Source organism: Paenibacillus silvestris (assembly GCF_009882985.1).
Classification (GTDB): Bacteria; Bacillota; Bacilli; order Paenibacillales; family NBRC-103111; genus Paenibacillus_E; species Paenibacillus_E silvestris.
In genome coordinates, this window is the sequence record NZ_WTUZ01000022.1 from 928,107 (window position 1) to 985,777 (window position 57,671).

The 57,671-nt window shown below is 47.4% G+C and carries 52 protein-coding genes and 1 tRNA gene (1 of these 53 only partly in view); 43 read left to right on the forward strand and 10 right to left on the reverse strand.

Annotated elements, in window-relative coordinates; translation table 11 throughout:
• Positions 1–135 precede the first annotated feature (135 nt).
• The 17 genes from GQF01_RS24605 to GQF01_RS24685 all read left to right on the forward strand — a co-directional run bounded on the left by GQF01_RS24605 (position 136) and on the right by GQF01_RS24685 (position 23,548).
• Entirely contained in the window at positions 136–1,329 is a 1,194-nt protein-coding gene (locus tag GQF01_RS24605) for an MFS transporter (RefSeq protein WP_235960218.1), read from the forward strand.
• A 306-nt stretch (positions 1,330–1,635) separates the two neighbouring features.
• Positions 1,636–2,517 carry a transporter substrate-binding domain-containing protein gene (locus GQF01_RS24610; protein WP_161409407.1) on the forward strand — a complete coding sequence of 294 codons (882 nt, stop codon included), beginning with the start codon at positions 1,636–1,638 and terminating at the stop codon, positions 2,515–2,517.
• Positions 2,518–2,543: 26 nt separating this feature from the next.
• Positions 2,544–3,188 (forward strand): amino acid ABC transporter permease, encoded by a 645-nt coding sequence (locus tag GQF01_RS24615; RefSeq protein ID WP_145662668.1) that lies wholly within the window; start codon positions 2,544–2,546, stop codon positions 3,186–3,188.
• Positions 3,189–3,199: 11 nt separating this feature from the next.
• Positions 3,200–3,943, forward strand: coding sequence for an amino acid ABC transporter ATP-binding protein (locus tag GQF01_RS24620; protein WP_161409929.1), 744 nt, complete (start codon positions 3,200–3,202; stop codon positions 3,941–3,943).
• Between the two features lie 70 nt (positions 3,944–4,013).
• Positions 4,014–5,228 (forward strand): M24 family metallopeptidase, encoded by a 1,215-nt coding sequence (locus GQF01_RS36905; RefSeq protein WP_328803524.1) that lies wholly within the window; start codon positions 4,014–4,016, stop codon positions 5,226–5,228.
• 449 nt (positions 5,229–5,677) lie between these two features.
• On the forward strand, positions 5,678–7,048 hold the full coding sequence (locus GQF01_RS24630; protein WP_161409409.1) for an LLM class flavin-dependent oxidoreductase: 1,371 nt from the start codon (positions 5,678–5,680) through the stop codon (positions 7,046–7,048).
• 24 nt (positions 7,049–7,072) lie between these two features.
• Positions 7,073–8,425: an LLM class flavin-dependent oxidoreductase gene (locus tag GQF01_RS24635; RefSeq protein WP_161409411.1), complete on the forward strand. Its 1,353-nt coding sequence runs from the start codon at positions 7,073–7,075 to the stop codon at positions 8,423–8,425.
• A 17-nt stretch (positions 8,426–8,442) separates the two neighbouring features.
• The gene (locus tag GQF01_RS24640) at positions 8,443–9,768 is read left to right on the forward strand and encodes an ABC transporter substrate-binding protein (RefSeq protein ID WP_161409413.1); all 1,326 of its coding nucleotides are present in this window, start codon (positions 8,443–8,445) and stop codon (positions 9,766–9,768) included.
• A 25-nt stretch (positions 9,769–9,793) separates the two neighbouring features.
• Positions 9,794–11,116 carry an LLM class flavin-dependent oxidoreductase gene (locus GQF01_RS24645; RefSeq protein WP_161409414.1) on the forward strand — a complete coding sequence of 441 codons (1,323 nt, stop codon included), beginning with the start codon at positions 9,794–9,796 and terminating at the stop codon, positions 11,114–11,116.
• 88 nt (positions 11,117–11,204) lie between these two features.
• Complete coding sequence (locus GQF01_RS24650; protein WP_161409416.1) at positions 11,205–12,314, forward strand: ABC transporter ATP-binding protein; 1,110 nt, start codon at positions 11,205–11,207, stop codon at positions 12,312–12,314.
• A gap of 30 nt (positions 12,315–12,344) precedes the next feature.
• Positions 12,345–15,323 carry an extracellular solute-binding protein gene (locus GQF01_RS24655; RefSeq protein WP_328803525.1) on the forward strand — a complete coding sequence of 993 codons (2,979 nt, stop codon included), beginning with the start codon at positions 12,345–12,347 and terminating at the stop codon, positions 15,321–15,323.
• Entirely contained in the window at positions 15,313–16,305 is a 993-nt protein-coding gene (locus tag GQF01_RS24660) for a carbohydrate ABC transporter permease (protein WP_161409418.1), read from the forward strand. The genes GQF01_RS24655 and GQF01_RS24660 overlap by 11 nt, the downstream gene beginning before the upstream one ends.
• The gene (locus GQF01_RS24665) at positions 16,302–17,204 is read left to right on the forward strand and encodes a carbohydrate ABC transporter permease (RefSeq protein ID WP_161409420.1); all 903 of its coding nucleotides are present in this window, start codon (positions 16,302–16,304) and stop codon (positions 17,202–17,204) included. The genes GQF01_RS24660 and GQF01_RS24665 overlap by 4 nt, the downstream gene beginning before the upstream one ends.
• A 48-nt stretch (positions 17,205–17,252) precedes the next feature.
• The gene (locus GQF01_RS24670; RefSeq protein ID WP_161409422.1) at positions 17,253–19,394 is read left to right on the forward strand and encodes a YIP1 family protein; all 2,142 of its coding nucleotides are present in this window, start codon (positions 17,253–17,255) and stop codon (positions 19,392–19,394) included.
• Complete coding sequence (locus GQF01_RS24675; protein WP_161409424.1) at positions 19,391–21,688, forward strand: DUF5696 domain-containing protein; 2,298 nt, start codon at positions 19,391–19,393, stop codon at positions 21,686–21,688. Before GQF01_RS24670 ends, GQF01_RS24675 begins: the two co-directional genes overlap by 4 nt.
• Positions 21,685–22,548 (forward strand): carbohydrate ABC transporter permease, encoded by an 864-nt coding sequence (locus GQF01_RS24680; protein WP_161409426.1) that lies wholly within the window; start codon positions 21,685–21,687, stop codon positions 22,546–22,548. Before GQF01_RS24675 ends, GQF01_RS24680 begins: the two co-directional genes overlap by 4 nt.
• 28 nt (positions 22,549–22,576) lie before the next feature.
• Positions 22,577–23,548: a carbohydrate ABC transporter permease gene (locus GQF01_RS24685; RefSeq protein ID WP_161409427.1), complete on the forward strand. Its 972-nt coding sequence runs from the start codon at positions 22,577–22,579 to the stop codon at positions 23,546–23,548.
• Between the two features lie 154 nt (positions 23,549–23,702).
• Here GQF01_RS24685 and nfsA read toward each other — a convergent pair whose 3' ends face one another.
• Positions 23,703–24,440 carry an oxygen-insensitive NADPH nitroreductase gene (nfsA, locus tag GQF01_RS24690; RefSeq protein WP_161409428.1) on the reverse strand — a complete coding sequence of 246 codons (738 nt, stop codon included), beginning with the start codon at positions 24,438–24,440 and terminating at the stop codon, positions 23,703–23,705.
• 287 nt (positions 24,441–24,727) lie between these two features.
• On the opposite strand from nfsA, the gene GQF01_RS24695 reads away from it, so the two are divergent.
• From GQF01_RS24695 to GQF01_RS24735, 9 genes are all read left to right on the forward strand, one after another.
• A complete protein-coding gene (locus tag GQF01_RS24695; protein ID WP_161409429.1) occupies positions 24,728–25,405 on the forward strand; it encodes a Crp/Fnr family transcriptional regulator in 678 nt (225 codons plus the stop codon).
• Between the two features lie 32 nt (positions 25,406–25,437).
• Positions 25,438–26,277 carry an ABC transporter ATP-binding protein gene (locus tag GQF01_RS24700; RefSeq protein WP_161409430.1) on the forward strand — a complete coding sequence of 280 codons (840 nt, stop codon included), beginning with the start codon at positions 25,438–25,440 and terminating at the stop codon, positions 26,275–26,277.
• Complete coding sequence (locus tag GQF01_RS24705) at positions 26,210–26,974, forward strand: ABC transporter permease (RefSeq protein WP_202556643.1); 765 nt, start codon at positions 26,210–26,212, stop codon at positions 26,972–26,974. Before GQF01_RS24700 ends, GQF01_RS24705 begins: the two co-directional genes overlap by 68 nt.
• A gap of 27 nt (positions 26,975–27,001) precedes the next feature.
• A complete protein-coding gene (locus GQF01_RS24710) occupies positions 27,002–28,069 on the forward strand; it encodes an ABC transporter substrate-binding protein (protein ID WP_161409431.1) in 1,068 nt (355 codons plus the stop codon).
• Positions 28,070–28,097: 28 nt separating this feature from the next.
• Positions 28,098–29,018, forward strand: a complete 921-nt coding sequence (locus GQF01_RS24715) for an MBL fold metallo-hydrolase (protein WP_161409432.1) — start codon at positions 28,098–28,100, stop codon at positions 29,016–29,018.
• A gap of 240 nt (positions 29,019–29,258) precedes the next feature.
• The gene (locus tag GQF01_RS24720; RefSeq protein ID WP_161409433.1) at positions 29,259–30,497 is read left to right on the forward strand and encodes a molybdopterin molybdotransferase MoeA; all 1,239 of its coding nucleotides are present in this window, start codon (positions 29,259–29,261) and stop codon (positions 30,495–30,497) included.
• A 98-nt stretch (positions 30,498–30,595) separates the two neighbouring features.
• Entirely contained in the window at positions 30,596–31,114 is a 519-nt protein-coding gene (msrA, locus tag GQF01_RS24725; protein WP_202556645.1) for a peptide-methionine (S)-S-oxide reductase MsrA, read from the forward strand.
• A gap of 138 nt (positions 31,115–31,252) precedes the next feature.
• Positions 31,253–32,053 carry a polysaccharide deacetylase family protein gene (locus GQF01_RS24730; protein ID WP_161409435.1) on the forward strand — a complete coding sequence of 267 codons (801 nt, stop codon included), beginning with the start codon at positions 31,253–31,255 and terminating at the stop codon, positions 32,051–32,053.
• 66 nt (positions 32,054–32,119) lie between these two features.
• Entirely contained in the window at positions 32,120–32,419 is a 300-nt protein-coding gene (locus tag GQF01_RS24735) for a DUF6509 family protein (RefSeq protein ID WP_161409437.1), read from the forward strand.
• Positions 32,420–32,483: 64 nt separating this feature from the next.
• Here the strand turns inward: GQF01_RS24735 and GQF01_RS24740 are convergent, their stop codons facing one another.
• Positions 32,484–33,620, reverse strand: a complete 1,137-nt coding sequence (locus GQF01_RS24740) for a GGDEF domain-containing protein (RefSeq protein ID WP_202556647.1) — start codon at positions 33,618–33,620, stop codon at positions 32,484–32,486.
• A 172-nt stretch (positions 33,621–33,792) separates the two neighbouring features.
• Between GQF01_RS24740 and GQF01_RS24745 the strand changes: the two genes are divergently transcribed.
• Genes GQF01_RS24745 through GQF01_RS24765 form a run of 5 tightly spaced genes read left to right on the forward strand, consistent with a single transcriptional unit; the run spans position 33,793 to position 40,307 of the window.
• Positions 33,793–34,962 (forward strand): glycosyltransferase family 4 protein, encoded by a 1,170-nt coding sequence (locus GQF01_RS24745; RefSeq protein WP_161409439.1) that lies wholly within the window; start codon positions 33,793–33,795, stop codon positions 34,960–34,962.
• Between the two features lie 20 nt (positions 34,963–34,982).
• The gene (locus GQF01_RS24750) at positions 34,983–36,260 is read left to right on the forward strand and encodes a metallophosphoesterase family protein (RefSeq protein WP_161409441.1); all 1,278 of its coding nucleotides are present in this window, start codon (positions 34,983–34,985) and stop codon (positions 36,258–36,260) included.
• The gene (locus GQF01_RS24755; RefSeq protein ID WP_161409443.1) at positions 36,257–39,490 is read left to right on the forward strand and encodes an AAA family ATPase; all 3,234 of its coding nucleotides are present in this window, start codon (positions 36,257–36,259) and stop codon (positions 39,488–39,490) included. The genes GQF01_RS24750 and GQF01_RS24755 overlap by 4 nt, the downstream gene beginning before the upstream one ends.
• 46 nt (positions 39,491–39,536) lie before the next feature.
• The gene (locus tag GQF01_RS24760) at positions 39,537–39,848 is read left to right on the forward strand and encodes a hypothetical protein (protein ID WP_202556649.1); all 312 of its coding nucleotides are present in this window, start codon (positions 39,537–39,539) and stop codon (positions 39,846–39,848) included.
• 27 nt (positions 39,849–39,875) lie between these two features.
• Positions 39,876–40,307 carry a hypothetical protein gene (locus tag GQF01_RS24765; protein WP_161409446.1) on the forward strand — a complete coding sequence of 144 codons (432 nt, stop codon included), beginning with the start codon at positions 39,876–39,878 and terminating at the stop codon, positions 40,305–40,307.
• Here the strand turns inward: GQF01_RS24765 and GQF01_RS24770 are convergent.
• Positions 40,248–41,288: a YkvI family membrane protein gene (locus tag GQF01_RS24770; RefSeq protein WP_161409448.1), complete on the reverse strand. Its 1,041-nt coding sequence runs from the start codon at positions 41,286–41,288 to the stop codon at positions 40,248–40,250. The genes GQF01_RS24765 and GQF01_RS24770 overlap by 60 nt on opposite strands.
• A gap of 97 nt (positions 41,289–41,385) precedes the next feature.
• On the opposite strand from GQF01_RS24770, the gene GQF01_RS24775 reads away from it, so the two are divergent.
• On the forward strand, positions 41,386–42,036 hold the full coding sequence (locus GQF01_RS24775) for a DedA family protein (protein WP_161409450.1): 651 nt from the start codon (positions 41,386–41,388) through the stop codon (positions 42,034–42,036).
• A 74-nt stretch (positions 42,037–42,110) separates the two neighbouring features.
• On the opposite strand, the gene GQF01_RS24780 is transcribed toward GQF01_RS24775, so the two are convergent.
• A complete protein-coding gene (locus GQF01_RS24780) occupies positions 42,111–42,833 on the reverse strand; it encodes a DUF4309 domain-containing protein (RefSeq protein WP_235960220.1) in 723 nt (240 codons plus the stop codon).
• Positions 42,834–43,115: 282 nt separating this feature from the next.
• On the opposite strand from GQF01_RS24780, the gene GQF01_RS24785 reads away from it, so the two are divergent.
• Together GQF01_RS24785 and GQF01_RS24790 are read left to right on the forward strand one after the other, a co-directional pair.
• Complete coding sequence (locus GQF01_RS24785; RefSeq protein WP_161409454.1) at positions 43,116–43,685, forward strand: xanthine phosphoribosyltransferase; 570 nt, start codon at positions 43,116–43,118, stop codon at positions 43,683–43,685.
• A gap of 80 nt (positions 43,686–43,765) precedes the next feature.
• The gene (locus tag GQF01_RS24790) at positions 43,766–44,092 is read left to right on the forward strand and encodes a hypothetical protein (protein WP_145662633.1); all 327 of its coding nucleotides are present in this window, start codon (positions 43,766–43,768) and stop codon (positions 44,090–44,092) included.
• 82 nt (positions 44,093–44,174) lie between these two features.
• Here GQF01_RS24790 and GQF01_RS24795 read toward each other — a convergent pair whose 3' ends face one another.
• Entirely contained in the window at positions 44,175–44,492 is a 318-nt protein-coding gene (locus tag GQF01_RS24795; RefSeq protein ID WP_161409456.1) for a hypothetical protein, read from the reverse strand.
• Between the two features lie 145 nt (positions 44,493–44,637).
• Between GQF01_RS24795 and GQF01_RS24800 the strand changes: the two genes are divergently transcribed.
• Both GQF01_RS24800 and GQF01_RS24805 read left to right on the forward strand, forming a co-directional pair.
• Positions 44,638–44,901, forward strand: coding sequence for a hypothetical protein (locus tag GQF01_RS24800; protein ID WP_161409458.1), 264 nt, complete (start codon positions 44,638–44,640; stop codon positions 44,899–44,901).
• Positions 44,888–45,604, forward strand: coding sequence for an adenosylcobinamide amidohydrolase (locus GQF01_RS24805; RefSeq protein WP_235960222.1), 717 nt, complete (start codon positions 44,888–44,890; stop codon positions 45,602–45,604). Before GQF01_RS24800 ends, GQF01_RS24805 begins: the two co-directional genes overlap by 14 nt.
• Positions 45,605–45,897: 293 nt before the next feature.
• Here GQF01_RS24805 and GQF01_RS24810 read toward each other — a convergent pair whose 3' ends face one another.
• Positions 45,898–46,077, reverse strand: a complete 180-nt coding sequence (locus GQF01_RS24810; protein WP_145662629.1) for a hypothetical protein — start codon at positions 46,075–46,077, stop codon at positions 45,898–45,900.
• Positions 46,078–46,198: 121 nt separating this feature from the next.
• Here GQF01_RS24810 and GQF01_RS24815 point away from each other — a divergent pair.
• The 4 genes from GQF01_RS24815 to GQF01_RS24830 all read left to right on the forward strand — a co-directional run bounded on the left by GQF01_RS24815 (position 46,199) and on the right by GQF01_RS24830 (position 51,707).
• Positions 46,199–46,282, forward strand: a tRNA-Leu gene (locus GQF01_RS24815).
• A 380-nt stretch (positions 46,283–46,662) separates the two neighbouring features.
• Positions 46,663–49,848, forward strand: a complete 3,186-nt coding sequence (locus GQF01_RS24820; RefSeq protein WP_161409460.1) for a discoidin domain-containing protein — start codon at positions 46,663–46,665, stop codon at positions 49,846–49,848.
• A gap of 286 nt (positions 49,849–50,134) precedes the next feature.
• Complete coding sequence (locus GQF01_RS24825) at positions 50,135–50,953, forward strand: DUF695 domain-containing protein (RefSeq protein WP_161409463.1); 819 nt, start codon at positions 50,135–50,137, stop codon at positions 50,951–50,953.
• Positions 50,954–51,053: 100 nt separating this feature from the next.
• Positions 51,054–51,707 carry a Bax inhibitor-1/YccA family protein gene (locus GQF01_RS24830; protein WP_161409465.1) on the forward strand — a complete coding sequence of 218 codons (654 nt, stop codon included), beginning with the start codon at positions 51,054–51,056 and terminating at the stop codon, positions 51,705–51,707.
• 66 nt (positions 51,708–51,773) lie between these two features.
• On the opposite strand, the gene GQF01_RS24835 is transcribed toward GQF01_RS24830, so the two are convergent.
• The gene (locus tag GQF01_RS24835) at positions 51,774–51,938 is read right to left on the reverse strand and encodes a hypothetical protein (protein WP_161409467.1); all 165 of its coding nucleotides are present in this window, start codon (positions 51,936–51,938) and stop codon (positions 51,774–51,776) included.
• A 211-nt stretch (positions 51,939–52,149) separates the two neighbouring features.
• Here GQF01_RS24835 and GQF01_RS24840 point away from each other — a divergent pair, with 211 nt between their 5' ends.
• Together GQF01_RS24840 and GQF01_RS24845 are read left to right on the forward strand one after the other, a co-directional pair.
• A complete protein-coding gene (locus GQF01_RS24840; RefSeq protein ID WP_161409469.1) occupies positions 52,150–52,431 on the forward strand; it encodes a hypothetical protein in 282 nt (93 codons plus the stop codon).
• A 4-nt stretch (positions 52,432–52,435) separates the two neighbouring features.
• Positions 52,436–52,702: a YqzE family protein gene (locus GQF01_RS24845; RefSeq protein WP_328803526.1), complete on the forward strand. Its 267-nt coding sequence runs from the start codon at positions 52,436–52,438 to the stop codon at positions 52,700–52,702.
• Positions 52,703–52,765: 63 nt separating this feature from the next.
• On the opposite strand, the gene GQF01_RS24850 is transcribed toward GQF01_RS24845, so the two are convergent.
• From GQF01_RS24850 to GQF01_RS24860, 3 genes are all read right to left on the reverse strand, one after another.
• A complete protein-coding gene (locus GQF01_RS24850) occupies positions 52,766–53,725 on the reverse strand; it encodes a hypothetical protein (protein WP_161409473.1) in 960 nt (319 codons plus the stop codon).
• A gap of 116 nt (positions 53,726–53,841) precedes the next feature.
• Positions 53,842–54,831: a YqhG family protein gene (locus GQF01_RS24855; RefSeq protein ID WP_161409475.1), complete on the reverse strand. Its 990-nt coding sequence runs from the start codon at positions 54,829–54,831 to the stop codon at positions 53,842–53,844.
• Positions 54,828–56,618 carry a DEAD/DEAH box helicase gene (locus GQF01_RS24860; RefSeq protein WP_161409477.1) on the reverse strand — a complete coding sequence of 597 codons (1,791 nt, stop codon included), beginning with the start codon at positions 56,616–56,618 and terminating at the stop codon, positions 54,828–54,830. Before GQF01_RS24860 ends, GQF01_RS24855 begins: the two co-directional genes overlap by 4 nt.
• Positions 56,619–56,887: 269 nt before the next feature.
• Here GQF01_RS24860 and GQF01_RS24865 point away from each other — a divergent pair, with 269 nt between their 5' ends.
• On the forward strand, positions 56,888–57,671 hold the 5' portion of the coding sequence (locus tag GQF01_RS24865; protein ID WP_161409479.1) for a lipoate--protein ligase family protein. Its footprint extends 56 nt past the window's final position; the window shows 784 of its 840 coding nt (coding positions 1–784); the start codon lies at positions 56,888–56,890; its stop codon lies off the right edge, out of view.

Sequence of the window (57,671 nt, forward strand, 5' to 3'; positions counted from 1 at the left end):
TTGGTTCCTGCAGCTATTACAGCATTTGGCCTGGTACCCAAACGGATATAAGAAAGTTTTACCTGATTGTAATCGAATATTCTAAAACCAATTATTGCGGTTTATGTAATTGAAATTTCAGGAGGTTGTATAGTAATGTCAGTCGAAACCGCAGTAAAAGTAAAAATGTCTTCCATGCAACGATTCATGGTGTTTTGCCTCTTTTTATTAACGTTTACCGTAGGAACAAGCGAGTTCGTGGTCATTGGGCTGCTCAATGAAATTGCTGAAGGCTTGAACCAAACAATATCCAGTATCGGCATTATGGTCACAGGGTTTGCCGTCGCATTTGCTGTAGGAACCCCGATCTTTACATCTTTACTCAGCCGTTTTCCTAAGTATCCGCTCATTTTATCTGCTTTATTAGTGTTCATTGCAGGGAATGTCTTAGGCGCATGCTCGCATTCATTTACAATTCTTTTTCTTTCGCGTATTGTGACTGCTATCGTGACAGGCGTATTGATCGCGAATGCGATGACACTTGCAAGCGTCAAAGTACCGCAAGAAAAAATTGGATCTGTGATTTCGATTGTTTTTTCTGGTTTCACAATTGCAGGAGTTCTAGGAGTTCCACTTGGAACTTATATTGGTCAGACGAGTGGCTGGAGAATGACGTTTTGGTCCATTGTGATTTTAGGTGGCGTTCTGTTCGTGATTAGTTTGTTTGCCCTCCCGCGGGATGTAAAGGGAGAAAAAGGCTCGCTGAAACTGCTAGTTAAGTTTATTGCTCACCCGAAAATTATTCTAACTGCACTAATTCCTGCGCTAAGTATCGGTGCAACATATGCCGTGTACACGTATCTAACCCCTTTGTTGGAAGAGGCTGTTGGGATACCTAGAAATTATATCAGTGCTGTTTTGTTGATGTATGGGGTCATATCGGTTGTAAGTAATTTACTCGCCGGAGCTATCGCGAAGCGAGAAAGCATCAGCAAATTGAGATTTGTATTCCTCATACAAGCGGTTATCCTTGCTGCTCTCTTTTTGACTTCACACTTGTCGATACTTGCTTTGATTAACATTGGGTTAATGTCACTTGTCATGTATCTTGCAGTGCCGGCGCTCCAAATGTACTTCATCCAAATGGCAGATCGTTATTTTCCAGCGGCCAAGGACTTGGCTTCTGCGTTAACACCGATTTCACTAAATGTTGGGATAGCACTAGGGTCTTTGATTGGAAGTTGGACAGCGACTGGCATGGGCTTGATTCACGTGACTTGGATCGGTGGAATTATTGCGTTACTAGCTTCTTTTGTGACGTTCATTAGTTATCGTATCAACCGGAAATAAATGACAGAGTACTTAAAAGCTGCTGCCTTCGTTCTTTAAAAGAACGAAGGCAGCAGCTTTTTATATAGATCTTATATGAACTGAGCAGCCGACTAATAACAATCGCTTCTTCCCGGTTTTTTATGATTATAAGTCCACAAAAATAAGAACAATATAGCATTGAGTTACTATAGGGGGATTTCTTCATTGGAAACAAAAAATAGAGGCGTATTATTTGGGTAGATTGGGAATCCTTTGGTTTAGATAATGTGATTCAGGGAGAGCGAACTGAAAAGGACTAACTTACTTTCTTAAGGAGGACGGAACATGTCAGTTACAGTCAAGAAAACAATCAATAGGATCTCGTTCATATGTGTTATAGCTGCTGTGGTTGTTGGCTGCTCCAGTAAATCAGGGGATGGCACGCAAGCAACCGCTTCTGCAACAGCTTCAGCAACACCTAAGAGCACCACGAATGCTGCTGCTTCAGAGGACTTGTTGGCATCGATTAAGAAATCAGGCAAAATCAAAATTGGCTTGATGGGGACGTATGCCCCCTACAACTTTCTCAATGATAAACATGAAGTGGACGGATTCGATGCTGATGTCGCGAAGGAAGTAGCTAAGCGGATCGGTGTTCAAGCTGATTTCATTACGGGCGAGTTCTCCGGATTAATTGAGGGGCTGCAAACAAGCAAGTATGACGCGCTCGTCACCCAAGTCACCATTACGGACGACCGCAAGAAAACGATGGATTTCTCCACGCCCTACATAAAAAACAGTGTGAGTGTTATCGTTAAAAATGATAATACCTCTGTGAAGGGGATTGAAGATTTCAAAGGGAAGAAAATTGGGGTTGGCCTAGGGACAAATGATGAGACTTATTTACGCAACGAAGTACTGCCAAAGGTTGGTACATTCAATATCGTCACCTATAACGATGTAATTACGTCGCTTACGGATTTGAATGCAGGTAGGATCGATGCCACGATCAACAATGTATTTGCCATTCAACCGCTGGTTGAAAAGAATCATTTTCAGATCAAAACCGTAGGTGCTTCTGTAAAAGATGACTTTGCCGGTATCGCGATTCGTAAAAATAACGCTGAGCTCTTAAGCGCATTGAACAATGCGTTAACTGAAATGAAATCGGACGGCACGTTTAAACAAATATTCCAAAAATGGTTCAAAGTCGATCCTAACATCTGACCATCAGTACGTAGGAGGATGCAGGCATGGAGCTTGTTTTGCAAAATCTCGACTTTCTGTTAAAGGGTGCGTATTATACGTTGTTGATCACCATGGTGTCGATGTTTTTCGGCTTCATTCTTGCTTTGATTGTGGCGTTTGCTCGTCTAAAAGGGAACATCGTTATAAGGAATATTGCGATCTTCTATATTTCTATTTTTCGGGGAACGCCGATTCTCGTCCAAATTTTCATCATCTACTACGGCTTGCCGGATTACGGTATTCGTCTGGGTCCACTTACAGCGGCATTTCTTTCACTTAGTCTCAACATAGGCGCTTATTTATCGGAGACGTTCCGAGGTGCCATTCTATCGGTCAGTAAGGGACAGACGGAGGCTGCGATGTCACTGGGTTTTACTCCTTGGCAAACGACCTATAAGGTTGTACTGCCGCAAGCTGCGCGGGTAGCGATACCTCCAATGGGCAACACGTTTATCGGGATGCTCAAGGAAACATCGCTCGTTTCCATTGTTACCGTGACGGAGTTGCTTCGCACGGCTCAGCTTTTGATCGCACAGTATTATATTGCCATGCCCTTTTATATCGCCATTGCCGTTATGTATTGGCTCATGAGCATGTTATTTTCCCAACTGCTGACTAGAGTTGAAAAAAAATTATCCAAGGCGTACTAAAGGTGAGCCGTATGATTGAAGTGAATCAGCTTTCAAAACGCTTTAACGACTTGCAAGTTCTTCAACAGATTGATTTTCAAATGAAGTCCAAAGAAATCGTTGTGCTGCTTGGACCGAGTGGTTCGGGGAAAAGCACGCTGCTCCGTTGTCTCAATGGGCTCGAAGAGCCGGACTCCGGGACAATTCGAATGGATGATGTCACATGGGATGCCGCTATGGACAGATCTGTGAAGCGGGAAGCCATTAAACGAATTCGGTTAATGAGCGGGATGGTCTTTCAATCCTTTCATTTATTTTCTCATATGACGGTGCTGCAAAACATTACGGCGGCGCCTATGTTGGTTAAAAATATGAGTGCTAAACAAGCGGCAGAACTTGCAGAAAGATTACTCACGAAAGTTGGCCTTCTGGAGAAAAAACATGAATATCCCTCACGTCTTTCTGGCGGTCAGCAGCAACGAGTAGCGATTGCACGTTCATTAGCCATGCAGCCGAAAGTCATGCTCTTCGATGAGCCAACATCGGCGCTCGACCCTGAACTAACTGGCGAAGTGCTTCAGGTCATGAAGGACCTTGCTGTGGAAGGGATGACGATGATCGTGGTCACGCACGAAATGAAGTTTGCGCGCGAAGTTGCTAACAGGGTTATTTTTATGAGCGATGGCGTTATTCAAGAGGAGAGTACCCCGGATCAATTCTTCATTCAACCAGAGACAGAACGCGCTCGTAGATTTCTAAGACAGTTAGGGGAGTAGGCGTAATGCCTCAAGGTGATCGCAGCCCGAGTATAGGAACAATGAAGTCGTAGGAGAGGTGAACAATACGGTGGCACATCCAGATAGGCATCATTTAGACACAATTGCGGCAAGAGCGCGAGAACTGATGGGCAAGATGAACTTGGATGCGCTTATTGCTTCGTCTTATGAGAATTTCTATTACCTCAGCGGCCATGAAAGTACGTTTATGTATACATTGCGGATGAGCGAAGTAGCTTTAGCGGTCCTTTTCCGCGACCCGAATGTCAAGACAATCATTATCATGAATGACTTCGAAGCGGCTGGAGTATCCAGCGATTTGCCAAACTGTGAGCTGCGAACCTATCCAACTTGGGTAGATGTTGATGATCCGCTCGGTTTGAAGGGTGGGAAGTACGAAGGCAAACGACCAACAGGTCATCAAGCACAGGAAATGTTCGGTCTGCTTCAAAAGACGTTAGCTGAGCATGGCTGTGAGACTGGCAAGATTGCTGTCGAACTGAACGACATGCGACATTCATCTGTGGACACGCTGCGTCAGGCGGCACCGGACGCGGAGCTAGTGGAGGCCAAAGGATTGTTCACGTTACTGCGCATGGTCAAGACAACGTGGGAGATCGAGCAGCTTCGTGCAGCGTGTGCGTATGCGGAGACAGGCCTAGCTGATGCGGCTCAGAGCATTCGAGTTGGCAGCACAGCGAAGGACATCGTGCATGAATTTCAACTGTCCCTGATGAAAGACGTAAAGGGCTTAGCGGCACGCTTCCATATGATTTCTGTTGGTGCTTCATTTGCACCTGCTCACCGCTTTGAAACCACCCCCGCGACAACAGGGGATGTCATCAAATTTGATGTTGGCGTAGATGTGAACGGCTATGGTTCCGATATTGCGCGGACATTCGTGCTCGGCAATCCCTCCGAAACGATTACCCGTATCTACAGAGCCTTGAAGGCTGGTCACGACCGTCTTTTGGAAATCGTAGCACCAGGCATCTCGATGCAGGCAGCTTTCGAAGATGCGATGGGAGTGATCCGTCGTTCAGGGCTTCCCAATTACAACCGTGGGCATCTTGGGCATAGTGCAGGTTTAAGCCTCGCAGCGGAAGAGCCGCCTTTCCTAGGCCCTACGGAAACGACATTGTTTCAGCCTGGCATGGTCATTTGCCTCGAAACGCCATATTACGGTTATGGGATAGGCGCAATAATGATCGAGGATATGGTGCTGGTAACAGAAAACGGCTGTGAGCGCCTAAATCAGCTTTCCCGAGAGCTCGTTTCTCTGTAGGCCGCTTTACATTGACAGATTTTGAAAGACCGTGTCCGCGATAAGCAGCGGGCGGTTTATTTGCAGCTCCGGCCTTTATGTGGCGCAAGCAGAATGAGTTCAGGCATTGGGGCATGATGAGTAAATAAAAAAAGTATTGAAATATAGATTATACCGAGTATAATGATGGGTATAAATGGAATTTAAATAGTAATCGACCAGTCATCTGGAGACAATTTCTTGAGAAAATATTTCTTGAGATTTTTGTCTCCATTTTTGTTTGCAGGGGATACCGAGAACCGATTTTATTTCAAAGTATCGGAAGGCAACAGAAAATGAATAGGTAAGTTAAGGATACCGGACCACCGGAAACTGACTTCATCAGTTTCTGGTTTTTTTATTGCCCAAAACGGTATGGGGACGATGAAAACGTTAAGTAATTGAAAAATATGGATCGGAGTGTGGGAATTGTGAGCGAAAAAGAAAGGAAGATTCATCTCAATGTATTCGTACGCATATCAGGCCATCATGCAGGAGGATGGAAACATCCTGAAGCGGAGCCTCAGCGTGATTTGGACATTGATAAGTATGTGGAGCTTGCACAATTGGCTGAAAAGGGACTCATCGATTCCTTATTTACCGCAGACAATTATTCGGGAACTGGAAGAAGGCTTGAGCCTTTTACTTTGCTATCGGCGCTTGCTGCTGTAACGACAAATATCGGATTAATCGGAACGGTAAGCACCACCTATAATGATCCGTTTCATGTAGCTAGGAAATTTGCTTCTCTGGACTACTTAAGCAAAGGCCGGGCGGGCTGGAACATTGTAACGGGGCATTCGCCTGAGGATGGGGACAATATTACCAGATGGGGTGGTTATCCGGAGCCTAGCAAGCGCTATGAAATCGGCGATGAATTCGTTGAAGTTACGAAGCAGCTATGGGATAGCTGGGATGAAGAAGGGGCAGAAAGCATCGATGAAAGGCATCTGAAAATTAATCATACCCATATTCATGAGATTGATTTTAAAGGTAATTATTTTCATGTAAAAGGGCCGTTAAACATACCTCGTCCTCCGCAGGGATATCCAGTTCTGGTACAGGCTGGATCTTCGAAAGAAGGCAAGGAGTTGGCGGCCAAGCACGCAGAAGTTATTTTTACAGCACAGCAGACGCTGGGTGCGGCACAGGAATTTTATAGCGATGTGAAATCAAGATTAGCAAAATACGGAAGAAATCCGAATGATTTACTCATTATGCCTGGACTTGGCGCGATTGTTGGTGAAACGGAGGCGGAAGCTAAAGATTTAGAAGATGAACTGTTCTCCTTGTTGAATCTTGAAAGCTCTTTAAAACAGGCTTCCCGGTTTTTCTCCGTTGATTTATCAGAGTATTCCCTAGATGACCTGGTTCCTCTGGATAAAGTGAAATCGGATGAGCAGAATCTAGGCGGCATTACCAGCAGACGGGAGGTTGTTCTCGACGCCGTGCGCAGAGAAAATATGACGATCCGGCAATTTCTGAACCGAAGTGCTGGCGGGCATGGGCATGTAACGTACAGAGGTTCTTATCTACAGGTAGCAGATTTTATTGAAACATGGTTGCGAGAGCGGGGAGCGGACGGATTCAATTTACTGCCGCAGGTAGTGCCGCATAGTCTAGAGGTATTCATAAATAAGGTAATTCCTGAACTGCAAAATCGCGGAATTTTCAGGACAGCATACGAAGGCGCTACGTTGAGAGAGAACTTAGGACTTGCCCGTCCCGAGAATCATAATCGGAAAATTTGGACAGCTAATTACCAGGCTATCAAGGTAAACGCAGCCGAATCGGCTAACTAAATGTAAAAGATAAGGGTGGATGAAATGAGTAAAGCTAACCGAAAAGCCCATTTTAATGTATTTATTCGCGAAACCGGTCATCATGCCGCTTCTTCCAGGCATCCTTCGGTTTTTCCTGATCGAGGCTTAGATTTAGCACATTTTGTTAATCAAGCGCGCATTGCTGAACGTGGTTTGTTGGATTCGTTGTTTGTGGCGGATGGCTATGCAGGATTGTCCCGTCGATTTGAGCCAATTACTTTATTTTCCGCAATTGCGGCACTGACGAAGCATATCGGCTTTATCGCTACGGTTGGAACAACTTACAACGATCCTTATCATATTGCTCGGCAGTTTGCTTCGTTGGATCATATCAGCAAAGGGCGTGCGGCATGGAATATCGTTACGGGCGCTCAATCCGCAGCCCACAATTTCGGACGTGAGGAGCACCCGGATGTGGAGCAACGGTACAAGGTTGGCGAGGAATTTGTCGATGTTGTTAAGCAGCTGTGGGACAGCTGGGAAGAGGATGCGCTCGTTTACGATAAAGTGACCGACAAACGTCTTGATACGAACAAAGTTTACCATATTGACTTTCAAGGTGAATATTACAAGGTCAAAGGCCCGCTCAACATTCCGCGCCCGCCACAAGGCTACCCGGTGCTTGTGCAAGCGGGATCCTCTGAAGGAGGCAAGGAGCTTGCGGCGAGAACGGCCGATGCGGTTTTTACAGCTCAGCAAACGCTTGGTGCAGCGCAGGAGTTTTATGTGGATTTGAAAAGCAGAATGGCCAAATTCGGAAGAACGCCGGACCAACTGCTCGTATTGCCCGGATTGTGCCCGATTATCGGCGATACGGAAGCGGAAGCCAGAGACCTCGAAGAGGAGCTGTTCCAGCTGCTGGATAAGCACTCGCTGGATAATCTGTCCCGATTCTTCACAGTAGACTTGTCCGAGTATCCGCTGGACGCTCCCGTGCCTATCGACAAGCTAAAGCCCGCAGAGCTGTTCAGGACCGGCATTACCTCTCGGCGCGACGTTATCATAGATGCCGCAATTAGGGAAAAGTTTACGATTAAGCAATTTGTGAGCCGTAGCGCAGGCGGCCATGGACATATCACGTATACGGGTTCTGTTTTGCAAGTAGCGGATTTTATTGAGAAATGGTTCCGTGAAGGCGGAGCGGACGGATTTAATCTGCTGCCTCCTATTTTTCCTGCTGGTCTGGAAGTGTTTGTCGACAAGGTCATTCCGGAGTTGCAAAATCGCGGAATCTTCCGAACCGCCTATGAAGGGACGACGCTCCGCGAAAACTTGGGTCTCACCAGACCTAGTAACAGCCATAACCAGGTCTGGGCAGCTAACGGGCAAAGGATTGAGAATCCAGTATTTATATAAGAGAAGGAGAATTTCCGATGAAATCCATATCCGTTTCATTCACTGTTTTGTTAGCGGGAGGCCTGTTCTTGTCGGCATGCTCCAGCCAGCAGTCTGCACCTGCTGATGCCGCTGGAACCACTGCCCCGGCCGTCTCGGGTACCGAGACGATTACCTTAAAGTTCATGTCCAACGGCTCCACGTTCACGAACACTGAATTTAAGAACCAGATTCAAATACCCGTTCAAAAGAAATTTCCCAATATAAAAATCGAGCGGATCGAGCCTCCGACAACAACGACGTTGCAGGAATTATTTTCATCGGGCACTATTCCGGACATTGTGTTTGCCAGCAACTATAACCCGCTCAAAAAGGTGCAGGCTATTGAGGATTTGCGGCCGTGGATCCAAAAATACAATTTTGATGAAAGTCGAATTAAACCTTATTTAATGGGGTATGTCAAAGCGGCTGCCGATAACGGCGAAATCTACGCGCTTCCGTACAACTCCAATCAGCATATTCTTTATTACAACAAGGATGTGTTCGATAAATTCGGGATAGCGTATCCCTCGGATGAGCAAATGACTTGGGAGCAAACGTTCGAATTGGCGCGAAAGCTGACGCGGGTAGAGAACGGCGTAAACTACATTGGTCTGGATGTTGAAGGGTTGACCGGCTTCACGAAAAGCTTGGCACTGCCGATTATTGATTCCAAAACCGGTAAGTCCTTATTAACAAGCCCAGAGTGGCTTCGTGTCTTCAATGCTACGAAAGAAACCTTTGAGATCCCCGATTTTTTACCAAAGGATAAAACCAAATATTCGTGGGGACGCGACGTATTTATGAAGGATCGTACTATGGCGATGAGGCCTGCATGGCTGGCCAACATGGTAGGACCATTGGAAGAGCTTCGGGAGCAGGGAATCGAATCGAATTGGGATATTGCGCCTGTCCCGAACTTTGAAGATAAGCTGGGCAAAACGAGAGAAGCCCAAGTCCATTCGGTCATACTGACGAAGCAAAGCAAGCATAAAGATGAAGCGTTTCAAGTAATGAGCTATTTGCTATCGGATGAATCCCAGCGGAACATAGCCCGCAATGGCAGAGTTCCGGCGATTATCAATAAGGAGTTGGAGAAAGAGTATGGAGCGGAAGTAGGCGTGTTGAAAGGGAAAAAGATTCAGAATATATTCGTCGGGGAGCCGCTGCAGGATCATACGATTCATGAGTTTGAAGGAGACGTAACCAAATTCGTCACGCAAGCGAATGTCGACCTAGCTAACGGTATGGACGTGAATACGGCTATTCGTAAAGCCTCCGAAGCCATTGATAAAGAAGTCGAACGATTGAGTAAGAACCAATAATGGAAGCAGATGAGGTGTGTGAGAAATGAGTGCTAAGGAACAAAAGCTTCATTTAAATGCATTTTTATACGGCACGGGTCATCACGAAGCGTCCTGGCGATATCCCGATGCGAAGCCGGAGCTCGGTCTGGATATCCGTTACTCTCAGCAGCTGGCCCAGACGGCTGAGCGTGGGCTGATGGATTCCGTATTTTTGGCCGACGGCTATGCGGGAAGGTCGAATAAACTGGAGCCGTTCACACAATTGGCAGCCTTGGCGATGGTAACCGAGTATATCGGATTAATCGCGACGGTAGGCACGACCTACAACGAACCCTTCCATGTGGCCCGCAAGTTCGCTTCGCTGGATCATATTAGCGGAGGTCGAGCTGGCTGGAATATCGTGACCGGTGCGCAGTCGGCGGCGTTTAATTTCAGCAGGGATGAGCATCCAGAGCATTCGGATCGTTATCATGACGCTGAAGAATTCGTCGAAATTACGAAACGGTTATGGGACAGCTGGGAGGACGATGCACTTGTATTTGATAAGAACGCAGGCATCCAATTCGATAACGGCAAGGTGCATGAAATTAATTTCAAAGGGAGCTACTATTCGGTCAAAGGCCCGTTGAACATTCCCCGGCCTCCGCAAGGCTACCCCGTATTGGTGCAGGCCGGATCTTCGGAGAGCGGCAAGGAATTGGCCGCCAAGACGGCAGAGGTCATATTCACCGCCCATCAAACCATGGAAGGAGCGTCATCCTTCTACACCGATGTGAAGTCGCGATTGGCAAAGTACGGCCGTACGCCGGATCAGTTGAAAATATTGCCGGGCTTTAGCCCGATTCTCGCAGATACGGAAGCCGAAGCCCGCGAAATTGATGAAGAGCTGAATGGGTTAACGGCGACGGAAGAGGCTGTTAAACGGCTTTCCTTACGATTTGGCGTGGACTTGACGCAGTATCCGATCGATGGCCCGGTTCCCCTGCATGCCGCCTTGGAAACGGAGGAGGTTAACGGCCACAAGAGCCGTCATCAGCTAATCGTGGAATTGGCTCGCAATGAACAGTTGACCATTAGGCAGCTGGTTAATCGGCTTGCCGGGGCGCGAGGCCACTTTACCTTTACGGGAACGCCAATTCAAGCGGCCGACGCCATCGAGAAGTGGTTCAGAAACGGGGCAGCGGACGGCTTTAATATTATGCCGCAGCTTCTTCCGAGCGGTCTTGATATTTTCGTGAACAAAGTGATTCCGGAGCTGCAAAACCGCGGTCTATTCCGGACGGCTTACGAAGGAAGGACGCTGCGAGAGAACCTTGGCTTGGTGCGGCCTTCGAATATTCGCGCTGCAATTTCCAATCAGATCTAAGGGCAAGCAGGACACTTAATTCTAATCCAAACGATAAAAGGAGTGTTTGCATAGTCAGGATAATTAAGCGGAGGGGTGTGATTAAAGAATGGCCGGAATCGTAATTAAGCATTTGTACAAAAGATATGGAAAAGATAAGCACGCAGTTGTTAAGGATTTTCATTTGGATATTAAAGACAAGGAATTTCTCGTTTTTGTAGGTCCTTCAGGCTGCGGCAAATCGACCACCCTACGCATGATAGCAGGGCTTGAGGATGTAAGTGAAGGGGAGATTTATATCGGAGACACGCTGGTGAATAACCTGCCTCCGAAGGATCGGGATATTGCCATGGTGTTTCAGAACTATGCGTTATACCCGAATCTGAACGTGTATGAGAATATTGCCTTCGGCCTGCGGTTGCGTAAGCTGCCCAAACATGAGATTGATTTGGCTGTAAAACGAGCAGCTCGTGTATTGGAAATTGAGCCATACTTGGACCGGAAACCGAAGCATTTGTCCGGGGGACAACGCCAACGCGTAGCGCTCGGGAGGGCAATTGTGCGCAATCCGCAGGTATTTCTAATGGATGAGCCTCTGTCCAATCTGGATGCAAAGCTGCGTGTCCAAATGCGCATGGAAATCATCAAGCTTCATAAATCGCTTGGAGTAACGTTCATCTATGTGACTCATGATCAGGTGGAAGCGATGACGATGGGCGACCGTATTGTCGTGATGAAAGACGGAGTTATTCAACAGGTGGATACACCTGAAGCCATTTATCGCTATCCTAGCAATACCTTTGTGGCCAGTTTTATCGGCTCGCCGCAGATGAATTTCCTGCAGGGCCGAATTGTGGAAAATATGCCGGGGAAGCTTGAATTCTCGACGTCGCGTTTCTCATTGGAAATTCCTCGTGATATTGGCAGTGTGCTGGCTAAGAACAAACAAATCAACCGGACCGTGACGCTGGGTCTTCGTCCGGAGCATATCAACCTGGAAGGGTTGTACTCAGATGCAATCCTTACTGGCGTTTATAAGCTCAGCGAATTAATGGGCGCCGACCGCTTTCTCCATCTTGATATTGGGCAGAGCAAGCTGCTGGTTGTGCGGGTTAACCCTAATTTTCAATATCAGGAGGATGAGAAAGTAAGGCTCGCTCCTGACATGACGAAAGCTATCTTTTTCCATACGGACACCGGGGTCAGGTTCACTGAGTAAGTGCAAGTCTTCGGGAAGGGTGTGAAAACAGTGTTGTTAGTTCCACTCAACAAATATATAAAAAAAGGTTCCGTGTTGATCCTCTTGACGGCAGTGGTTGTCGGCCTGGATCTTCACACCGGTTGGGGGGCAGCTCTGCAAGCTCATGCCGAAGAAGGTAAGCCTCCGCCGCAATCGGCCCCAGCTGCGCGAGAGCGAACAGGTCCAGCGGATGCGGAACCTTATTATGCGGACATTCTGCAAGATTGGCAGCAGCGGGGAATGAAGGATGCTGCTTCAGAAATCAGAATTCAGGCCTCATCCCCGTCGGCGTATTCCAATGGAGGGTCGTTCGCTTCGGGGAGCTTCCAGGGCAAACCGAATGTGCTGCAGTGGCAGGGAACCGGGGCCAATTGGGTGGAGTACCAGTTTCAGGTGCTGACGGAAGGCTTGTATGAAATACAGGCCACATACAGACCGCTTGCAGGAAACGGCGTAGGTAACGCTATTGTTTGGGATGTAACGCTGGACGGCCAACACCCCTTTCGTGAGGCTTCTTCCATTACTTTGTACCGGAAATGGAAGGATTCACGTCCCATCTTGACAAACGACGACGGGGATGAAGTGCGTCCCCGTTCCATCGAAGTTCCAGAGTGGGCTACGAACCCGCTGATTGACTCGGAAGGGGCTTATGCAGAGCCTTTAAAGTGGTATTTATCGAAAGGGACGCACACCATCCGGTTAAGCGGAGGTGAGCCCGTTGCTTTGGAGGAGCTCAGGTTGACCGCTCCACAGGTCATTCGTACGTATGCCGAGGTTTCCTCGCACTATCCTAAGAGCAATCCCGTACAGGCTAGAGCTATGATCTTGCAGGCTGAGGATCTGGATTATAAAAACGATACCTCGATCAAACTGTTTTCCGATACAGATCCGCGTACAGTCCCGCTGGCGAAAGGTCGCATTACTTACAATACGGTAGGCGGCAGGAGATGGGTTTATCAGAATCAGGAGATTACCTGGAGCTTTGAGGTACCTGAGACGGGGAAGTATAAGCTTGGACTCAGGACGCTGCAGAACCAGTTTGCTCAGAAATCAACCTTCAGGAATATAAAGCTGGATGGAAAGGTCCCTTTCCGGGAGTGGTTAGCCTATCGCTTTCCGTATGATTCGGACTGGAAGGGGACGCAGGTAGAGACACCGGATAAGAAGCCTTATGAGCTGTATTTGGAAAAAGGCAAGCATACGGTGTCCATAGCCGTTACCCATGCACCTCTTAAGCCGATTTTGCTTGGCATTGATGAAGTATCCCTTAAGCTGCGTGCCATTGAACATGATTTGCGGTCGCTTACAGGAGGTTTGGTGGACCGGAATAGGACTTGGAAAGTAAGAGAGGAGCTCCCTGATCTAGAGGGGAGATTAACTCAGGTGGCAGCACGATTGGCCGAGTTATCGAAGCAGCTCCAGCAGGTGAATGGCGGCAAAGACAGCAGCAGTCAGGGACTGGGGACATCCTCACAGGATATCACGAAATTATTGGAGAAGCTTGACGGCATTCCCTACTATTCGGATCAGATTAATTTAATGATAGATAAGATAAGCAATTTTATCGAAACGCTGCTGCAGCAGTCTTTGCAGTTGGATGAACTGTATATCGTGCCTGTGGAGCAGCATTTTCCGAAAATGGAAGCTTCCTGGTTGTCGGAGATTGTGGGCACGGTTACGAATTTTTTCTATTCCTTCCAGACGCGGGATAATTTAAGTGAATTGGATGACCGAGTCCTTAACGTTTGGGTGCAGCGAGGTCGGGATTACGTTGACCAATTGCAGCAGCTGGCAGATGAAGCCTTCACGCCGGAGTCGGGGATCAAGGTAAAGGTGAACTTGCTGCCGACCTCCCAATTGCTTGTCATGTCCAATGCTGCGGGTATTCAACCGGATATCGCACTCGGATTGACGCAGGATTTGCCTGTGGATTATGCCATTCGGGGCAGTGTCGCGGATTTGTCGAAGTTTCCTGATTTTAAGGAAGTGTATACAAGGTTCAGCCCTGGCTCGTGGCTGCCTTTGTATTATAACAAAGGCTATTATGCGATTCCGGAAACGCAATCGTTTCAGGTGCTTTTCTATAGAAAAGACATCATGAAGCAGTTGAATCTGGAAGTTCCGCAAACATGGGATGATGTGTATGCCCTGCTTCCGACGTTACAGCAAAATTCGCTTAATTTTTATTCAAATTATAAGGATTATACCCCGTTCTTTTATCAGAACCATTCGGAATTTTTTGAACCCAATGGGTTGACGACTGCTTTAAATACGCCGGAAGGCTTCAAATCGTTTAAACAGTGGACCGATCTGTTTAACATTTATGCGGTGGAGAAGGAAGTGCCGAGCTTTTACCAGCATTTCCGAAGAGGCACGATGCCCATCGGCGTTTCAGACTATAACATGTACGTCCAGCTGTCCGCTGCGGCCCCTGAACTGAACGGTCGTTGGGGAATAGCCGAAATTCCAGGGGTTAAACAGCCGGATGGGACGATCGAGAGGTGGGCCGGAGGAGGCCAGCGGACGGGAGTCATATTCGAGAAATCCAACAAGAAGGATCAAGCTTGGAAATTCTTGAAATGGTGGAATTCGGCCGAGGTGCAGGCCAGATACGGCAATGATATGGAGGCGGTGAATGGTGTCGCGTTCCGTTGGAACACTTCCGTCGCCGAAGCGTTCGTCAAGCTTCCCTGGAAGCTAGAGGATGCGAATGTCATTCTGAAGCAGTGGCGCTGGTATAAGGACGTTCCGAACCTTCCCGGGGGTTATTTTCTAGAAAGGGAGATCAAGAACGCGTGGCTGAGAACGGTTGTGGACGGAACGAACTCCCGTTCCTCGCTGGAAACAGCCGTGATGGATATTGATAGGGAGCTCAGACGTAAACAGCAGGAGTTTGGATTCGTGGATCAGGACGGACGAACCGTTCGAACTTTGGATTTGCCGGTAGTGAATAAACCGTGGGAAGGAGTTGACGCCTATGTTAAGTAAACTGTCCAACATCAATGTGGCAGTCCGCAGCGCTTCAAAAGAAGTGATAGTCAAAACGGCTCAAACGCGACTCAGAAGCCTGCTTTCGGAAATATGGGCTTATCGCCTTTCCTATTTATTCATTGCTCCTTTCATGCTCTGTTTTATCGCGTTTATTCTAGTGCCGGTGCTTGCTGCCGTAGGCATGAGCTTTACTTATTTTAATGCGATTCAAAAGCCTCGCTTTATTGGCTGGCAAAACTTTCAGTATCTGATTTCACAGGATTTACTATTTCTGAAATATGCCCTGCCGAATACGTTCAAGTTCGCATTGATTGTAGGCCCAGGGGGGTACATCGCCGCTTTTATATTGGCGTGGCTCATTACCCAGCTGCCGAATGCGCTGCGCAGATGGTATGCCCTTGCCATGTATACGCCGAGCCTGACCATAGGAATCGCCATGTCCATTGTCTGGCTTCCAATGCTCACCGGCGATCGTATAGGGTATTTGAACAGCATTCTGCTGCAGTTGGGCATTATTGATGTACCCAAATTGTGGGTGACTGACAAAGATTACTTAATGAATTCGATGATTGTAGTGACGTTGTGGTCAAGTATGGGAGTCGGCTTTCTTGCGATGCTTGCGGGTATTCTTAATGTAAATAAGGAGCTTTACGAAGCGGGAAGGCTGGATGGAATCGGCAGCAGGCTTCAGGAGATATGGCACATCACCATTCCGTCGATGAAACCGCAGATGCTGTTCGGTGCGGTAATGGCCATAGTTTCCACCTTCAAAGCGGGAGCTATTGGCGAGGAATTATCCGGAATGAATCCGACGCCTGAATATTCCGGTCATTTAATTATCAATCATATTGACGATTATGGGTTTATCCGGTTTGAGATGGGTTACGCTTCCGCAATTTCCGTTTTCCTGCTCGTGCTGATGTATGTGTGCAATAAATTAAGCTGGGGTCTATTCGGTTCCAAGGAGGATGAGACATGAAACGAATAGAGCTTCCCTGGAGAGCAGCGGTTTTCTGGAGATGGATACCTCATCTTAAGAAAATAGACGGATTTCAAGTCGGATTAATTATTGGGTTGACGATTCTGGCGGCATTCATGCTGCTACCGATTATTTATATTATTAATCATGCGCTGAAGCCATACCATGAGCTATTCGTGTATCCTCCGAATTTTATTGTTAGAGAGCCTACACTCCAAAATTTCGCTGAACTTATGGTGGTGGCCTCCAATTTGACGGTTCCGCTCTCCCGATATTTGTTCAACAGTATTCTCATATCTTTGATTTCGGTTATAGGAGTTACCTTGATTAGCGCCATGTGCGCCTATCCCATCTCCAAGCATAAATTCCCGGGACATCGCTTCGCGTTCTCGCTGATTATTCTGACGCTTATGTTCGCTCCTGAGGTTATGCAAATACCTCGCTATCTGGTTGTAAGTCATCTGGGGATTATGAATACGTATTGGGGACATCTCCTGCCTATTCTGGCGATGCCAGTAGGTGTCTTTCTGCTCAAACAATTTATCGATCAGCTGCCGAACGAGCTTCTGGAAGCGGCAAGAATTGACGGGGCGGGGGAAGTTCTGATATTCCTGCGGATGGTCATTCCGGTGTGCATGCCGGCTGTGGCTACCGTTGCGATTCTGACCTTTCAGGGTTCATGGGGAAATGTGGAGACCTCATCATTATTTATGCAGGACGATGAGATGAAAAATTTCCCGTTCTTCTTAACTACGTTGACGAACAATCAAACGAATATTGTGGCCCGTCAAGGTGCCGCAGCCGCAGCTGCTTTAATTATGTTTGTTCCGAATCTACTTATTTTCCTGTTTTTGCAGGGAAAGGTCATTGCCACCATGGCTCATTCGGGAATCAAATAATAGGGGTTGCCGAGCAGATCTTGCGAAAACTTGAAGGAGGACCACACTGTGCGGCCGAATCTGAGAAAACAGCTTCTTATCATCGTGCTAGCTCTTCTTATTTGGCCCGTTTTGTGCCGACCGGAGGGGGTATACGCCTACACGCCTTACAGCACGAATTATAAGGATGGTTATGGGCAGTTGGTTTGGACCCAGTCCGCTTATTACCCTGTGGGAGCGTTAGGGCGTGAAATTTATATTCCTGATCCTAAGAAGCCCGGTCAACACATCTACTCGCCGTTAAAACAACCGCAGGACCTGTTCATCGACAGTAAGGATGAGCTGTATATTGCAGACACCGGTAATAACAGAATCATTCATTTGAATGAAGCGGGAGATCTAGTACGTGTTCTGGACTTGAAAGAAAATCCCTTCAACAAGCCGCAGGGCGTATTTGTCGATAAGAATGGGGATATTTATATTGCCGATACTGGCAATAAACGGGTTGTCCGTCTGGATAAGGACGGCAAGCTGCTGCGGGAATTCAAACGTCCCGAATCCAAATTTCTTCCAGCTTCCTTCAAATACGACCCTGTCAAACTGATTGTCGACAAACGGGGATTTCTGTATATTGCCGTTCTGGGAGGTTATCAAGGGCTTCTGGAGATCGACCCGCAAGGGCAATTTCAAGGGTTTTTTGGAGCAAACGTAACCAGCTTTTCCATTATCGATATGTTTAAAAGATTTATTTACACACGGGAAATGTATCAGAAGGAAATTAGTAAGCTTCCAGGAGCGATAGCCAGTGTTACGACAGATCAGGACGGATTAATCTATACTGTGTCCAGCGATGCCCAAACGGGACAAATCAAAAAGTTGAATATTGCAGGTTTGGATCAGCTGGCCCATAAAGGCGAATTTACGAAGCCTGGGGAAAAAACCTCTTTTGGCGAAATAGCTTTCAGCAATTACGATCATTCGATATCAGCGTTGACAGATTTGACGGTAGACAGCGACGGAAATATCACAGCTATTGATTCCAAACGTAAAGTAGTCAACCAGTACGACAGCAACGGTAATTTGTTGTTTTTTTGGTGGGGGGACGACGGAGCGGTGACCACGAAGCTGGGCTTAGTTAAAACACCGACAGCTATCGCTAATAATTCGAGGAATGAGCTCTATATTTTGGATGGGGAAAACAATTTAGTGCAAGCTTTCCGGCTTTCTGAATTTGGTGCGCTCGTCCATAGAGCCAATCACTTGACGCAGGACGGAAAATACGAAGAAAGCGAAGCCCCGTGGGCAGAAGTGAATCGTTTGAACGCCTATTATACACCGGCTATTGCCGGACTAGCTAAAGCCTCCTATAAAAAAGGCGAATATGAAAAGGCGCAAGAGCTGTTTCTGGAAGCAGGTCATGCCCAAGGTTATTCCGATGCCTTCTGGCAAAACCGGCTGGTCTGGTTTCAGAGGCATTTCGGATGGCTGATGAATATGGTTTTAGCGGGCTTAGCCGGTTTGTATATTGCGAAAAAATGGAGCGGAAGATCCGGGTGGGGCCGTAAATGGCGCAGCAGGAGGTCAGACGAGAACCGGCTTGTCGGGCAGCTGAAGGTGGCTTTTACTATTTTGAAGCATCCGTTGGAAGGATTCGGAGCCCTGCGGTATGAACAAAAAGGCAGCCTGTTAAGCAGTACAATTATCTTCATTCTGGCTCTTGCTTCTTATTGCGTGATGAGGGCGGGAATCAGCTTTATCTTTAACCCGGAAGTCATTCTTGATGTCAATCTACTGATCGTAGTCGTTCAATTTCTAGTTATTTGGTTGGTCTGGGTCATTTCTAATTATTTGATCAGTTCGATCTATCGTGGCGAAGGAAGATTCCGCGATGTGGTGTACGGCAGCGCTTATGCCCTGTTTCCTTTGGTGCTGCTGGGCTTACCGATCACTATTATTTCCAATGTCATGACCTTAAGTGAGGGCTCCATCTTCCGCTTTCTCTATTTTGGTGTGTTTGCATGGGTCGGCTTGCTGCTGTTCTGGAAGGTTCAAAGCTTGCAAAATTACACGGTGGGAGAAACAGTCATTAATGTAAGTTTATCCTTATTTACGATGACCGTTTGCGGGGTATTGGTATTCATTACTATTGGGCTGACAAAGGAATTGACGGATTTCTTCTACTCCGTATTCCAGGAGGTAACGATCCGATGAGCCGAAAGCGTATCATTTATCCGGCCGCAGCAGTGATTGTTCTGGTTGCGGCTTTGGCAATATGGCTGATTCGTGCGCACGCTACGTTGTATGCCGCCGATCCCAAAGCAGTCGTGACCACTCCTGTGTCCAAGACCGATAATGCTCAACCTGCCGGAGCAGTGGCCCCGGCTACAGCCGGGACACCGCCGCAGCTGGCGCTTCCCAATGAATCGGACTTCCGGGTCATGACCGAATCTTCAAGCCTAAAGCTGTGGGTGAACGACAAGACGGGACATTTCAAGGTCGAACATAAGCAAACCGGGCAAGTTTGGCGATCCTATCCGGACCCGGAGCAGTGGGCTCATGAAACAATTGCTGGCAACTGGAGAAACAATCTGCTCTCGCCCATCATGGTGGAATATATTGACGTTTCGAATTCCAAATCTCAAGCCAAAACGATAAGTTGGCTGGAGGATAAAGGCGCTCTGGAGGGCTTTCAAGCGACAGCAGACGGGTTTAAGGCGACGTATTCTTTTACGGGAACACAGTTTAAAATCCCAGTACAAATCCGGTTGCAGGGGGATTACGTTGAAACGGTCATTCATGACCCTGGTATTCAGGAAGGCAAGCTGAGTCTCTTAAATATCAAGCTGTTCCCGATGTTTGGCGCGAGAGCGTATACGGAGAATGAAGAAGGTTATTTGCTAGTCCCAGACGGTCCCGGAGCCCTAATCCGATTCAAGCCCAACCTGACCAATGACAAATCGTTTTATCGGGCTAACGTGTACGGAACGGATACGGCTTTCTTCAATGAGCAAACAGACCGGAATCCGATGCGACTTCCGGTATTCGGCTTAAAGTCTGGACCACAGGCTTTTGTTGGCGTGATGACTGCGGGAGAGGAATACGCCAAACTGTTTGCCGCCCCAGGAGGCGCATTTGGGCAGTACAATTGGGTCACGCCGGAATGGCAATACCGCACCAAATATTTTCAAAGCACTAGCAAAAAAACAGAAACCGGCTTTTTCACCTATAGCAAAGAGAGGTTTAATGTTCCGGAGCGTAAAACTCGCTATTATCTGCTGGATCAGGGTAAAAACGATTATGTGGCGATGGCGGATAAATATCGGATCTATCTAACCAAAGAAAAAGGCATGAAACCGCTGCAGCCCAAGAGTGGCGAGGTTCCTTTCTACTTGGACATCATCGGGGCAGATATTAAGAAGGGTCTGATGTGGGACAAATATTTGCAAGGGACGACGACCACCGAGGCTAAAGAGATTGTCGGCAATCTTCTGACGCGTGGCATCAAAAATGTAACTGTTCAATATGCGGGTTGGCAGGATGGCGGCTATAGCTCGTACGGCGGTTTGTTTCCGGTCGATTCTAGACTTGGCGGAAATGAAGGAATGAAGCAGTTTATCGATTATGCTCATTCAGAGAATATTCCCGTGTACTTGACGGCGAATTACACCTTGAACAATACGGGAAGCGATGGTTTCTGGCCGATTTTTGATGGAATGAGAGATCTTTCGGGTACCGTGCTGGAGTTCGAAAATCACGCCAACCGGGAGATGACGACCTTGGTCAGTCCGAAGCTCAGTACCGAAACCGCAACGAAAGATTTAAGCGCTTATCAGGCGCTAGGAGCGGATGGTATTTATTTCAATGAAGGCATAGGACAGTTCTTGAACAGCGATTATAACACTCGCTATTTAGCGGGACGCAGTGAAGTGTTGAACAGCCAGAGAGAGCTGCTGCAGAAGACAAGGGAAACGCTCGGAGGGGTGAGTGTGGAAAATGCCAATGCTTACGCCATCGATGAAGTTAAGCATATTCACCGGCTGCCGGACACGTATTCGTACGATATTTTTGTAGACGATCAGGTGCCGTTTGCACAAATAGCACTCCATGGTTTAATTACATATTCCTCGGAATGGTCCAACCAGCGGGAGCAGTACCAGAACGAGTTTCTCCGCAGCATTGAGTTCGGTTCTTATCCCTCTTATATCTTTACGGCTGCCGGCTCGGGAAGTATGAAAGGGGCGTATTCCATCTGGTATTACAGCATGAATTACCGCTCATGGCTCGACAAGGCGGCCGAGGAATACGCACGCTTTAATGAAGCGCTTGGCGATGTTCAGGCTCAGTTCATAACGGGACATCGGACGTTAGCTCCGAAGGTGAAAGAAACCGTGTATGAAGGCGGAAAAACGATCATTGTGAACTATAATGACCAGGAATATTCGGATGGACGGATCCGCGTCCCGGCACAGGATTTCATCGTGCTGAAGGGAGGCTTGAAGACGTGAACAGATGGAGGCTGCAGGCGTCCACTTTACGGAAGTGGGAAGGGACCCTTTTTATATCACCGTGGATCTTCGGTTTTTTCGCCTTTGTTGCATTTCCGCTGGCTTTTTCCTTGTACATGAGCTTTCACAGAGTAAAGGTAACGGTGTCAGGAATTGAAACGGTTCCCAATGGCGTGGAATATTATCGCGAGATTCTATTTGCGGATGGAGGACTGCTGTATGATAGTTTGATTCCGTTCCTCCGTGAGGCAATTGTTATGATTCCTATCATCCTGATTTTCTCCTTAATGGTAGCGATTTTGTTGAATCAGCGCTTTTGGGGGAGGACGTTGTTCCGGGTTATCTTTTTCCTGCCGGTCATCTTCTCCTCTGGGCAAATTATAATGGAGTTTATTTCACAGGGCGAAGGTCAGCTTGCTTTCGTGGAATCGCTTAGGATTAATTATTTCATCATGGAGTATGTGCCAGCCTCATGGGCGGATCCAATTAATCATGTAATCAACTCCTTTGTGCTCGTGTTGTGGTATTCGGGCGTGCAGATTCTTATTTTTCTGGCAGGACGTCAGACGATTTCTTCATCTGTCTATGAGGCGGCGAGGATCGACGGAGCCGATCCTTGGAATACGTTTTGGAAAATTACACTGCCTGGACTAGTTCCCTTTATTTTTCTAAATATGATCTTTACGGTTATCGACTTATTCACCTTTCCAACGAACCCCATTATCAGCAAAGTTACCACGGCCAATTATGGGCTTTCCAGTGCGCTGGCATGGATTTATTTCGTCATTGTTCTGGCCTTTATCGGTGTCGTCTTGCTGGTGTTCAGCAGGGTGGATAAAGCGTTTGGACCGAAAAGATAACCAGAGTGAAACTTAGGAGGTTGACACCATGGAGCGCATGATCGGCCTATTAAGAAGGCACATCACCCTTAACGGGGATACCTTCAGAGAACGGTTCGTATCAGGGAAGTATTTCCTTATTGGCAAGGAAGCAGATAAAGGGTTTCTATTCCGGCTGTTTCTGTACATAATTCTTATCGATACAGCCTTTATTTATTTGAAGCCTATCTTATATATGGTTGGCACTATGGTCAAAGACGCGTCGAACATGCTCGACCCTTCGGTGATCTGGGTTCCTCGTTCGATCTTTACTGGTCACCTGAAGGAAGCGTTCGAACTGCTGCAGTACCAAACCAGCTTTTTTTACTCAGTGTCGATTTCCTTGACTGTAGCAGTGCTGCAGATTATATCCTGTGCTATCGCGGGATACGCTTTTGCCAGGCTGGAGTTTCCGTTCAAAAGGTTATGGTTTATGGCGCTTGTCTTTACCTTCATCCTTCCTCCCCAGTTGACGATACTTCCGTCGATCCTGATGTTTAAGCAGATCGGCTGGGCGAACACTGTTCTGCCCATGATCGTGCCGGCGCTTTTCGGCCATGGACTGAAAGGCGCATTGTTCGTTATCATTTTCAAACAATTTTTTTCGACACTGCCCAAAGAGTTGGAGGAGGCTGCAAGAATGGATGGAGCGAACGCGTTTCGCTTCTTCTTCAAAGTGATGCTGCCTTTGTCCAAATCGGCCATTATCGTCGTCTTTTTATTTTCCTTTGTATGGAATTGGAACGACTTCTATTTACCTTCGATGTATATGTCGGGTTCCAAGGACGTCCCGTTATCCATTAGTCTGGCGAAGCTGGCCGCTTCGTTAAACGCGGAAGCCGCTCAAGGAGGAACGAGCATCTTTGCAGAACCTATCAAGATGGCAGCATCCTTCCTGATTATTACTCCGGTGCTGATTGTTTACGCGATCGCGCAGCGGTGGTTTGTCGAAGGGATTGAGCGCACGGGACTTGTGGAATAATGGGAAGCATAGCTACAGGCACAGACGTTCATACAGCGGTTCGCAAAGCATCCGAGAGCATTGATAAAGAAGTGGAAAGGCTGCAGAAGAACAACAAATAAATACGAAAAAGCCGTATCATCACGGGATTATCCGGATGTACGGCTTTTTATTGTTAATTTAACTCAAACCCCTGCTCAGCTAAAAATTCGCGCATATGCGTTCTGTGCCGGGAATTTAAACGTCTGACCATTTCTTTGGACCAATTGGAGTCCCTGGTTCCTCCTGCACGAGTCAGCATAAATTCAGAGAGCGAGCGGTTGTAATCTTCGATCCCTTGCGTATAGGTGTTCGTAGAATACGTCTCTTTATGATAGACAACTTCCAAAGGCAAACGTGGGCGCTGGGTCGGTTCTTGATCCGGGTAGCCTACGCACATGCCGAATACGGGGTAAACCAGCTTGGGAAGACCGATAACTTCGGATACTTCCTTGGGATTGTTGCGGATGCCGCCTACATAGACAACGCCGAGGCCGAGCGATTCGGCGGCTATGGACGCATTCTGAGCAGCCAGGGCCGTGTCGACGGTGGCGATAATGAAGATTTCGGAGGTTGACGGGATGTCCACCTCTTCTATGGGAGCGCAGGCATGTTGGAGACGGAGAAGATCAGCGCACCAGATGAGGAACAAAGGACATTCCTCGATAAACTGCTGGTCGGCAGCTAGATGCGCCAGCCTTTTCTTGGCTTCCGGATCAGTAACACCAACTATACTGTATGCCTGCATATTACTGGAAGTGGAGGCTTTCTGAGCGGATTCGAGAATACTTTGCAGGTGTTCATCGCTCAAGGCATCCGGTTTATATTTACGGATAGAGCGGTGAAGTTTCAATTGTTCAATTACTGGATTCATTCTGGAACTCTCCCTTCGCATATCTGAAGCAGGCCAACGCAAAGAAACCGGAAACGCAGCGTGAGGCTGGTCTCCGGTTATCCGGTAGTCAATATGTAACTATTTGCATTGGAATTCTTTGCATTAAATTTAGCATCTACTCCTCGTGAAGTCAAACCTTGTTTGTGGATAATCAACAAAAAACCATTTTGTCGGCTAGATGACTGTTTTATCTTTTCTTTATTTATTATAATACCTATAGGTTAAGTAAGGATTTAAACATTTTCTTGTATTGGGGTGACGATCGTATGTCAGAAAAACAAGCTTCATCTCCACCGGACCCAATGAAGGAAAAAGGTCATCATGAGCAGCTTTTATTAGCTGAGCTATTCGAAGAATATGGGGTTTTGCTCCATTATAAAAAAAATGAATTTATCTTCAGAGAAGATGAAGAAAGCAAGCATATTTATTTTCTTAAGTCTGGGTTAATTAAAATCTCGCAATCAGCAGAGGAAGGTCATGGTATTACGCTGTTTTTACGTAGTGCGGGTGAAATATTCGGTGCGGCGGAGGTGCTGACCGGCCAACGTAGACAAAGATTCGGGCGATGCATACTGAACAGCCAAGTGCTGCTCGTACCTGCAGACCATTTTAAAAGCTTGGTACTAAGCCGGCCGGATGTCCTTTATGCACTAACGGTTTCTAACGCAAGGCGTTTGCTGTCTACCCAAAGGTATGTCGAAACGCTTATCTCCCGCCCTGTCGCTTGGAGGCTCGCCCATTTCCTCAGTCAGATCGGAGAGTGGCAGCAGAGCGAAATACATGTCAAGCTACCGCTGAGTCATGAAGAAATGTCCTACATCATCGGGTGCAGCAGGCAGACGATAACGGAAACATTGAACAAATGGAAGGAGCAAGGTCTTATTCAGTACGAAAAGAAACAGGTAATCATTTACGATTACGAAGATTTCATGTCTAAGCTATGACTCGGCATATGGATCAAGGGGGAAATCAAGACATGATTGACATACAAGGGGTTAGCAAAACGTATATGGAGCGGGATAGCGGTACCTTTATGGCCATTGAGAACGTCTCCTTCTCCATCCGGAAAGGCGAGTTCGTTTCCATCTTGGGGCCGTCTGGCTGCGGAAAATCAACGCTGCTGAAATTGATTGCAGGGCTGGAGCAGACGGAAACGGGAAAGATTGAAGTGCTCGGGAAACCAATTCACGGACCGGGAACGGACCGAATCGTTGTTTTTCAAGAGCATACCTTATTTCCGTGGTTGACGGTGCTTGAGAATGTCTCTTTCGGATTAAAGCAGCGAGGGATGAAGAAAAAGGAGCGCTATGAGCGGGCGATGGAGCAGATCAAGCTGGTCCATCTCAGCAAATTCGCCGACCGCTACCCACATGAGCTATCCGGAGGCATGAAGCAGAGAGCAGCAATTGCCCGGGCACTCGTTATGGATCCTGACATTCTATTGATGGATGAGCCGTTTGCAGCACTTGATGAGCAGACCAGACTGCTCTTGCACAAAGAACTCGAGGAGATTTGGATGAAAACACGCAAAACGATACTCTTCATTACACATAACATTCGGGAAGCCGTTCTGCTATCCGATAGGGTGCTTGTCATGTCAACCCGACCGGGCAGGATTAAGAAAGAGTATGAGATTCAGGCAGCAAGGCCGCGAAATGCAACAGATTCGGTGCTCCATCATATCGAAGGACGCATCATGGATACGTTGGCTGATGAGCTGGAGAAAGTGGTAAGGGAGGAGCATGGCGATGACTACCAGATTCAGAGGAGCAATCTTTCTCATCCTTCTGGTCATTTTATGGGAGATAGCATATAGGGTATTCGATTGGGGATGGATGTTTCCCTCTGCTCAGCAGACAGCTCAAACCTTGTACGATGGCATCATTCACGGTCATCTGCTTGAAGCAGTTGGCGGCAGCCTTCGCCGTATTCTCATAGCATTTGTTCTCTCTTGCGTCATTGGAATGACTTTAGGAGTGATCTTTGCCCGAAATCGGTTGGTGGATGAGACCTTGGGCTTTCTGGTGGTCGCCTTGCAGACGATTCCAAGTATCGCTTGGCTGCCCTTCGCCATAATCTGGTTCGGTCTGAATGACTTTTCCGTCATATTTATTACGACCATTGGAGCAACATGGACGATGACAATCGCCACAAGGACTGGAATTAAGAACATTCCACCTCTGTATATCCAAGCGGCACAAATGTACGGAACTGGCAGAGGACTTAAACTTTTCTATCAAGTGATGATTCCTGCTTCGGTTCCTCATCTGATCATGGGAATGAGAATGGCGTGGGCCTTCGCTTGGCGAGCACTCGTCTCTGCAGAGCTGATTGCACGTGGCATCGGACTCGGACAAATGCTGCAGGAAGGCCGCAATATCGGTGATACATCGCTTATGCTGTGCATTGTGATTATCATTGCCGTCATTGGAACCTTATCTGACCGGTTTTTCTTCAAGCGTATGGAAGATCGGGTACTAATTAAATACGGCTTGAATGGCACTAAAGCGTGAGTCTATGTACAAGAAAAGGGGTTTAATATGAAGAAATTTCGATCATTTTTACTCGTAGTGTTTCTGCTGACTACTTCTCTCCTATCTGCCTGCGGCATAGGAGCTGCAGGTGGCAATAAGGAGCAGGCATCAGCAGCATCATCAAGTCAACCCGCAGAGCCTTCGACAGTGAAAATCGGTTTGCTCAAAAATGTGACCCACGCCCCAGCTTTCGTCGCGATAAAAAATGGCTATTTCCAAAAGCAATTTGGCAATAACATCAAGGTCGAGGTTGTTGGCTTCGATAACGGCTCCGATTTCTCCACGGCCATGGCTACTGGCCAGATTGATATTGGCTTTGTGGGACCTAGTCCGGTGACCAACCAGTACGTTCGAAGCAAGAATATCAAAATTATATCTGGCTCCAATAATGGAGGTGCAGTGTTGGTTGCCAGGAACGACTCCGGCATTTCGAGTGTCAAGGATTTGGTGGGAAAGACAGCCGTCATTCCGACGAAAGGCAGCACCAATGAAATCTCCTTGCGTCTGCTGCTTGAGCAGGAGGGGGTGAAAGTTACAACCGATACTTCAGGTGTGCAATTAATTACAATGGCACCGGCTGACACGCTCGTGGCGATGAAACAGAAGCAAGTTGATGTTGCATTGCTGCCAGAACCGTGGGGAACACAAATTGTAGGCGAAGGCATTGGCAAGATCGTTGTTGATTGGAATAAAATACCGCCGAATGACGGCGATTATCCGCTAACCATTGTGGTGGCGAATGATAAATTCTTGAAGGAGCATCGCAACGAGGCGAAAGCAGCCATTCGTGCAAATAGCGAGGCAATCGAGTTTATTCAGAAAAATCCGGAAGAATCCTATAAATTAGTTAGCGATGAGTTAAAGGAATTGACAGGTAAGGGCTTGGCGCTGGAACTAATCAAGGCTGCATTAGATCATCTTAGACTGACAACGGATGTGGATAAAGCATCGCTGGAGACAATGGCCAAGGTTGCCATAGATGCAGGCTATATAAAGGGAATCGAGAAAAGCTCGCTGGATTTGAGCGATATGTTGGATTTGTCTTTGCTTCAGGAAGTGAAAAACGGAAAATAATAAACCTTTAACGCAGGAGGAATTCAACATGCATATACAGCCACAGGTAAATCTTCAGCCCGAGTTTCATGAGGATATCAAAGTCATTTTGCTTGGAACAGGCTCTCCAAGAGCATTTTACGGCAGAGCTAAGCCCAGTGTGGCCGTACTTGCGGGTCATAAGGTATTTTTGGTCGATTGTGGCGGCGGTGTCGTAGATCAACTTATTAAAGCGGGGGTCATGCCCCAAAGGGTGTCCGATGTGCTGTTTACCCATCATCATTACGATCATAACAGCGGTTTTTTCGATGTGTTTATTACAAGCTGGCGAACACACATTACTCCTGAGCGTGTATTTGAGGGACGTTCAACGCCGATGCATGTTTATGGTCCTGAGACAACCAAAGAAATTATCGGTAAAATGCGGGAATCTTTCGAGTTCGATGTCAAGCTACGTGTCAGCTATAATTTGTCAGATGAAGCGGGGGCTCGGATCGAATATACCGAACGAAACGAGGGGGTTGTCTACGAGAAGGAAGGAATCAAGATTACGGCCTTTGAAGTGGATCACCGCCCAGTCTATCCTGCGGTCGCCTATAAATTTGAATACAACGGGAAGTCCGTCGTTATTTCCGGGGATACGATTCCTGTAGCGAATATGTTGAAGTACAGTCAAGGTGTCGATCTCTTCATACACGAGGCGTATAACAAAGAATGGCTGGATACGCTGATTGAGCAATATCCGGCCTATGACAAAGCGCTTTCTAACCCAGCCAAATATCACACGACGACAGTGGAAGCTGCCGAAATCGCCAAGCAAGCAGGTGTGAAGCATCTGGTGCTTACTCACCATATCCCGGCTCCGGAAGCTAATGAGGTTGCCGAGGAGGAATATATCAAAGGGATGCGGGATATCTATCAAGGGCTGATTACTGTAGGGCGCGACCTGATGTCCTTTCAGTTAGGCTAGAGCATAAGATCATAATGAACTCCTGGAGAAGCCAATCATAATTTAACATGATTGGTTTTTTTGTTTTTTACCTGAGCAGATAGTTAATGACTAAATGGATTGAAATGTCATGTAATATAACGCATTAATTGGAGTTATAAATATATGTTATGAAACATAACATATATTTATTGAAAATCATCGTATTACGATATATATTGGTAATAAACAGAGATAGAATTGGTGAAATGAGGGAGAGGAATGGAAGCAAATAAGCAATCTAGAAGGGGGCTTGCCATAGCTGAAGCTGTGGAGCTGCTCTTGCAATATACCAAAAAGCAGCCTACAGAACATGTTTCGCTAATGAATTCAGTTGGGCGGGTTCTTGCTTTTGATTTTTACAGCCAGTTTCCGATTCCTTTTTTTCGTAAAGCTGCCATGGATGGTTATGCGGTCAATTTTGGCGATATTGAATATGCTAGCGTTGAGAATCCGGCTCTTTTACAAGTAACAGCTGAAATAAGGGCAGGGTCAGTAGAACTGCCGCTGGGACAGCATGCATCCGTTCGCATTTATACAGGAGCTCCAGTCTCTAATCAATACGATACTGTCATTATGCAAGAAGCAGTTATCACGATGCCGGATGAAATTCCGTTCGCGAGGTTTCCATTTCCATCTGAACGAGGTAAACATATTGCAGAAATAGGAGAAGACATTCCCGCAGGGATCTGTGTAATCACGCAAGGGACCGTCATAAGCTCCAAAGAGATTGCGATACTAGCTTCATTCGGCATTCAAAATATGGAGGTCTTTCGTAAACCGATAGTAGCCGTCATCCCAATAGGGGACGAGTTACAGGTGCCTGGTGAAACATTAAGGCAATATCATTTATATGAATCAAATGGTTTTATGCTGGAAGCTAGATTGATAGAATCGGGAGCTGATTGCAAGCGATATCCCCCTGTACCTGATGATCCGATTTGCATAGGTCAGGCGATACAAGCGGCATTATTGGAAGCGGATTTCATCATAACGAGCGGAGGCGTTTCCGTAGGGAAATATGATTACATTCTTCAAGTAATGGAGGATATGTCCGCGCTGCCGTTGTTTACAAAGGTACTAATGCGGCCAGGTGCGCCAACATCCGCTTTCCTAGTAAAGGATAAGTTGAGCATTCATTTATCCGGTAACCCATCGGCCTGCTTTGTTGGTTACGAGCTTTTTGTCAAACCAATGCTGCTGTTCAAGTCAGGCTGTAAGACATATGGTAGTGAGCATATCGAAGCGATTCTTGATGCTGATGTGGGGAAGCCAAGTCCATATCCAAGATTTTTGCGTTCCTACGCTGAAATAAGAAAAGGAGTACTGTACGTGACACCGTTATCTAAAGATAGGTCAGGCAATATCGCGGCCTTTGCAAAAGCGAATGCCATGTGCCTGATTCCACCAGGCGGAAGTGGAGCTGCAAGAGGGCAGATTGTTCAAATGCAGTGGATCTAACGGTCTGAGTTGGTCAAATGGACTTGTTGAACGTAAATAACTATAATAAATAGCTATACAAACAACCATATCATTCATTATGGTGAAAGGGGTATACGATGATACAAAAAGCGACTTTTGCCGGTGGCTGCTTCTGGTGTATGGTGAGTCCATTTGAAGATCAACCAGGCATTCATGGTATTGTGTCTGGCTATATGGGCGGTACCGTTGAGAATCCAACTTATGAACAAGTGAAGACTGGGGAAACCGGTCATTTGGAAGTTGTCGAAATTACGTTTGACTCGGCTATCTTCCCATATGAGAAACTGCTCGAGTTATATTGGCCTCAGATAGATCCTACCGATGATGAAGGACAGTACATTGATCGCGGTAGCCAGTATCGTACAGCTATATTTTATTACAATGAAGAGCAGCATGAGCTTGCTCTACAATCGAAAGCTGAGCTCGGGCAAAGCGGACGTTTTGATAAGCCGATAGTAACGGAGATTAGGCCAGCAGCTACTTTTTTTCCAGCAGAAGAGTACCACCAGAATTACCACACCAAAAACCCAAAGGCATATAAAGAAGAGCGGATTTCCTCTGGTCGCGATGCTTTTGGTGAGAAATATTGGAAGTAATAAGTAGAGAAAGCAGGGGCCTATCTGGGTGCCCTGCTTTTTTTGAATAACGAGTTAGCGGAATTTCACTTGCAGAAATCGGACAACCCTAAGTAAAATATGGTAGTAACTTTATTACGTACTTATGGGAGGAAAGCAATGCGTATTCGCAATGACCGATTTCCTGGCGGGGTTCACAAAGCCCTGACCCTTAGTTATGATGACGGAAGAATACATGACCGCAGACTCGTAGGGAAGTTAAATGAATACGGAATCAAAGGAACGTTCCACTTGAACAGTGGCTTTTTGGGCAAGGAAGGATATATTTCAGCGGAAGAAGCTGCTTCACTTTTCACAGGGCATGAGGTATCCGCGCATACGGTGGATCATCCATTTTTGGAGCAATCGCCGACGGACCAAATCGTCTCGGAAATCATAGACGACCGCAGAGCTTTGGAGTCGCTAGTTGGCTATCCCGTCAGGGGGATGAGTTACCCTTTTGGAACAAACAGTGATCGCGTAGTTTCGCTACTGCCTGCTCTTGGCATTGAATATGCGCGAACCGTAGCAAGTCACGGGAAATTTCAACTTCCGGACGATTTTCTAAGGTGGCATCCTACGTGTCATCATAAGCAGATGATGGAATACGGGGAGCAGTTTGCCAAACTTGAACAAAGGCATACACGCATGGCACTGTTCTATGTATGGGGACATAGCTATGAATTTGAAAACGATAACAATTGGGATCTTATCGACCGTTTTGGTGAGATGATGGGCGGGCACGACAACATTTGGTACGCAACTAACACGGAGATCTTCACCTACTTACAGGCAGTAGAACAGCTGCGCTACTCGGTAGATCGTCATCTTGTACATAATCCCACAGCGACCTCCGTTTGGATCAGTGTGGAAGGGGATTCCGTCGAAATTCCAGCGGGGCAAATTGTTAGGTTGAGCTGAGGGGTGTGTGCGATTCTTCCCATAATCAGGTATACTAAAGCCTACAGATGAAAAAGGGGGAATACGATGTTTACGATTACAAGTTATACGGTTGAAGTAATCAAAGATCCGTTCGGTATTTTGACCGGACGCCGTTACGAATTTCTCATAGACATTGAAGTTGAGGAAGATGATGAACTTTACTCCGAAAGCGGATTGTATATTCGTGCGATCTATAACGTTGAAGAAGGCAAATCAGGTCTACTGAAATACGAACTTTATGAGAAAACGACGCAACTGTACCTCGATTTTGAACTTGAGGACGATGAAGTCGCGGAAGTGGATGCATTTTGCAAAGCGCATGTGCTTGAAGCGGACGACGAGTAGAAGCCATAGAGTGAGTGAGGGGCTGTCTCGAGGGTCATTGGACCTTGGGACAGCCTTTTTAATCTTAAGAATACTTCACAACCTTGTTTTTCCCGGTGGTTTTGGCCTTATACATGGCTTGGTCGGCTTGCTTGATAAGCTCTTCGGCGCTTAAGCCGTTCTTGTATTTGCTATAGCCAATGCTAGCGGTAACAATGGTCTCTTTCTCAATTCGGCTGCGAACGCGCTCCGCGAATGCCTCCATTTTGACACTAGGATCAGTAACCATCACGACCATCTCTTCCCCGCCGTAACGGCCTGCAATGCCGCATTCCTCAGCTTCATCCTTCATAATTTGCGCCACTTGCTTGAGCACGTCGTCGCCCATTTGGTGGCCTTTGGTATCATTTAACTTCTTGAAATTATCAATATCGCTGAACAAAATATAAACAGGAAGATGCCTTGCGACATACTGCGAAACTCGATTGTAGAAAAATTTGCGGTTATACAAGCGAGTTAGTCCATCCGTTATGGATGAATTATAGATAGCCTGCATGAGCTCAACGACACGATCAAACAGCATAATAAATAATAAAAAGTAGAAGACGATCGGTAAAATATTGCCCGCTAGGGTCAGCCAAATCTGATTATTTCCATACATATACACATTGATTAAATGACAGCTTTGGATGAAGAAAAAGATCGTAAGCGCCCATTGATACTTCGTTTGTTGACCGATATAAGGAGGTATCATGTAAAAACACAGAAAGATCAACACAAAAACATAAAGCTCAAGACCAATGTCTTGCAGCAATCGAACCTGCTGAATCGTCCCGTTGTACATTTGAGGCACACTAAAATGAAGAATAGAGACAACGAATCCCATGATGATCAAACCATAGAAAAATATGTACTGTTTGCGGTGCGTTCGATTGTATAATTGATAAACTCCAAAATTCAAAAGTACGAATGAAACGATTTTCAGCATTAACAGCACGTATGCGGTTAAGCTTGTATCTAGCGCTGTGAGCAAGACGTATATCTTAAGCAGGTAATGAATGCCAACGAATATAACGGAGAAGGTCATGGACATGTAGCCTTTTTTACGGCGATCAAGAAACAATCGAAGTGAAATGACGAACATGAGTGTCACAATGACTAATACGATAGCATCCGATAATAATGAAGCTAAATCACCGAACATGAGATCAACAGCTTTCATGCGTTCCCCCAAAACCCCTATTTTTCGACAAGATGTGATTCTATTATAAAGGAAAATGGGAAAGAGGGATAGAATCGTTTCGAGTGGCATGAAGTTGTTCTCTTTTCTATTCGGCGCACACAAGTTACAATAAGAAGGTAAAGCTCAAGGCTTTGAGAGAGGGGCTCATGCAATGAACATCTTGCAAGCATTATTTTTCCCACCGGAACAACCGGGAGGGGTGTCATCCATGGTTCCCTATATATTGGACCGATTTAATAAAAAGGGATGGGAAATGGAATTATTTTCGCTGCCAAAAAGGATTCGCAATAAAGGCACAGAGGAAGTGGAATTCACCACTTTCGATTGGCGGAAGTATGCCGGTAACCCGATCGTTGATAAATACATTCAGACTTACAAGGATTATGTTTGGTGGACGAAACTTCGAGTAACGAAGAAATATGACATTATTCATGCGCATCATCCGATTGCGGCAATGGCGATGAAGCAAATTTATCCAGAAACACCCGTGATTCTAACAATTCACTCCAGCTTTGAGAGAGAGCTTGTTTTGAACGGACGTATTAAGGAAAATGGCGTGGAGCATCAGTTTCTTACGCAAATCTATGAGGAGCTGGAAACCAAGGTCGATCAGATTATTACGGTGTCGAATTCGTTCAAGCAATATATTTCAGAGTTTGTGCAGGATAGCGAACGGATTGGCGTGATCCCGAATGGTTTTGACGAGAAACGTTTCCGGCCGATTTCCCATGAAAATGCGGTGACGCAATTCATTACGGTATGTCGTCTCGTGCCTGCGAAAGGGCTGGATACCCTGCTAATCGCTTGCGGAGAGCTGAAAAAGCGGGGTCATCCCTTTGTTTTACATATCATTGGGGATGGACCAGACCGGGAAAAGCTGGAGAAGCTGGCCATTCAGCATAATATTTATGAAGAAACGATTTTCTATGGCTACATGCTGCATCCTGAGGAATTCATGCCTTTCTTTGATGTCTTCGTATTGCCGTCGCGCGCGGAAGCATTCGGTTCCGTATTTGCGGAGGCCGCACTATGCTGGCTAGCCTTAATTGGGACGGATGTCGGGGGGATTGCAGAGCAAATCGAACATGGACATAATGGATTGTTGGTGCCTGTGGGAGATGCCATGGCATTAAGCCATGCCTTGGAGAAGGTCGTTATTGATCCGACATTCCGCTACAACCTAGCGCGCACCGCGTGGGAAAAAGCGAAGAAAACATATTCGTTGAATCGTGTTCTGCGCCAACTGAAAAGCGTCTATGAGAGCTATCAAATAGAGGAACATATAGCGGTAAAGAATGAAGAGCAGAACGAAAATAGCTAAAGCAGGAAGGCGTTAGAGACATGAAACGACTGCGGTTTATGCATGCCGCCGACTTGCATCTGGATTCCCCGTTCAAAGGCATGTCGGCGCTGCCTGAACGAGTTCGTGAGCGCATGAGAGAATCAACATTTGGCGCGCTCAAGGAGCTCGTCGCGGCAGCTGTTCAAGAGCAAGTGGATTTTGTACTTATCAGCGGGGATGTCTACGATTTGTCGGATCGCTCGCTTCGCGCGCAAATTCGCTTTCAGAAAGCGTTGGAGCAATTAGCAGCGCAAGGAATCCCTACATATATCATTCATGGAAATCATGATCCGGAGGATGGACGTGCCGCAAAGCTGGTTTGGCCGGCAGACGTCCATTTTTTTGCGTGCGATCAAGTGGAGACGCTGACGGTAACGAAACCGGATCGAGGTGTCATTGCACAGATTCATGGGATTTCTTATCGCAGCGCAGCCGTTATGGAGAACTTAGCACTGCAATTTAAGCCTGGGCATGAAGATGCGCCTCAAATCGCGCTTTTGCATACGAATGTTGACGGTGACCCAGCTCATGATAATTACGCCCCGTGCAGCAAGCAGGATTTGCTGAAAGCAGGTATGCACTACTGGGCTTTAGGTCATGTACATACTAGAAATGTGCTTCATGAGCTGCCGGCAATTGTGTACCCGGGGAACCTGCAAGGGAGAAATATACGGGAAACAGGGCCACGCGGTTGTTATATCGTAAACATGTCGGAAGATGGACGAGCGGATCTCGCGTTTCGTGCGCTAGATCAGGTGCGCTGGTTCCAGCAGCGGTTGTCTGTTGCCGGCATACAGACTGAGCAAGAATTGAAAGACAAGATTGGTGACCACCTTGAAAGGATTAGGGCTGAAGCGGACGGACGCGATGCTGTCGTCCGTATCGTGTTGGAAGGGCGAAGCGCGGTTTTCAGCCTGCTCCGCAAAGGGCGGCTGCTTCAGGAACTTATCGCTGAGCTGCGACTGGACGAAGCAGAGCGGAGCCGCTTCGTCTGGATTGAATCGATCGAGGACCGAACGGCAAGTGAGCTCGATCTGGAGCTACTACAGCAGGAGAAGAGCTTTCTTGGCGATCTCCTGCGAATTTCCGCTGCGCTGCGCGCCGACGACGAAGCGCTGAAAGAGTTCGCGGGCGAAGCACTCGCCGCGCTGCAAAGCCTGCCGCAGTCAGCCGGCGACCCGGCTGCGGCCGATTCCGAGCGGCTGCGCGAATGGCTGCGCGCCGCAGAGGAAATGGCCGCGGATCTCCTATCCGCGGATGGGGGGTGGCCTGGATGAAGATCGTATCCATCCAGGTAGAGGGCTTCGGCAGCCTGCGGCAGCGGCAGCTCGACACGGACAGCCCGCTGGCGCTGTTCTACGGCGCGAACGAAGCGGGCAAGAGCACGCTCATGGGCTTCGTCCGCGCGGTGCTATTCGGCTTTCCGACCCGGCAGAACCGGTCGGAGCGCTACGAGCCGCTGGGCGGCGGCGCCCATGGCGGCGCATTGACCCTGCAGGATGAGCAGGGTCAGCTCATTCGCGTCGAGCGCTACGACGCGCCCGCTGCAGGCGGCAGACGTGCCTCTGCGGGGCACGTTAAGGTTACCCTCGGTGATGGCACCACCGGAGGAGAAGAGCTGCTGAACACGCTGCTGGGCGGCCTATCGGCCGACCTCTTCCGCAGCTTGTTCGCTTTTGGTTTAACCGAGCTGCAGGAGCTTCGCACCCTGCAGACGGACGAGCTCAGCGGCTATTTGTATAGCGCTGGGCTTGGTGTAAGCGGCTCGGCCATCATGGAGGCCGAGCGCAAGCTGACGGCGCAGGCCGACGGCCTGTACAGACCCCGCGGGCGCAATCAGGAGATGAATCGTCTCCTGAAGGAGCTGGAGGGTCTGGAGCAGTCGCTGCGCCGCAGCCGTGACTTGGCAGCCGGTTATGATCGGCTGCAGGGAGAGCGCCGCTCCGCGGAGGAGCGCATTGCTGCGCTGGAGCAGCAGCAGGAGGCGCTGCGCGCGGAGCAGCTCAGGCTCGGCCTGGCCGGCAAGGCGCGCAGCGGATGGATCCGGCTGCGGCAGATCGTCCAGGAGCTGGCGGCGCTGCCGGAGCTGGCTGGCTTCCCCGAGCGCGCCTCGGCGAGGCTGGACGCGCTCGAGGCGGAGCTGGAGCGCCTCCATGCGGAGCGCTCAAGGCTCAGCCTGCGGCAGCGAACCTTAGCGGATCAGCTGGGCGCGATCCTCATCCAGCCTGATGTGCTCGCGCATAGGGCGGAGCTGAATCATTGGCTGGAGCAAGCAGCCACGTATGAAGAACAGAAGCGCAGTTTGGACGGGCTGCGCGTGGAACAAGAACACGGGCGCGCGCAGCTGGGCAGGCTGCTGAAGCAAATAGACGCTGCAGAAGCGGAAAGACCGATGGATATCGGCACATTTGCGGTGTCCATTTCCCTTCGTGAGCAAATTCGATCTTTCAAGGAACAGTTTCACAAGTGCCGGGCGGATGAACTGCGAGTTCGAACAGAGCTGGAAAGCCTGGAGCAGCAGATCCTGCGAGTAGAAGATACGATTCGCAGCTTGGAAGAGGGCGTACGGCTCTCCCCTTCATTAATTGGCGGGATTGACCCGGGAGCGGCGCTGCAAAGAATAGTAAGAGATTATGCGCAGTGGCAGCTTCTGGTCAGGGAGGTTCAGCATCACCAAGAGCGGGAAGCCGTACAGAACCAGTACAAGCTCAGTCTGGAGGAAGCGTCTAGAGCAGGTAAAGCTGCATCGCGTAAGCTTCGAAAGCGGATGGTGCTTTTGATCGGCGTGTTGGCGATTCTTGCCCCTATTCTGCTCGCTTGGCAGAGCAGCTGGGCAATGGCTGTTTGTGCCTTTGTGCTATTTGCTGGCGCGGCACTCTACATCCAGTTCGGCGATCGGTCGGCAGCAGATAGCCGCGCTTCTCGCACGATGACGGCGTCTCCCAGCCAGGAGACTTCTCGAACTGACGCGACTGCTCGCGAACTTCTTGAGTTGGAGCGGCGTTTGCAGGAACAAATCGAAGCGTTCATGAAATCAAATCTAGCGCAGATTGGTTTTCATGAAGCTGCGGCAGCATCATCTTTCCACTCTTCGCCGCAGATAGGCCGTGCTGACTCGCACTCGCTTCCCAGCTTCCAGCCTCAGTTGGATGCCTGGTTGAGAGAAGCGGAGAACAACAAGCAACAGCTCAGCCAGCAGCAGCGCAAGGTGGAAAAGCTGCAGGATGCGAAGGAAATGCGTGAGTCCCTTCAACACCAAGAAGGGCAGCGAGGCATTTTGTATGAACAGCATGTAGCAGAGTCTGAGCAGCTTCAGAGGGATTGGAGCAACTGGCTGTTATCGCTTGGTTTAAGTGGACGCTTATCCCCGGATTCCGCTATGGAAACGATTCAGACGATTGAGCAGGGGCAGGAAAATCTCCGTCAGCTCCATAAACTGGAAGCAAGGCTTGCTTCCGTGCTAAGAAGCGTAGAACAGTATGAAGAAGCTATTGGATTGCGGCTTGAGCTACCCTCAGGACAAGAGCCTCTATTTGCTCTCAAACGCTGGAAAGAGCAGGAGCAAGAGCAATTGAAGCTGCTTGCGACTAGAAGCCATAGCGAAGCGCTATATGCAGAGGTTGCAGAAGAATTGCAGCTTCTGGAAGCTGCCGAGCAGCGTACGCGCGAAAGGCTTGCCTCCTTGCTGCAGGAAGCCTCGGCAGAAGATCCTGAAGCGCTGCGCTTGCAGGAGAGAGAGCAAGATGAGCGCAAGAAGTTAAACGAAGAACAGAAGCTGCTGGAATCTTCTCTTGAGACTTTGCTAGGAAGTGCGTCTCTAGCTAGCTACACACAGCTATTGGAGACGCAAGGGGAAGCAGATATAGCTTACCGCTTGGACACTCTTGAGCAGCTGTTGGCGGAAGCGACAAGCTCAACGAACGAGCTCCGTGAAGCAGCCGGCAAGCTGGCAGCACACATCGAACAGCTGGAGCAAGGCTCTGAGCAAGCCGATGGCGAGCTTCAGGCTGAGGCCTTTCGGGCTTCGATACGGGAACAGGTGGATCAATATGCTGTGGTTTCCTTTGCTTCCTTGCTCATGAAGAAAGCTCGCGAGATCTATGAGCAGGAACGGCAGCCCGGTGTGCTTTTACGAGCATCCGATTATTTGGCGAGGATGACGAGTGGAGCTTTCACCCACGTCAAAGCGCCATTCGGAGAGCAGCGTCTTGTTGCGGTTCGATCGAATGGGCAGTCCGTGGATACAAGTCAGCTCAGTCGGGGAACTGCGGAGCAGCTGTATTTATCGATGCGTTTTGCGCTTGTGGAAGAATATGCCGGCAAAGCGGTATTACCGCTCGTCATGGATGATATTCTCGTCAACTTCGACGAGGAACGGATGGAGAGCTGTCTGCGTGTGCTCGCTGACTTAAGCAGCAGGCATCAAGTGCTGTTGTTTACCTGTCACGGACATGTACGGGATGCTGCGGCGCGCGTTATTCGGAATTACCAATTAATAAACTTGTAGAATGGTGATCCTGTATGGCATGAGAACCCGTTCATGATCATATAAGTTGAAGAAAAAAGCTGGAGGTATCAAAGTGGAGCCAGGAAGCGGGAAGAAGAAAGAGCACCGGGAAATAACGTACCAGGTTGGTTGGAAAAAAGGGAAAATCGAGTGGAATGAAGGGGCTGCGGAAGCGTTATCTGTTAAATCACTTAAGCCTGTAGAAAGTCCGGAAGATGCTGAAGTGAGACGGCTTCAGCTTCTATGGAAACCAGCGATGAACCTCCCAAGCTGGATGCTGTTCCCTCTTCTTTATGCGCTTCCGGTTCTTTGCTTTGGTTTAACGTTTATCCTCATTTATGGTCTGCGGCATGGATAGTCGACAATTAGAAAGGGGGGCTTAAGCATGAATATGCTATTAGCGATAATTGGCGGGTTTCTTGGTCTTTTTGTAACTGGAGTTGCGATTTATACGGCATGGATGATTCATCAGCTTTGGCGTCAGCAGGCGGCAGCGCCGAAGGCTTTGAGTCAAGTGGAGATTGCGGTAAGCTATTTTTCGCGCTGGACAGTGATGGATTATGCCATGATCGGACTGTTTATCAGTGGTCTACTGCTATTGTTAGCCCAGCTATTCGCGATCCTGCGCGATCAAACGGGGACGACAGCACTTTTTCATTTTTCCTATTTGCTCACTGGCCTTATTTTATGCGTGATGGGGATGCTCTTTCTGGTAGTCCGTCTAATCGTCGTTCTCGGCTTCGCCCAAACAGGGGTCCTACACCGCACGTTTACGGTTGCGCCAGATCATGAGCACCAGCCAGACAACGCTAATTAAGCCGAATACTGGATACAGAGCAGCAAGGAGCGTTTTAAAACCAATTTGACTGACCAGATAACTAAGTCCTAGAATGCTAAGCAGCAAAAATTTTCGGTTTAATTTGGTACGTTGCTGCAACTGCAAGGACAGGCCATACGCGTCGGCGATAAATGTTGTGAAAATCTCTCCATAAATAACGAGCAAATACGCGATTTGCGGGACAGAACCTAGCCTGTTAATGATATTCCCCATTGGAATCTCATACTGTGCAATACCAGGCATTTGCGCTGAGAGTGCGTAGTGAGCCGAGAGCAGCAGCATGCCAATGCCAGCACCTCCGATAAGACCGCCCCAATAAAGATCCGAACGCTTCGCGATGGCAGCTCCCATTGGCACCAGTACGGCTTGTGCCATGGCCAAATTGAAGGCTGTGTAGAGAAATGGGGCGAACCATATTTTGCCTAGGGAATCATCCGTTGTGATCCGCAGCCAGTTGCCCGAAGATGGTGAATGCCACGTATAAACGACAATAACCACACTAAAAAGCAGCATGATAGGAACGACAATCGAGTTGACTGTCATAATAGCTCCAATTCCTCGCGATAAGACGAGATAGGAAAGCACCAAGGTGACCAAAAGTCCAGTCTGATAGGATAGATGAAGCTGCTCCTCAAATACCGTGCCGCCACCGGCAAGCATGACGGTTGTAATTCCGAACAACACGATCATGGTAAACAAGCTGATCCAATTCCCTATTTTCGGCCCAAAAATGACCCGGTTCAGATCCTCATAAGACGTGGCTTTCAAAGTATGAGCCATTAGCATGAGCTTAATGCCAATCCATATGAATAGCACGGTAGATAAAGCGATTGTTAAAGTTGCTATCCATCCATAGCGCGTAAAAAATTGCAAAATCTCTTGTCCAGAAGCAAAACCTGCTCCAACGACAGTTCCGATATAGGTAAAGGCAATACGGACGATCTGTGACCCTTTTCGCATGGATTGCCCCGCTTTCTTTCGTTTGGTATAGTACAAGGTATGTTCGCGAAGACAGTAGCATGACTGCAACTTGGGGCAAGCCCTTTTTTTTGATAAAATGGATAAGAACAGAAAGACGAAAGAATTTGGGAGTGTGTCTTTTGTGAAAGAAGCTCTTTATGATTTAATTGGGCATTATGGCTACATTGCTCTGTACCTTCTATTATCTGCCGGGATTGTTGGCGTACCTATACCAGATGAAACGTTGATGGCTTTCGTGGGCTCGCTGACTGCGCCTGGAGGTCCTTTTGAGTATGGGACAACCTTAATTGTGATTTACGCAGGTACGATGACCGGAATGATTGTGAGTTATCTCATCGGTCATCGGGTCGGCAAGCCATTCTTGTACCGCTATGGAAAATGGATCAAGCTGACGCCGGATCGGATTGAAAGGGCAGAAGGCTGGTTTCATAAATATGGGCTTTGGACCGTATTCTTCGGTTATTTTGTGCCAGGAGTACGCCATTTCACGTGTTATTTATCTGGAGTTAGCGGAGTTAAATTCTACAAATATATGCTTTACGCGGGGACAGGGGCTTTGCTGTGGTGTACAACTTTCCTCACACTGGGTCATTTCATCGGCAGCAATTTGGACGGATTATTCAATCTGATCCATCAATACTTGGGTGTGAGTCTCATCATTCTTGCCATTGTGGCTGTGATAGGGGTGGCAATTTATTTCCGCTTTCGGAAAAGAAGAGCGATCTAACCACAAAGAAAGACCATACTTGTCATCCTTTCGGTGACGGTATGGTCTTTGCTCTTTCTTGCTTTCGTGCGGAATTAACGATCTGCGAAAAGCTTAATCGATTGGATCGTGTTGGCGTTCGGGTCCACATCGAGCTTCAAAAGAGTACCTTGTGATTTGTAAGAAAGCACATAGGTTGTGTTAGAATCCGGTTTGCCGAGAATGGTAATGGCATCCTCAACTTTCTGACCGAGGTGCAGTCCGCGAAGTCCCGGATCAATATCCGTAGAGTGTACATCCACGAACTCTAGGGCATCCTTGACATTAAAGCCAACGGAGAAATCACCGAAGTCGTAGACTTGAATCGCATCCTCATCTTCATCCATGACGAATTGCTTCTTTGCTTTGCCGAATCGGTCCAGCACCAAGTTTTTGCTTGTTCCAAGCTTTAAGCCCATTAGGGTCGGTTTCTCCTGCTGATAAGCATCTTCAGCTTTCACTCGTGGCTTAGACGTTGGTTTGGCACTTGCCGAGTTCTGTGGCAGATCCGATAAGTCCGTTTTGGTCGTATTGGCAACTTGCGCTTCGTGCTTGGCTATCGTATCCTCCGGTGCCAAGGAAGCAGTTGGCGTTTCTACAGCCAACACGGGAGGCGTGCTGACCGGGCTTGTACTTGGATTCTGCTTCTGAACAAGAACCGTTGGATCTATAGTAGGCTGAGCGGAAGGAGCAGATGACTCTTGGCAGCCAGCTAAGATAAGCAAGGAAAATGCAACAGGCACAAAGCCAAGCATAACAGGTCTCATAGCATTGTTCATTCATCATCATTCCTTTCTGCCGGATCGTTGGTCTTCATAGTTTCTTAAAAAAGAATATTACTAATCATACTGCGTTCGGGTTGTCAATCTCAATGGATCTTGTTGCCTAAATGTGAGCATTTATAAACAAATTTCAAATTGTTAACCCCTATATGATTATAGACACCTATTCAGCGTTAAAAGTTTCACTTCTAAGAGCGATATTCGCAAATTGGGACTTGAAACCTACTTCATCATTATGGTAACTTACTCATAATAGACAGGATTAAGGGGGCCAGTATCATGGAATTGTTAAAACAGCGGATCCAAGAGGTCGGTGTCGTTGTATCGGATAAAGTGCTTAAGCTGGATGCCATTCTTAATCATCAGGTGGATCCGGTTTTGACCATGGAGATGGGACGGGAATTTGCCAGACTTTTTAGAGACACCAAACCGGACAAGGTGTTAACCGTAGAGTCTTCTGGAATTCCAATTGCTTTTACAACTGCCTTGCACCTTGAGATCCCTATGATTTTCGCACGTCGCAAGAAGACATTAACGATGGATCAAGATACGTATAGTGAACGTGTGCCTTCTTTTACCAAAGGAATTGTGACGGACATTATGGTATCTTCGCATTTGCTGCACAAAGGTGAGCGCGTGTTGCTTATTGATGATTTTATTGCAAATGGGGACGCTGCTCGCGGATTAATTCGCATTATTGAGAAGGCGGAGGCTGAACTGGTCGGTGTCGGCATCGCGGTGGAGAAATCCTTCCAATCAGGCGGAAGTTCGATCAGAGAACGCGGTATTCGGGTTGAATCATTAGCAAGAATTGCCTCGCTAGAGAACGGGCAAATCACTTTTGACTGATTTTACATCTAGTCTATGACTTCCCTGAATGCCAATTATCCATTATAATGGTTATAAGGTAAGAGAGGAGGCTGACATCTATGGGTATCGAAAATGGTTCCATTGAATATTTCATGACTAAGCTTGGGGAAGCCAAAACACATTTTGAACGTGCTCTTGATTGTAAGCATACAGAATTTGATGATCTATATCCGTATATGATCGAACATCCTCAATTTTTCTGGTACAAACGCTATGTTGCCTGGTCTGAGTTGTTAACGATTGTAAAGCTCTGCACAGAGCTGACTATTGAATGGGAACAGCAATTTTCCGTGGCACAAGTGGAATATATTCAGAAGCGTGTAATGTCAAGCAAAGTCCTTGATTTCTGGTTTGAAACGAATGATTCCAAGGAACATGTAAGCTAATGCAAATTCAAGAGGCCAATGGATCCGCTAAGGATTCGTTGGCCTTTTTTCTTTCCATAGACTGGTGGCAGGCAAGATTTCGTTATACGCCATTTTGTAAAATATTCATGCTTTCAATATGCCTTTTCGTTTTTTCATTCCCTAATCGATGCAAAGTTCGATAGACTTCCGTCAAATAATAATCATATTCTTGATTAGCCTCGTTGGAGTAATAGACGGTCCAAGGAAGCCAAGAGGTAGCGTAGCTGGCCTGGGAAGTGTTATCTGTTTCCTCAAAGAGCTCCTGCAGTTGATCGAACTCCTCATCTGTAGCGGTAATTTCAAATTCATAATTGAGAGAAGTACTGTCTTCCAGTACCTCGCCTGTTCCGACGTTAACGTAATAAGTTTTTTTGTCCAATATCAAAACCCCCAAAGTTAGGATGGCGTTCTATTGCTTCGTCCTGATTAAGTTAACCCTCAGCTAGCGGATTTATGTAAAGTTTCAAGTAGACAGGAATTGGTGTATGCTTAAGGTGTAAAACTGGATGGTTGGAGGAAAAATGATGATAACAGAAGATCAGTTGGATCTTTATCGTGTAGAAAGCACCTTGCTTCGCGTTATTCGCGATGTCAGCCCAAGGAATGATGTCCGCGGCATCGTTGTCGCTTGGGATGATGACAGTGTCTTAATCCGCAAAAAAAATCGCAGAGTGGTCAAGCTTGCACGCAGCTATGTGTATCAGCCTTATGAGGCTGAGCGGCCACCGGAATATATGCTACCGCAAGAACCTATTGAGCCGGATGATGCTTCGGATGAATCGGAATAAGGTTCCAATCACGGGTGTTCAGATGGATTTGGTGAATTCCAAACACGGCAGCTACGTGCTAATTCGAAGTGACAGTCCCATGCGCACCATGAATTCTTCGCCCTGGGGCGGAGGATTCGGGATGCATGCTGCGCTCATGAATAGGCAGGTAGACAAGCAATATAACGAGGCTGATCCCCTGCGTGAAATGTATGAATTCATCCTGCGCGAAGGGTTGAATCCTCGAGGAACGGCGGGCATGCTCACCGCAGCACTGGTGAAGGATGTGGGGTACAGCACGCTAACCTGGACAGGGAATGACGCAACCGAGACTGGGGCGCATACCCTGCACGTTAGTACATGGGTCACAGTAGGTCTCGGGAACAAGGCTAGGGCAGGGGCAGAGTTGCCAGCTGCCTCGCTTTATCCCGGAACGATTAATACGATTATCGTTATAGAAGGGCAATTAACCGATGCCGCGATGGTTAATGCGGTCATTACCGCGACTGAAGCTAAGGCGGCAGCGCTTCAATCTTTAGGTATCGAAGTCGAGGGACTGCCAGCGACAGGGACCACCACGGACGCGGTGCTCATCGCAACAACATGCCGCGGGCACTTATACAGCTATGCAGGAACGGCAACAGTGCTGGGTAATATGATTGGAAGAACCGTGTACGAGGCCATTATGGCTTCGGGACAGCTATATGAGAAAACGCCCTACTAATCCGTGAGGATCGGTGGGGCGTTTGTTTTTCGTTATCGCGGTGATACTCACCGAGAATTCCCCTAAGGCTTTGGTGAAGGGAACTGAAGTCCGCTATTTGGAGAAAAACGAGCTTATCCCCACAATGAGCGGAACTACAGGCCTTTATTCGGCCTCCACAGCACGTGTTCCGGGTGAAGTAAACAAAATAGCGGAACGTAGTTCCGTTTACTTGTGGAAATGGGCTTGTTTAGACAAATAGCGCCCTGTAGTTCCCGTTCCCAATTCACCATGCAGTTGAACGCTCGCGTGCTTTATGTTCTACGAGTAACACCGAAGGCCAAACCAGCGGTAACGGCATCAACGCCAGCTGGATCGTCTTCTTCATTTTTGTAATTCGGATCATGGACAATACCTTCAGCTTCACCTTCTGTGAGATGCCGCTCATTGCCTGTATATTTGGGTTCGAGAGCTTTGATTTCTTCCTTATCCATCGTCATCCCTCCTTTGGGAATAGGGTTAGGAGCGGGGTGCGAATTTATGCATGGATTGTAAAAGTTTCGTTGACGAGCTTTCGAGTCCCATGTTATATTTATTTTTGTCACCACATCATGAGCGATCATGGCGGAATTGGCAGACGCGCACGGTTCAGGTCCGTGTGGGCTTACCCCCGTGGAGGTTCGAGTCCTCTTGATCGCATCGTACTTATAATAAACTCTTCGAATTTATTCGAAGAGTTTATTTTTTTATTGAATCATTACCTTCAAACGATGAATCACGTGTCTTTTCTCATAATTTGCAACTATCAGTTAACTCTTTTTATAGAAATCGCTCTTTTTTAACGTTTACATGACTTATAAGGTGCAGTAATTTAAGGCAAGGAGGTGAATGTAAGCGCTTTTTTAACGGCGATAAATCAACTTTTTTTGTTTGTGTATAACTCAGTTTACAGAGTGTTCAAACCTTGCAAACCTATGAAATTGCTCTCATGGAATAACGGCTACTACCAATTGATAACAGTTAAATAAACAAGATCAACGGCAAAAGATTCACTAATTCTCGACTGAGGAGAGAAGATTATGGTGCTACTCCAAAACAGGCATGCCGTTCAACACATGATTGCAATGGTTATATTTATGGCACTGTTCATTCAGATTACGTTGCCGGAAGGGAGTGTAAATGCAATCGGAAGCGATCCGTTTGATCAAAAAACGTTTAATATCACTGTCCAGCATAGCAAGCTCAAAATGGATGTAAGCGGAGGCTCAGGTTTGAACGGTGCGGCTATCCTCCAAATGCCTGCGAATACCGCTACAAACCAACAATGGACGTTTTCTTCTACGACGCCAGGCTACTACAAAATTATTTCGAAAAGCAGTTCGAAAGCGCTTGTCGTGAAAAATGCATCTACGGCAGAAGGTGCAAAAATCATCCAACATACTTACTCGGACGATGCGACGTACAATGATGAATGGTCTGTTATCGATGCGGGCAACGGCTATTATCAATTGAAGAACCGCCTAAGCAATAAAGTCATTGAAATTCCTGACAGCAGCTTAAAGAGCGAAACACAATTCGTCCAGCGAACAGCTAGCACAGGAAATAACCAAAGATTCGAAATTGCTTTCGATAGAACGGTTAATGACAATACGACGGGAACAGGCCATGACCAGTTTGCGTATAGCAGCGGATGGGACTACTCCTTGGAGCAGAATGCTTTCTCCAGTGATAACCATTATTCCAATATAACAAATTCTACGGTTACTATAACCTTTATTGGAACCAAAGTTCGGTTGTATGGGGCTAAAAACAGCAATCAGGGTATTGCTGCCATTTCTGTCGATAATGGTCCGGAGACAATGGTCGATATGTATTCCCTATCGAGAATGGATCAGTTTTTACTTTTTGAAAGTGCTAACTTATCAACCTCACAAGAACATACGCTGAAGATCAGAGTAACAGGCAATAAGAATGCTAGTGCAAGCAATACTTACTTATCTATTGACCGAGTGGACATTCTGTCGCGGGTTACTTCAGACTTAACGCCAGAGCATAATTATACGCAACGTACGGAAACGATTAACGGGGTCAATCATTCTGTCATTACTCTTAATTACACGGGATACGATGCCGGTGACTCGGTTAGAGCGGCCATTCAAGCCGTAAAGGCAGCACCGAAACCTGTCATACTTGATTTCCCTACAGGCACCTATCACTTTAGAGCAACAACGGCTAATCAGGTGCAATATTATATTTCGAACGCGTCAACAACTGAGCAAACGCCCGACGGTTGGAGGAGAGTAGGCTTGTTGTTCAAAGATATTCAAGATCTGACGATCCGCGGCAACGGCTCAACGTTGATGTTCCATGGCGTTATGACGCCAATTGTGTTCGACCATGCAACAAATGCTAAGGTGAACGGTATTAACATCGATTTCAACCGTCCGGTCGTATCGGAGATGACAATTACCGAAGTTGGCAGCAACTATGTGAGAGCAAGCATACATGCCGACACTTGGTACTATATCCAGAGTAATCAGCTCGTATGGATGGGAGAAGAGAACTGGACGCAGAACGGTACACAAAATGTAAAAGCTGTTCAAGAATACAAACCGGCTACCAAGGAAACCTGGAGGGTCGGCAATCCGCTAATCGGTGTTACAAGCACACAAGATTTGGGTAACCGAATAGTCCAATTCAATTACTCGAGCGCTCCTAATTTGACAGTAGGAAACACGTTCCAGCTGCGTGACACAGCTCGAAGAGAGCAGGGAGCATTGATCTACCGCAGTAAGGATATTGTTTGGAACGATGTGAACTTCTACGCTGCGCCAGGTCTTGGCATCATCAGCCAATACAGCGAAAACCTGACGCTGAACCGCTTGTATTTTGCACCGAAAGTTGGCAGTGGACGGACGAACGCTTCGATGGCTGACTTCCTCCAAGTGTCCGGGAGCAAAGGGAATTTCGTTGTGGATGATTCTTACTTTGCGGGGGCTCATGACGATGCCATTAATGTTCACGGTACGCATCTGCAAGTGGTACAAATACCGGCATACAATCAAGTAAAGGTGCAATTTATGCACAATGAGAGCTGGGGGTTTGATGCGTTTGCAATCGGCGACACCATCGAATATATAAACAAGTCGACGCTGCTCTCGAAGCAAAGCGCAGTCGTAACTGGAGTTACGCATGTTAATGACACTCAAATCCTGCTGACCCTGGATAGAACGGTACCTTCTTTTGTAACGGTCAATGAATATGTCGTGGAAAATACAACATGGACGCCGAATGTGACGATCAAAAACTCATCTTTTGAAACGATTCCGACTAGAGGCATCTTGCTCACGACGCGCGGCTCCATTCTTGTAGAGAATAATACATTCAACCGCATGCCGATGAGTGCTCTTCTTATTGCGGACGATGCCAATAGTTGGTATGAATCCGGAATGGTAAAAAATGTGATGATCAAGAATAATATCTTCAATAACAATGGGAACTCCGTTATTAGTATACAGCCGAGCACTTCCCTGACTAATCCCGACAAAACCGTTCATAGCAATATTGTGATTGACGGTAATCAGTTCATCAAATCAACCGGCGACTCCAAGATTTATGCCAAGAGCGTAAACGGGTTCACTTTTATCAATAATTCGGCTAATCAAGGCGGTATTGAGATGAATCTGGATAAGTCTAGAGGAATAATCGTTATGGGCAACAGCTTTGCCCAAAGTAATGTTACGAAAAAAATAACGATGAACAATATGTACACGATCGAAGGGACTATCGGTGAAAATCAAGGTTTTGTCGTGACACAAACGAACACCATTACACCTATCGCGTGGGAGTCGAATGATATTCCGCAAGTACTTATGACGGCTACTGCCTCCAGCAGCCATAGCGGAAATGAAGCAAGCAAAGCAGTTGACGGAGACCGCTCCACGGTTTGGCATTCGGAATGGAGTCCAATGGCGAATTTGCCACAGTCTATTTTGATTGATCTTGGAAGCTCGTATTCCATCACGAAATTAAGGTATTTACCGTGGCAAAATGGCAATTCGAACGGCAACATTACTTCTTATCAAATCGCAACAAGTACAAACGGGTCTTCATTTACGACGGTTGCAAGCGGAACTTGGGCGGATAACAACAGCGAGAAGAGCGCTGTGTTTAATCATGTTACTGCCCGATTTATTAAGCTTACAGCTACAGCAAGCCATGGAGGTTTTGCTTCAGCGACGGAAATTAATGTCGTTCACAACTAGGGGTAAAAATTAACTGAAACAAACACAAAGCGGTCTAGTTTCACCCATTCAAATAGAAGAGGCTGTCTCAAAGTCACAAAATGACTGAGGGATAGCCTCTAGTGCGTTTGGCGACGCAAGCGAATTAAGAGTAAAGTCTCCATTACCCCGCGGGGTGGTGGTGTGAGAGGATAGGGGCTACCGGCTTTCCATTCGATTTCCTAGGAAATCATGCCCAGGTGGGTAGGCAGCTAGGAATAAGCCTTATATAATAAAGATTATCTGAGAGGAAATAGGGGGCCAACCTATGGAAGAAGATTGGAATTTGTTTGAACGCATCCGGGATCGGGAGCAGGTTCTAATCTTTATGAACACTGCTTTGAAGCAGAAGGCTCCTTTCATAGGGTATGGTCAAAGAATTACGATCATATTTAATATGTATAGTTTGTGGGACCTCTCGGACAGCTCGACGCAAAAGGCACAACAAGCATTCTACGAGCTTGAAGACAGGCTCATTTCACGGATGAAAGATAAGGGATATGCGCTATATGCAGGACGCATTTCTTCACATAATAAAATGGAAATGTACTTTTATGCCAAGGATGACTGGGACTGGGAGCGGGAAATGAAGCGGATACTGCTCGATTTCCCTAACTTCCGCTATTATTTCTCAATGCATTTGGATGTGGACTGGAGCTTCTATCTGGAAGAAATGGCGCCTTCACCGCTAGAGGAGCAGTGGATGCGCAATGCTAAGATCGCTTACGCGCTGAAGCGTCGTGGAGACAACTTGGAGAAGGCCAGGGAGGTTCAGCATTGGCTGCATTTTCCGGATTCAACCCGGATGGATGAGATGAAAAGCAAAGTGGGTCCACTTGGCTACAGGGTCATTGTGTCCGAATTGGATACGACACGGCAGGTGGAGCCCTATGTGCTTCATTTGAGCAAATTACACACACTGGATGTTCCAACCGTCAATGCTGTCACCAAAGAATTGTTCGTACTAGCCTCTGAAGTGGGCGGGACTTATGATGGTTGGGGGACGCGTCTTATTCTTAAGTTTCCTGCGAAACTACGCGCCCATTTGAAACGTGTATGTAGTAAGATGATTGCCGCATTCAAATAGTTGCCTGATAGCTAGGCATTATGGCGGTTTTCATGAAGATTAGGTATAATGCATAGTATAGTTTGTACATGTTTTTTTAATAAAAGGAGTTGATAGTTTCATGGATAGAACAGTCACAGTTTCGCATTCAGGCAGTTTTGCTCATGTGCTTCAAACATTTGCCATCTCCCTCTTGGTTTCCTTTCTGGGGACGCTGATCGGCGCTATGGTCGTTCCGCCTTCGATGATTATGCTTTTCGTCATTGCTGAAGTGGCCATGCTTGTGGCAGCTATCGTTATTCGGATTCGCGGCAAACATATCGGATATGGTTTCCTTTATGCGTTTACGGCGATTTCGGGTGTAACGCTATATCCAGTCATCATGGCATACGGGGGTATGCTTGGAGCTAACGTAGTATCAGGTGCATTCTTCGCGACAGCGGCGATTTTTGGCGGTCTTGCCTTTTATGCACATCGCTCGCAACGTGATTTCAGCTTCCTGGGAGGCTTTTTGTTCGCTGGAACGATTGGTCTTGTATTGATGAGTGTAATCGGCATGTTCGTTAACTTCGGTTCGATTACGAACTTGATCTGGTCGATGCTCGGCATTCTGATCTTCAGCGGTTGGGTGCTGTACGACGTGGCTCAATACCGTAACGGGGTATCCTCTGAAGAGGTTCCACTGGCTGCACTCAATATTTATCTGGATTTCATCAATCTCTTCTTGTACATCTTGCGTTTCTTGGCTTCCATTGTTGGAATAAGCAGAGACTAAAGAGTAAATCACAATGAAAAAGAGGCTGTCTCTCAGGTCATATCAGACCTTTCGAGACAGCCTCTTTTAGTTGTGAAAATATGGGATATCCCCGCGAAAACATCGATTAATTTCCAGCAGGGTATGAAGAAGTAAAATGAGCTCAGCATGACTTAGCTGAACTGTAGTGAAGGAATCTTCCTGTTCGTGGTCACGAAGCTTCAATTCCAGCATGTGGTTGGATTTATCCATGTGGATGTTGAGCTGTTCAGTTAGGAGCATCTCTTCCCACATTCCATGCACCCCTTCCGCTCTGAATTACTTTAATATATGCAGCAGGGACGAGGTTAGAAGCGTGTTAAGAGGTTCATAGCGTCAGAGTGATTTTTTTGGGACAAGCACGATTTAGGCCCTCTCTTCATACAATTTAGTGATCCTATATGGGGAGAGAGGAGATTGACCTATGGCGGCTTGCAATACTTGGACGTATAGAGGAATTTCGTCTTCGGTGTTTCGATCGTTACAACAAGTGGGCAAAAAACAGGGCTTCACCATTCCTAACGCAGCATCAGGCAAATTCATGATTACCGTGGTAGGGATGAATGTCGGTTTCCAATATGCCTGGGATACGAATGCACAGACCTTGCTGTTGCAGTGTGATAACAAACCGATGCTGCTCGGCTGTAGTACGATTAAGACATTTGCGGATAAAATTATTGCGGAGAGCGGCGGAAAAGTCAGTTGAATCCATGTCCTCCACCTGTCTTAACCGTTTAAGCCCGGAGCTCTCTGGTTACAATAGGGAGAAAAAGGCAGGTGGGCGTATGGCCAAAAGTGATGACTTGGTCAAGTACATAACACAGCAGGTCGTGACATTTATAGACACACCAAGAGATGTCCGCCAACAAGCAAAAGCGATGCATAAAGAGCAGCGCGAGCATTGGCAGACTCGTTGGTTTGGTATGCTGCCGTTGGCAGCCCGGATGCTGATTGACCAGTTTAAAACCAAAAAATAAGGAACAAAAAAAGGGCTGCCCTATAAGTAGAATCATCTACTTGCGGGGGAGTCCTTTTTTGATTTAATAAATGTGCCCCATTTCCAGCGCGGCTGGCAGTTGAATATACCTCGGTCCCTCATGATCCAGAACTAGATAAGAGGAACCTTCCTGCCATGATTGGTAACCTAAGACCGCAAGCGGCAAGGTAACCTGACCACCGTATAGTTCGGTGACATAGGTTAGATTTTTATCGGTATCAAGAGCACTCTGCAGTGTAGTCAGACCAGCGACAGGAAGCGGTGAACCGACAATCCATGGCATCCGTTCATAGGGATCAAATGCTGGATGCATGACGGTACTTGCTACTTGTAAATCAGTCGTCATAAGGTGGGTGTCATCAGACTGAAGTTTGGGAGTGGGGTCTTCTTTGAGCGGAAGGACCTCACCTGACTTGGCATCCACGTAGTAGGTTTGATCATTAAGCTTGATTTTCCAAACAGCGGTTAAGGCGTCCATATATAAGCGGTCTTTGGCGATCGTTTCAGTCGCGATAAAATCAGAATAAGAAATCGTTGTAGGTATGAGTTCCTGCTGTACCAAAGAACGATACAGCGTGGTCAAGCTGAAAAGTGGATGTTTACCTGTGCCGTATTCCGTTAATCGGAAGGAGCCATTCTCTACGGCTTGTACGATCATATAACCGACATCCTCACCATGATCAGTGAGAATAACAACCCAGCCATGCGTCCCTGGACCAAGCGGGTAGCTGTTCCAAGCTGCTGCTTGCCAGTTGTGAAACCCTTCTTCCCGAGCGAGCGAATTCCGCCACTTATCAATCGTGGCTGTTAACGTGGATTCGCTTCGCAAATCCGGTACAGGCTTCGCAGCTTCAGCTAATTGACTGCTAGCTGCGGGCTTTCCTGTCTGCTGCACGAGGCTTGTCCGATCTGGGTTATCCCCCGCAGAGCTTAGGGACGGTATGAATAAGATACTGCCAATACATATGAAGCAAGTTGCTGTCCATGCAGTCCACAGCTTCATCCGCGTTCACCTGCCTATCGCTAACTTCTCATTTGTATGAATCTATTGTAATTCTTATGTTATAAAAAGAATGTTAGAACCTGCAGCGTTAATTTGCGAGGTTTTAGCGACTAGCGTCAGTTCCTAGGCGATCGTCCGGCGTTTAAATGGAACAATCCGCAATTGATGACAGAAACGGCAATACGCGGCTTATGCTGCCAGTCGATTTCACTGAGGCGGTTGCGGCATTGCGTTTCAATTTCGTCTCTTTGGGCTGGCTCTGCATTCAGCAAAAGGCCGTTGTAAAAGGATTCGACGCGGTCAATCTCGCTGCGGTGCTGCTCGTTCGCCTCGTCTGCCCATCTATGATCATAGGTGCTGACTTTGCGTTCGAGCGTCGTTTCAAGCAAGTTCACGGCTTTGGACAACGAGATCGTATCCGGCAAAATATGACTATTCGCCGGCAGTTTGGGTGAAAGGCTTTTGGTCAGCAGATGCTTATGAAAATTCTCGCGAATCTCGCCGTTGTTTAATTGGATGGCAAGGGAGTGGATTTCACTTCGTTTGCGGTCGCAGGCGAGTTCAACCTTGTAATTAACGCAAAACCAAGTATCGTACACAAGCGCAGCATGATACGTAGCTCCTGTCGGAAAAGGCTCCTCAAATAGATGTACGAATTTCCCGCGTTCCCGGACGATATTGAACATTTGTTCCAAGCGTCTGCTGCCAAAAGTGACATCATCCTGTGGCACACGCGCTGTAATCGTTGTAGGAACGAAGCCAAAGTAACGTCCCAGAATGCTGTCGGAGGAGCCGTCAGGGGCTTGCTCCTGATTCGGTACAGGAGAAGCGCTGGCAGCAGGCGGGCTCTTCACGGCCGTTGGCGCAGCCTTGGACTTGGCTTCAAGCATCATTTGTTCCGGATCGAAGACGAATTTATAGGTCATGGTTTCGGCAGGCGTCCCGGTACGTTCCACGAAGCTCCAATAATAAGGCCGGCCTGTCATTTCTCGATCTGCTTCCGGAGACAGCTTGGCCGTGACATAGGAGGGGCTTTTTTCTAAAATAGTGCATTCATAGGCTTCAAGAAATCGCATGACAAAGGTATGAACGTTGCGTTTGTTCATGGTCTGACCTCACCGCTTTGCGCTCCGCCTACGGCATCAAGGATATGTTGAAACTCTGCGCCGTACACCGGATTATGCTCAATTTCTTCTTTGATTTCGGTGAAAGAATGCCCTAGCTCGTCAATTTTTCTACGAATATCATCTCTTGATCCTGCTTCCATCACCATTCGGAATAACGAGGTTTCTAGAGAACCTTTCTTCTCAATCTTCTCCAAAATCGTATCGAGCTGCCCAATCACCATCTCAAACATATTGATTTTCTCGTGCAGCAAGGAGAGGATGTGCTCTTCAATCGTATTATTTGTAGATAAATTATAGATGTTCACATCGTGCGTTTGGCCAAGGCGATGGACACGACCAATCCGTTGTTCCACGCGCATTGGGTTCCACGGCAAGTCGAAGTTAATCATGTTATGGCAAAACTGCAGATTGATTCCCTCGCCGCCTGCTTCCGTAGCAACTAGCACTTGTACGCGATTGCGGAAGAGATCCATCATCCAATCCTTCTTCCCGCGATTCATGCCGCCGCGATAAGGCACTGCCGTAATTTTATGCTCTTTCAAATAGTTGAGCAGATACTCCTGAGAAGCGCGATACTCCGTGAAAATAATGACTTTATCATTAATTTCTTGAACGAGCTTCATGGTGGTTTCCGCTTTGCTATTCGATTTAATGCTGCGGATCAGCTCGACAAGCTCCCATATTTTGGCGCGTGTAGGCGAGTCTTCCGCTGTTTTTTTGAACAAATTCACGAGCGTGATGAAGACAGCGTCTCTGGAGGAGCAAACCTCCCGCTGGAGCGTGATGAGCGAAAGCATGCTGCTTAAATCGCCGGAACTCTCTGCGTACCGCGTGCGGACGAAGTTGGTGACGCCATCATAGAGCGCCTGCTCGTCTGGAGAAAGCGTCAGTGGAATGTTCTTCACCACCCGCTTGGTGTAATGCACACCGCCATCGCCGCGACGATTCCGAATCATCACCTTGGAGAGCTCCTGCTGAAGCTGGATCTCATTTTTCGGTGTTCTTTTGCCAACTACGAAATTGGACTTAAAGGAGCTATGGACCCCAAGTTGACCGGGCTTGAGCAAAGTAATGAGATTATAAAGCTCTTTCAAATCATTTTGAACTGGTGTGGCAGTGAGCAGCAGGCAATATTTCTTGCGCAGCTCGTTAACGAAGGTGTAGTTGGTCGTTTTCTTATTTTTTAATTTATGGGCTTCGTCGACTATAAGCATGTCGTATTCCAGACCCATCACGATTTCCCTGTGAGGATCTCGTTTGGCCGTATCCATGGAAGCAACGATAATATCGCTTTGCTGCCACATGTACGCTTTTTTATGAGCGATGGCGGGAATACCGAATTTGGTGTTTAATTCACGGACCCATTGCAGGACAAGGGATGCAGGAACCAGGATAAGTGTTTTGCGGACCAAACCGCGGATCATGTATTCTTTTAAAATTAAACCAGCCTCAATGGTTTTCCCGAGTCCAACCTCATCAGCCAAGATGGCTCGACCGCGCATCTCATTGAGCACTCGCTTAGCTGTATCGATCTGATGAGCCATAGGCTCAAGCTGCCCCAGATGAGGAAGGCACTGCATTTCATCAAATGTAGAAATAAGCCCCGACTCTTCCGATTCGTAGGCTAGCTGGTATAAGGTCCAATCATCCCATGGCCCTCCTCCGCGCACACGATGATCCAGCTCAGTAAACGAGTCCCTCTCAAAGTGCATGTCCAACCGATGATGAATGGGGCGAATGTTCTCTTGCTGTTCATGTTGACGCATCGTTGTGCCCTCCTAAGAGTTTTCGTAAGAAAACTAACTTCGTAAACCTAAGCTGCGTTATTGCTTGTTATGAAGCACGGGCGCTAAACGCCGAATACGTGTTAGTATGTCCATAAGAGGCGCTTTCATAACTTTTTCCTTTGTAAAACAGACGATGAGATTGGGAGGGAGCTTGCAGAGGGGGAGGAATCGTAACAGAAGGTGATTATGTGGTATGATAGACGTTGTCTTTTGACAAGCGATGTAGCAAAGAAAGGGTGAAGATTTCGATGACAGCATGGCGATTTATACATACGGGAGATCGTTCTCCTGCTGAAAATATGGCTTTAGATGAAGCGATTTTGACCGCTCATAGCGAGGGAATCGTTCCTCCTACGGTGCGTTTCTATGGATGGAATCCAGCAACTCTGTCGATCGGCTATTTCCAAAAAGCGTCTGAGGTCGATCAGGAAGCCGTAGCTAAGGAAGGGATTGGCTTCGTGCGCCGTCCAACAGGAGGCAGAGCGGTCCTGCACGATAAAGAATTGACATATAGCATCATCGTGGCTGAGGATTATCCGGGCATTCCCCGAAATGTCACCGACGCTTACCGCGTCCTGAGTGAAGGACTGCTGCAAGGGTTCCGTGCGTTAGGACTCAACGCCGAGATGGTGCAGCTTGCAAGCGACGAGGAGAAGGAGAAATATGCATCTGCAGGCTCAGCTGCCTGCTTCGATTCTCCCTCCTGGTATGAGCTTGTGGTTGAGGGACGTAAAGTCGCCGGCAGCGCGCAGGTACGCCAGAAGAACGTCGTGCTGCAGCACGGCTCAATTCTGCTCGATATGGATACGGACCAATTGTTCCGTATGCTGCGTTTCTCTAACGAGAAAGTGGCGGAGCGGATGAAGACAAGCTTTTCGAAAAAAGCGGTGGCGATTAACGAGCTGCTGCGGGCACAGGGGAAAGATGCTGTTACCTTGGGGCAAGTGGAAGAGGCGTTCCGCCGGGAAATTGCTCAAGGTTTAGGCGTGGAGCTGGTGGAGGACTCTTTGACACAGTATGAGATTGAATTGA

Coding starts and splice junctions, on each gene's coding strand:
- GQF01_RS24605 (WP_235960218.1), top strand. CDS start 136: ATGTCAGTCGAAACCGCAGTAAAAGTAAAAATGTCTTCCATGCAACGA.
- GQF01_RS24610 (WP_161409407.1), top strand. CDS start 1,636: ATGTCAGTTACAGTCAAGAAAACAATCAATAGGATCTCGTTCATATGT.
- GQF01_RS24615 (WP_145662668.1), top strand. CDS start 2,544: ATGGAGCTTGTTTTGCAAAATCTCGACTTTCTGTTAAAGGGTGCGTAT.
- GQF01_RS24620 (WP_161409929.1), top strand. CDS start 3,200: ATGATTGAAGTGAATCAGCTTTCAAAACGCTTTAACGACTTGCAAGTT.
- GQF01_RS24635 (WP_161409411.1), top strand. CDS start 7,073: ATGAGTAAAGCTAACCGAAAAGCCCATTTTAATGTATTTATTCGCGAA.
- GQF01_RS24640 (WP_161409413.1), top strand. CDS start 8,443: ATGAAATCCATATCCGTTTCATTCACTGTTTTGTTAGCGGGAGGCCTG.
- GQF01_RS24645 (WP_161409414.1), top strand. CDS start 9,794: ATGAGTGCTAAGGAACAAAAGCTTCATTTAAATGCATTTTTATACGGC.
- GQF01_RS24650 (WP_161409416.1), top strand. CDS start 11,205: ATGGCCGGAATCGTAATTAAGCATTTGTACAAAAGATATGGAAAAGAT.
- GQF01_RS24660 (WP_161409418.1), top strand. CDS start 15,313: ATGTTAAGTAAACTGTCCAACATCAATGTGGCAGTCCGCAGCGCTTCA.
- GQF01_RS24665 (WP_161409420.1), top strand. CDS start 16,302: ATGAAACGAATAGAGCTTCCCTGGAGAGCAGCGGTTTTCTGGAGATGG.
- GQF01_RS24675 (WP_161409424.1), top strand. CDS start 19,391: ATGAGCCGAAAGCGTATCATTTATCCGGCCGCAGCAGTGATTGTTCTG.
- GQF01_RS24685 (WP_161409427.1), top strand. CDS start 22,577: ATGGAGCGCATGATCGGCCTATTAAGAAGGCACATCACCCTTAACGGG.
- nfsA (WP_161409428.1), bottom strand. CDS start 24,440: ATGAATCCAGTAATTGAACAATTGAAACTTCACCGCTCTATCCGTAAA.
- GQF01_RS24695 (WP_161409429.1), top strand. CDS start 24,728: ATGTCAGAAAAACAAGCTTCATCTCCACCGGACCCAATGAAGGAAAAA.
- GQF01_RS24700 (WP_161409430.1), top strand. CDS start 25,438: ATGATTGACATACAAGGGGTTAGCAAAACGTATATGGAGCGGGATAGC.
- GQF01_RS24705 (WP_202556643.1), top strand. CDS start 26,210: ATGACTACCAGATTCAGAGGAGCAATCTTTCTCATCCTTCTGGTCATT.
- GQF01_RS24710 (WP_161409431.1), top strand. CDS start 27,002: ATGAAGAAATTTCGATCATTTTTACTCGTAGTGTTTCTGCTGACTACT.
- GQF01_RS24715 (WP_161409432.1), top strand. CDS start 28,098: ATGCATATACAGCCACAGGTAAATCTTCAGCCCGAGTTTCATGAGGAT.
- GQF01_RS24720 (WP_161409433.1), top strand. CDS start 29,259: ATGGAAGCAAATAAGCAATCTAGAAGGGGGCTTGCCATAGCTGAAGCT.
- msrA (WP_202556645.1), top strand. CDS start 30,596: ATGATACAAAAAGCGACTTTTGCCGGTGGCTGCTTCTGGTGTATGGTG.
- GQF01_RS24730 (WP_161409435.1), top strand. CDS start 31,253: ATGCGTATTCGCAATGACCGATTTCCTGGCGGGGTTCACAAAGCCCTG.
- GQF01_RS24735 (WP_161409437.1), top strand. CDS start 32,120: ATGTTTACGATTACAAGTTATACGGTTGAAGTAATCAAAGATCCGTTC.
- GQF01_RS24740 (WP_202556647.1), bottom strand. CDS start 33,620: ATGAAAGCTGTTGATCTCATGTTCGGTGATTTAGCTTCATTATTATCG.
- GQF01_RS24745 (WP_161409439.1), top strand. CDS start 33,793: ATGAACATCTTGCAAGCATTATTTTTCCCACCGGAACAACCGGGAGGG.
- GQF01_RS24750 (WP_161409441.1), top strand. CDS start 34,983: ATGAAACGACTGCGGTTTATGCATGCCGCCGACTTGCATCTGGATTCC.
- GQF01_RS24755 (WP_161409443.1), top strand. CDS start 36,257: ATGAAGATCGTATCCATCCAGGTAGAGGGCTTCGGCAGCCTGCGGCAG.
- GQF01_RS24765 (WP_161409446.1), top strand. CDS start 39,876: ATGAATATGCTATTAGCGATAATTGGCGGGTTTCTTGGTCTTTTTGTA.
- GQF01_RS24770 (WP_161409448.1), bottom strand. CDS start 41,288: ATGCGAAAAGGGTCACAGATCGTCCGTATTGCCTTTACCTATATCGGA.
- GQF01_RS24775 (WP_161409450.1), top strand. CDS start 41,386: ATGGATAAGAACAGAAAGACGAAAGAATTTGGGAGTGTGTCTTTTGTG.
- GQF01_RS24780 (WP_235960220.1), bottom strand. CDS start 42,833: ATGAACAATGCTATGAGACCTGTTATGCTTGGCTTTGTGCCTGTTGCA.
- GQF01_RS24785 (WP_161409454.1), top strand. CDS start 43,116: ATGGAATTGTTAAAACAGCGGATCCAAGAGGTCGGTGTCGTTGTATCG.
- GQF01_RS24790 (WP_145662633.1), top strand. CDS start 43,766: ATGGGTATCGAAAATGGTTCCATTGAATATTTCATGACTAAGCTTGGG.
- GQF01_RS24800 (WP_161409458.1), top strand. CDS start 44,638: ATGATAACAGAAGATCAGTTGGATCTTTATCGTGTAGAAAGCACCTTG.
- GQF01_RS24805 (WP_235960222.1), top strand. CDS start 44,888: ATGAATCGGAATAAGGTTCCAATCACGGGTGTTCAGATGGATTTGGTG.
- GQF01_RS24810 (WP_145662629.1), bottom strand. CDS start 46,077: ATGGATAAGGAAGAAATCAAAGCTCTCGAACCCAAATATACAGGCAAT.
- GQF01_RS24820 (WP_161409460.1), top strand. CDS start 46,663: ATGGTGCTACTCCAAAACAGGCATGCCGTTCAACACATGATTGCAATG.
- GQF01_RS24825 (WP_161409463.1), top strand. CDS start 50,135: ATGGAAGAAGATTGGAATTTGTTTGAACGCATCCGGGATCGGGAGCAG.
- GQF01_RS24830 (WP_161409465.1), top strand. CDS start 51,054: ATGGATAGAACAGTCACAGTTTCGCATTCAGGCAGTTTTGCTCATGTG.
- GQF01_RS24835 (WP_161409467.1), bottom strand. CDS start 51,938: ATGGATAAATCCAACCACATGCTGGAATTGAAGCTTCGTGACCACGAA.
- GQF01_RS24840 (WP_161409469.1), top strand. CDS start 52,150: ATGGCGGCTTGCAATACTTGGACGTATAGAGGAATTTCGTCTTCGGTG.
- GQF01_RS24845 (WP_328803526.1), top strand. CDS start 52,436: ATGTCCTCCACCTGTCTTAACCGTTTAAGCCCGGAGCTCTCTGGTTAC.
- GQF01_RS24850 (WP_161409473.1), bottom strand. CDS start 53,725: ATGAAGCTGTGGACTGCATGGACAGCAACTTGCTTCATATGTATTGGC.
- GQF01_RS24855 (WP_161409475.1), bottom strand. CDS start 54,831: ATGAACAAACGCAACGTTCATACCTTTGTCATGCGATTTCTTGAAGCC.
- GQF01_RS24860 (WP_161409477.1), bottom strand. CDS start 56,618: ATGCGTCAACATGAACAGCAAGAGAACATTCGCCCCATTCATCATCGG.